Origin of the sequence: Mesorhizobium sp. LSJC285A00 (assembly GCF_000503155.1) — a bacterium.
In the GTDB taxonomy this organism is placed as follows: domain Bacteria; phylum Pseudomonadota; class Alphaproteobacteria; order Rhizobiales; family Rhizobiaceae; genus Mesorhizobium.
This window is the reverse complement of record NZ_AYVK01000003.1, coordinates 170,608-228,278: the sequence shown is the minus strand read 5'-3', so window position 1 is coordinate 228,278 and position 57,671 is coordinate 170,608. Positions and strand designations below refer to the sequence as shown.

Annotated in this window: 53 protein-coding genes (2 of these 53 only partly in view); 19 read left to right on the top strand and 34 right to left on the bottom strand. The window is 63.8% G+C overall.

Annotated features, from left to right (window positions below):
• The 4 genes from X726_RS163135 to X726_RS163150 all read right to left on the bottom strand — a co-directional run.
• On the bottom strand, positions 1-284 hold the 5' portion of the coding sequence (locus X726_RS163135) for a PfkB family carbohydrate kinase (protein ID WP_023668164.1). It extends 691 nt beyond the left edge of the window; the window shows 284 of its 975 coding nt (coding positions 1-284); its start codon is at positions 282-284; the stop codon falls past the left edge of the window.
• Entirely contained in the window at positions 281-1,408 is a 1,128-nt protein-coding gene (locus X726_RS163140; protein WP_023668163.1) for an ADP-ribosylglycohydrolase family protein, read from the bottom strand. Before X726_RS163140 ends, X726_RS163135 begins: the two co-directional genes overlap by 4 nt.
• A gap of 3 nt (positions 1,409-1,411) precedes the next feature.
• A complete protein-coding gene (locus X726_RS163145) occupies positions 1,412-2,137 on the bottom strand; it encodes a GntR family transcriptional regulator (RefSeq protein WP_023668162.1) in 726 nt (241 codons plus the stop codon).
• Positions 2,138-2,346: 209 nt separating this feature from the next.
• Positions 2,347-3,117 carry an IclR family transcriptional regulator C-terminal domain-containing protein gene (locus tag X726_RS163150; RefSeq protein WP_023668161.1) on the bottom strand — a complete coding sequence of 257 codons (771 nt, stop codon included), beginning with the start codon at positions 3,115-3,117 and terminating at the stop codon, positions 2,347-2,349.
• Between the two features lie 116 nt (positions 3,118-3,233).
• On the opposite strand from X726_RS163150, the gene X726_RS163155 reads away from it, so the two are divergent.
• Genes X726_RS163155 through pcaF form a run of 3 tightly spaced genes read left to right on the top strand, consistent with a single transcriptional unit; the run spans position 3,234 to position 6,083 of the window.
• The gene (locus X726_RS163155) at positions 3,234-4,091 is read left to right on the top strand and encodes a CoA transferase subunit A (protein ID WP_023668160.1); all 858 of its coding nucleotides are present in this window, start codon (positions 3,234-3,236) and stop codon (positions 4,089-4,091) included.
• The gene (locus X726_RS163160; protein ID WP_023668159.1) at positions 4,088-4,876 is read left to right on the top strand and encodes a CoA-transferase subunit beta; all 789 of its coding nucleotides are present in this window, start codon (positions 4,088-4,090) and stop codon (positions 4,874-4,876) included. The genes X726_RS163155 and X726_RS163160 overlap by 4 nt, the downstream gene beginning before the upstream one ends.
• A 1-nt stretch (position 4,877) precedes the next feature.
• Positions 4,878-6,083, top strand: coding sequence for a 3-oxoadipyl-CoA thiolase (gene pcaF / locus X726_RS163165; RefSeq protein ID WP_031214636.1), 1,206 nt, complete (start codon positions 4,878-4,880; stop codon positions 6,081-6,083).
• A 13-nt stretch (positions 6,084-6,096) separates the two neighbouring features.
• Here the strand turns inward: pcaF and pobA are convergent, their stop codons facing one another.
• Genes pobA through pcaD form a run of 6 tightly spaced genes read right to left on the bottom strand, consistent with a single transcriptional unit; the run spans position 6,097 to position 10,915 of the window.
• A complete protein-coding gene (gene pobA, locus X726_RS163170; RefSeq protein WP_023668157.1) occupies positions 6,097-7,269 on the bottom strand; it encodes a 4-hydroxybenzoate 3-monooxygenase in 1,173 nt (390 codons plus the stop codon).
• Entirely contained in the window at positions 7,269-8,321 is a 1,053-nt protein-coding gene (locus X726_RS163175) for a 3-carboxy-cis,cis-muconate cycloisomerase (protein ID WP_023668156.1), read from the bottom strand. The genes pobA and X726_RS163175 overlap by 1 nt, the downstream gene beginning before the upstream one ends.
• 19 nt (positions 8,322-8,340) lie before the next feature.
• Complete coding sequence (gene pcaG, locus X726_RS163180) at positions 8,341-8,955, bottom strand: protocatechuate 3,4-dioxygenase subunit alpha (RefSeq protein WP_023668155.1); 615 nt, start codon at positions 8,953-8,955, stop codon at positions 8,341-8,343.
• The gene (pcaH, locus tag X726_RS163185; RefSeq protein WP_023668154.1) at positions 8,955-9,710 is read right to left on the bottom strand and encodes a protocatechuate 3,4-dioxygenase subunit beta; all 756 of its coding nucleotides are present in this window, start codon (positions 9,708-9,710) and stop codon (positions 8,955-8,957) included. Before pcaH ends, pcaG begins: the two co-directional genes overlap by 1 nt.
• Positions 9,700-10,113, bottom strand: a complete 414-nt coding sequence (gene pcaC, locus X726_RS163190; protein ID WP_023668153.1) for a 4-carboxymuconolactone decarboxylase — start codon at positions 10,111-10,113, stop codon at positions 9,700-9,702. The genes pcaH and pcaC overlap by 11 nt, the downstream gene beginning before the upstream one ends.
• Entirely contained in the window at positions 10,106-10,915 is an 810-nt protein-coding gene (gene pcaD, locus X726_RS163195) for a 3-oxoadipate enol-lactonase (protein WP_023668152.1), read from the bottom strand. Before pcaD ends, pcaC begins: the two co-directional genes overlap by 8 nt.
• 92 nt (positions 10,916-11,007) lie before the next feature.
• On the opposite strand from pcaD, the gene pcaQ reads away from it, so the two are divergent.
• From pcaQ to X726_RS163240, 9 genes are all read left to right on the top strand, one after another.
• Entirely contained in the window at positions 11,008-11,925 is a 918-nt protein-coding gene (gene pcaQ, locus X726_RS163200; protein ID WP_023668151.1) for a pca operon transcription factor PcaQ, read from the top strand.
• 276 nt (positions 11,926-12,201) lie between these two features.
• A complete protein-coding gene (locus tag X726_RS163205; protein ID WP_023668150.1) occupies positions 12,202-13,500 on the top strand; it encodes an ABC transporter substrate-binding protein in 1,299 nt (432 codons plus the stop codon).
• A gap of 20 nt (positions 13,501-13,520) precedes the next feature.
• Positions 13,521-14,264, top strand: coding sequence for an ABC transporter ATP-binding protein (locus tag X726_RS163210; protein WP_031214635.1), 744 nt, complete (start codon positions 13,521-13,523; stop codon positions 14,262-14,264).
• On the top strand, positions 14,261-14,989 hold the full coding sequence (locus X726_RS163215; RefSeq protein WP_023668148.1) for an ABC transporter ATP-binding protein: 729 nt from the start codon (positions 14,261-14,263) through the stop codon (positions 14,987-14,989). Before X726_RS163210 ends, X726_RS163215 begins: the two co-directional genes overlap by 4 nt.
• Positions 14,986-15,882 carry a branched-chain amino acid ABC transporter permease gene (locus X726_RS163220; protein WP_023668147.1) on the top strand — a complete coding sequence of 299 codons (897 nt, stop codon included), beginning with the start codon at positions 14,986-14,988 and terminating at the stop codon, positions 15,880-15,882. Before X726_RS163215 ends, X726_RS163220 begins: the two co-directional genes overlap by 4 nt.
• Positions 15,879-16,943, top strand: coding sequence for a branched-chain amino acid ABC transporter permease (locus X726_RS163225; protein WP_023668146.1), 1,065 nt, complete (start codon positions 15,879-15,881; stop codon positions 16,941-16,943). The genes X726_RS163220 and X726_RS163225 overlap by 4 nt, the downstream gene beginning before the upstream one ends.
• Positions 16,944-16,945: 2 nt before the next feature.
• On the top strand, positions 16,946-17,731 hold the full coding sequence (locus X726_RS163230; protein WP_027050689.1) for a coniferyl-alcohol dehydrogenase: 786 nt from the start codon (positions 16,946-16,948) through the stop codon (positions 17,729-17,731).
• A gap of 94 nt (positions 17,732-17,825) precedes the next feature.
• Positions 17,826-19,271, top strand: coding sequence for an aldehyde dehydrogenase (locus X726_RS163235; RefSeq protein WP_023668144.1), 1,446 nt, complete (start codon positions 17,826-17,828; stop codon positions 19,269-19,271).
• A 256-nt stretch (positions 19,272-19,527) separates the two neighbouring features.
• A complete protein-coding gene (locus X726_RS163240) occupies positions 19,528-20,559 on the top strand; it encodes a hydroxyacid dehydrogenase (RefSeq protein WP_023668143.1) in 1,032 nt (343 codons plus the stop codon).
• A 160-nt stretch (positions 20,560-20,719) separates the two neighbouring features.
• Here X726_RS163240 and msuE read toward each other — a convergent pair whose 3' ends face one another.
• Positions 20,720-21,280: an FMN reductase gene (gene msuE / locus X726_RS163245; protein WP_023668142.1), complete on the bottom strand. Its 561-nt coding sequence runs from the start codon at positions 21,278-21,280 to the stop codon at positions 20,720-20,722.
• A 125-nt stretch (positions 21,281-21,405) separates the two neighbouring features.
• Positions 21,406-22,062 carry a glutathione S-transferase family protein gene (locus X726_RS163250; RefSeq protein ID WP_031214634.1) on the bottom strand — a complete coding sequence of 219 codons (657 nt, stop codon included), beginning with the start codon at positions 22,060-22,062 and terminating at the stop codon, positions 21,406-21,408.
• 147 nt (positions 22,063-22,209) lie between these two features.
• Here X726_RS163250 and X726_RS163255 point away from each other — a divergent pair, with 147 nt between their 5' ends.
• Complete coding sequence (locus X726_RS163255; protein ID WP_023668140.1) at positions 22,210-23,157, top strand: AraC family transcriptional regulator; 948 nt, start codon at positions 22,210-22,212, stop codon at positions 23,155-23,157.
• A gap of 46 nt (positions 23,158-23,203) precedes the next feature.
• The gene (locus tag X726_RS163260; RefSeq protein WP_023668139.1) at positions 23,204-24,850 is read left to right on the top strand and encodes an acetolactate synthase large subunit; all 1,647 of its coding nucleotides are present in this window, start codon (positions 23,204-23,206) and stop codon (positions 24,848-24,850) included.
• Positions 24,851-24,879: 29 nt separating this feature from the next.
• Here X726_RS163260 and X726_RS163265 read toward each other — a convergent pair whose 3' ends face one another.
• The 6 genes from X726_RS163265 to X726_RS163290 form a co-directional block, all read right to left on the bottom strand.
• Positions 24,880-26,250: an alpha-glucosidase/alpha-galactosidase gene (locus tag X726_RS163265; RefSeq protein WP_031214631.1), complete on the bottom strand. Its 1,371-nt coding sequence runs from the start codon at positions 26,248-26,250 to the stop codon at positions 24,880-24,882.
• 21 nt (positions 26,251-26,271) lie between these two features.
• Positions 26,272-27,939, bottom strand: a complete 1,668-nt coding sequence (locus X726_RS163270; RefSeq protein ID WP_031214628.1) for an ABC transporter ATP-binding protein — start codon at positions 27,937-27,939, stop codon at positions 26,272-26,274.
• A gap of 10 nt (positions 27,940-27,949) precedes the next feature.
• Positions 27,950-29,086: an ABC transporter permease gene (locus tag X726_RS163275; RefSeq protein WP_031214626.1), complete on the bottom strand. Its 1,137-nt coding sequence runs from the start codon at positions 29,084-29,086 to the stop codon at positions 27,950-27,952.
• The gene (locus tag X726_RS163280) at positions 29,087-30,094 is read right to left on the bottom strand and encodes an ABC transporter permease (protein WP_023668135.1); all 1,008 of its coding nucleotides are present in this window, start codon (positions 30,092-30,094) and stop codon (positions 29,087-29,089) included. It abuts the gene before it with no gap.
• A 99-nt stretch (positions 30,095-30,193) separates the two neighbouring features.
• Positions 30,194-32,281, bottom strand: coding sequence for an ABC transporter substrate-binding protein (locus tag X726_RS163285; protein ID WP_031198399.1), 2,088 nt, complete (start codon positions 32,279-32,281; stop codon positions 30,194-30,196).
• 170 nt (positions 32,282-32,451) lie between these two features.
• Positions 32,452-33,918 (bottom strand): alpha-glucosidase/alpha-galactosidase, encoded by a 1,467-nt coding sequence (locus tag X726_RS163290; RefSeq protein WP_023668132.1) that lies wholly within the window; start codon positions 33,916-33,918, stop codon positions 32,452-32,454.
• Between the two features lie 213 nt (positions 33,919-34,131).
• Between X726_RS163290 and X726_RS163300 the strand changes: the two genes are divergently transcribed.
• Entirely contained in the window at positions 34,132-35,007 is an 876-nt protein-coding gene (locus X726_RS163300; RefSeq protein ID WP_023668130.1) for an AraC family transcriptional regulator, read from the top strand.
• Positions 35,008-35,009: 2 nt separating this feature from the next.
• Here the strand turns inward: X726_RS163300 and ugpC are convergent, their stop codons facing one another.
• The 7 genes from ugpC to X726_RS163335 form a co-directional block, all read right to left on the bottom strand.
• The gene (gene ugpC, locus X726_RS163305; protein ID WP_023668129.1) at positions 35,010-36,077 is read right to left on the bottom strand and encodes a sn-glycerol-3-phosphate ABC transporter ATP-binding protein UgpC; all 1,068 of its coding nucleotides are present in this window, start codon (positions 36,075-36,077) and stop codon (positions 35,010-35,012) included.
• A 3-nt stretch (positions 36,078-36,080) separates the two neighbouring features.
• Complete coding sequence (locus X726_RS163310) at positions 36,081-36,929, bottom strand: carbohydrate ABC transporter permease (protein WP_023668128.1); 849 nt, start codon at positions 36,927-36,929, stop codon at positions 36,081-36,083.
• Positions 36,929-37,852: a sugar ABC transporter permease gene (locus X726_RS163315; protein WP_023668127.1), complete on the bottom strand. Its 924-nt coding sequence runs from the start codon at positions 37,850-37,852 to the stop codon at positions 36,929-36,931. The genes X726_RS163310 and X726_RS163315 overlap by 1 nt, the downstream gene beginning before the upstream one ends.
• A 271-nt stretch (positions 37,853-38,123) precedes the next feature.
• Positions 38,124-39,401 carry a sugar ABC transporter substrate-binding protein gene (locus X726_RS163320; protein WP_023668126.1) on the bottom strand — a complete coding sequence of 426 codons (1,278 nt, stop codon included), beginning with the start codon at positions 39,399-39,401 and terminating at the stop codon, positions 38,124-38,126.
• A 26-nt stretch (positions 39,402-39,427) separates the two neighbouring features.
• The gene (locus tag X726_RS163325; RefSeq protein ID WP_023668125.1) at positions 39,428-40,624 is read right to left on the bottom strand and encodes a PLP-dependent transferase; all 1,197 of its coding nucleotides are present in this window, start codon (positions 40,622-40,624) and stop codon (positions 39,428-39,430) included.
• Entirely contained in the window at positions 40,621-41,355 is a 735-nt protein-coding gene (locus X726_RS163330) for a FadR/GntR family transcriptional regulator (protein WP_023668124.1), read from the bottom strand. The genes X726_RS163325 and X726_RS163330 overlap by 4 nt, the downstream gene beginning before the upstream one ends.
• 121 nt (positions 41,356-41,476) lie before the next feature.
• Entirely contained in the window at positions 41,477-42,184 is a 708-nt protein-coding gene (locus X726_RS163335) for a DJ-1/PfpI family protein (RefSeq protein ID WP_023668123.1), read from the bottom strand.
• Positions 42,185-42,272: 88 nt separating this feature from the next.
• Here X726_RS163335 and X726_RS163340 point away from each other — a divergent pair, with 88 nt between their 5' ends.
• Complete coding sequence (locus X726_RS163340) at positions 42,273-43,220, top strand: GlxA family transcriptional regulator (protein ID WP_023668122.1); 948 nt, start codon at positions 42,273-42,275, stop codon at positions 43,218-43,220.
• Positions 43,221-43,282: 62 nt separating this feature from the next.
• Here X726_RS163340 and X726_RS163345 read toward each other — a convergent pair whose 3' ends face one another.
• The 4 genes from X726_RS163345 to X726_RS163360 form a co-directional block, all read right to left on the bottom strand.
• The gene (locus X726_RS163345) at positions 43,283-44,062 is read right to left on the bottom strand and encodes an SDR family oxidoreductase (protein WP_023668121.1); all 780 of its coding nucleotides are present in this window, start codon (positions 44,060-44,062) and stop codon (positions 43,283-43,285) included.
• Between the two features lie 24 nt (positions 44,063-44,086).
• The gene (gene araH, locus X726_RS163350) at positions 44,087-45,037 is read right to left on the bottom strand and encodes an L-arabinose ABC transporter permease AraH (RefSeq protein WP_023668120.1); all 951 of its coding nucleotides are present in this window, start codon (positions 45,035-45,037) and stop codon (positions 44,087-44,089) included.
• Between the two features lie 11 nt (positions 45,038-45,048).
• Positions 45,049-46,560 carry an L-arabinose ABC transporter ATP-binding protein AraG gene (araG, locus tag X726_RS163355; protein ID WP_023668119.1) on the bottom strand — a complete coding sequence of 504 codons (1,512 nt, stop codon included), beginning with the start codon at positions 46,558-46,560 and terminating at the stop codon, positions 45,049-45,051.
• Positions 46,561-46,630: 70 nt separating this feature from the next.
• A complete protein-coding gene (locus X726_RS163360) occupies positions 46,631-47,620 on the bottom strand; it encodes an arabinose ABC transporter substrate-binding protein (RefSeq protein WP_023668118.1) in 990 nt (329 codons plus the stop codon).
• A 245-nt stretch (positions 47,621-47,865) separates the two neighbouring features.
• Here X726_RS163360 and X726_RS163365 point away from each other — a divergent pair, with 245 nt between their 5' ends.
• Together X726_RS163365 and dgoD are read left to right on the top strand one after the other, a co-directional pair.
• Positions 47,866-48,555, top strand: a complete 690-nt coding sequence (locus X726_RS163365) for a FadR/GntR family transcriptional regulator (protein ID WP_245259915.1) — start codon at positions 47,866-47,868, stop codon at positions 48,553-48,555.
• Between the two features lie 7 nt (positions 48,556-48,562).
• On the top strand, positions 48,563-49,711 hold the full coding sequence (dgoD, locus tag X726_RS163370) for a galactonate dehydratase (protein WP_023668116.1): 1,149 nt from the start codon (positions 48,563-48,565) through the stop codon (positions 49,709-49,711).
• 239 nt (positions 49,712-49,950) lie between these two features.
• Here the strand turns inward: dgoD and X726_RS163375 are convergent, their stop codons facing one another.
• From X726_RS163375 to uxuA, 5 genes are all read right to left on the bottom strand, one after another.
• Complete coding sequence (locus X726_RS163375) at positions 49,951-51,603, bottom strand: FAD-binding dehydrogenase (RefSeq protein WP_023668115.1); 1,653 nt, start codon at positions 51,601-51,603, stop codon at positions 49,951-49,953.
• Between the two features lie 49 nt (positions 51,604-51,652).
• On the bottom strand, positions 51,653-53,365 hold the full coding sequence (locus X726_RS163380; protein ID WP_023668114.1) for an aldehyde dehydrogenase family protein: 1,713 nt from the start codon (positions 53,363-53,365) through the stop codon (positions 51,653-51,655).
• A 79-nt stretch (positions 53,366-53,444) separates the two neighbouring features.
• Positions 53,445-54,617: an alanine racemase gene (locus X726_RS163385; protein WP_023668113.1), complete on the bottom strand. Its 1,173-nt coding sequence runs from the start codon at positions 54,615-54,617 to the stop codon at positions 53,445-53,447.
• Positions 54,614-55,903 (bottom strand): D-arabinono-1,4-lactone oxidase, encoded by a 1,290-nt coding sequence (locus X726_RS163390; protein WP_023668112.1) that lies wholly within the window; start codon positions 55,901-55,903, stop codon positions 54,614-54,616. The genes X726_RS163385 and X726_RS163390 overlap by 4 nt, the downstream gene beginning before the upstream one ends.
• Positions 55,904-56,103: 200 nt before the next feature.
• On the bottom strand, positions 56,104-57,288 hold the full coding sequence (gene uxuA / locus X726_RS163395; RefSeq protein ID WP_023668111.1) for a mannonate dehydratase: 1,185 nt from the start codon (positions 57,286-57,288) through the stop codon (positions 56,104-56,106).
• An 83-nt stretch (positions 57,289-57,371) separates the two neighbouring features.
• Between uxuA and X726_RS163400 the strand changes: the two genes are divergently transcribed.
• On the top strand, positions 57,372-57,671 hold the beginning of the coding sequence (locus X726_RS163400; RefSeq protein WP_023668110.1) for a glucose 1-dehydrogenase. It continues 486 nt past the right edge of the window; 300 of the gene's 786 nt are visible here — the first part of the coding sequence; it begins with the start codon at positions 57,372-57,374; the stop codon falls past the right edge of the window.

Here is a 57,671-nt window from a genome sequence, read left to right as displayed (position 1 = left end):
ACGCAATTGCCGCTGTCCATGACCGGCGATGGCGACGTCAGCGTTATGATGCCTTCGGCCGCAAACGCGGCGCGCAAGAAATCGCCATTCGGTCCGCTGCCGAGCTGGCCGCCGAACACAACCGTCATGCCGGTGCGGCTGGCCGCGACCATCATGTTGAAGCCGCCGGCGGCGACCTGCGCAAAGCTCGACGCGGTCTTCTCGCAGCCCGGCGCCGGCAAGGCGTCGATGCGGTAGACATAGTCGACGACGGCGCTGCCGATATGGACCAGACGCCCACTCATGCCGCGGCATCCTTGCTGGCCTTTGCCGTGCGCGCCGCGACGAGGTCTTCGGCAAGCGAGCGCACCTCCCCCATATCTATGCCGACGAGCCCGGCAATGTGTTGTTGCGGCAGTTGCGAAAAGCCGACGCAGGCGCCGGCCATGCCTGAGGCAATCGCGCCGATCGTGTCGGTGTCGCCGCCGAGATTGGCGCTGATGATTGCCGCTTGCCAGGGATCGCCCTGCGCGACTTCAAGCACGGCGAAAGCTGCCGGCACGGACTCCTGGCTGGCCACACCGGTGCCGACGAGATCGGTGATGAGCCCGATCGCATCCCGCGTGGTCTTGCCGCGCACGAGCTCCTGCGCCCAGGCGATACGCGCGGCGANACCGGTGCCGACGAGATCGGTGATGAGCCCGATCGCATCCCGCGTGGTCTTGCCGCGCACGAGCTCCTGCGCCCAGGCGATACGCGCGGCGATATCGCCACCAGTCACCCAATGTCCGAGCCTGGCGCCTCGCCGCGCGGCTGCTACCGCGCTGTCGGAAGCGGCACGCCAGTCGCCGCCGGCGACGCCACGGCTGACGGCGGCGGCGACGGCGGCAGCCGTGGCAATGGCGATCGAGGTGTTGTGCGTCGCGCGGCAGGTCTCCGCCACCTTGGCGATAAAAGCGTCGAGCGGTTCCAGCGGCATCATGATGCCGACCGGCGCGATGCGCATGGCCGCGCCATTGGTGTCGCCCCGGCTTCCCGCCTCTTCCGCCGGCACGCCGTCATTGATGGCGTCGATGGCGCGCTTGGTCGATGGTCCCAGCAGGTCATAGCTGCCGCGCGCCTTGACCTCGCGCTCCCAGTCGAGCAGTGCGTTCACCCAGCGCGCATGATCGAAGCGGTCGCCGGACTCGACGAGAATGCGACCAAGCAGCAGCGCCTGTTCGGTATCGTCGGTGATGGTGCCGGCAACGAGCCCCTTCGACACCGGATGATCGGCAAACGGCGCCACGAAATCCTCGACATGGCCGTATAGCTCGGCGATCCGCGCCGGCGACAGAAGCTGCGTCGGCATGCCCAGCGCATCACCGAGCGCCCCACCGACAAGCGCGCCCATGGCGCGATCGAGCGTGTCGTTGGTTCTGTCCGGCATCGCTCAAAACCTCATATGCAGCGCGAAATGCGCCGGGTTGAGCAGGCTGGTGACATATTCGATCGGCCGGTCGTCGGCCGCACGCGTCAGCCGGCGTCCGCGCAGGAACGGCGTGCCTTGCGGGCAGCCGAGAATGGCGGCGTCTTCGGCATTCAGCATCTCGATGCCGACCCATTCCTCGCCATGGTCTGGGATGAGGCCGGCGCCGCGCAGCGTCTGGTGCAGCGAGCCTTCGCGCAGACCACGCAGCGGCACGTCCTCCAGTTCGGGCGACAGCGGCAGGCGGCTGCGTTCGATGGAGATCGCATGGCCGTCGCTGGCATTGGTGCGCACCCGGTCGACGGCGATGAAGAACGGGCTTTCGATGCCAAGCAGCGCGGCAAGATCGGCATCCTCGATCACTTCAAGCCGCAGCGTCCGCGTCTCGGCATTGGCGCCGGCATTGGCCAGCGCCCGCGACCAGCCAATGCTGTCATCGACCGGCTTGCCGTCGAAAGTGACGAAGGAGCCGATGCCGACCTTGGTCGTGATCAGCCCACGGCTGGACAACTCCTCGAGGCCCTTGCGGATCGTGTTGCGGCTGACGGAAAAGCGCTGGACGAGTTCGTTCTCGCTTTGCAGGCGGTCGCCGAAGCCAAGCACGCCGGAGCGGATCTCATGTTCGAGAACGGTGGCGATCTGCTCGGGCTTGCCCGTGCCGGGAGAAAGTTGAACCGCGCGCCGCTTCATATGGGTACCTGTTCAGTAAACCTGTATAGTCCTGTTCAATATTGGAGTTGAAGGGCGACGTCAACGATATATTTGGATTCACGCATATGCGTTGTGCTCAGGAGGTGCCCCGGGCATCGTTTGTTCGCATGGCGACGCTAACCGCGCAGGGCGTCCCGTCTCCGAGACAGAGCGGGGGCAGCGCTTCCCTCAGGCGATTAGCCTTGCGCTCACACGAAGAAAAATTCCTCAATCCGTTGCTTGGCCGTCCGCAGCGCTGGCAGGATATCCCGCTCCATCGCCTCGACGGAGAACCGCGCCGACTGCGTCGAGACGTTGATCGCCGCCACGGTCTTGCCGGCGCGGTCATAGATCGGCACCGCTATCGAGCGCAGGCCAAGTTCCAGCTCTTCATCGACGACGGCAAAGCCATCCGCCCTCGCCGCGTCGATGGCCTTGGCCAGCGCGGCGCGGCTGGTGATCGTCTTCGGCGTGCGCCGTTCGATCCTCGCCTCTGCAAGCAAGGCCTTCAGCTCATCCGCGCCCAGCCCCGCAAGCAGGACGCGCCCCATCGAGGTGCAATGCGCCGGCAGCCTGGTGCCGACATCGAGCGAAACGCTGAGGATGCGGCGGCCAGGAATGCGCGCGACATAGACGACTTCCTCGCCCGACAGCACCGCCGCGTTACAGGCCTCGTCGAATTGGCCCGCGACGTCGCGCATGATGGATGCCGCGAATGTCCACAGCGAGGCGCCGCCGAGCCAAGAGCGCACGATGGCGAGCAGGCGCGGCGACAGCGAAAACTGCCGGCCGGATTGCGTGGCATAGCCGGTGGCGGTCAGCGTCAGCAGGAAGCGACGCGCGCCGGCGCGGGTCAGCCCCGCCTCCTCCGCCATTTCGGTCAGCGTCATCCCGGCCGGATGCCGGGCCAGTATCTCCATGACTTCAAGGCCGCGCTCCAGCGAGCCGACATGGTCGCGCGTCTTTGCCTTGTCCTCCATGCGGCCTCCGCAAGACAATGCGCCGCCTTGACTCGTCTCGGCGGCGCGATGTAAAAATATCTCATACAAAACAAATGTTCGCAATACGAACTTTTTGAACTTCGGAGTTCTTGGCGATGGTCAATTTCCTGCCGCTCAAACAGGCCGTGGCGGAGAACCTGCATGATGGCGATACGGTGGCCTTCGAAGGCTTCACGCATCTGATCCCGACGGCGGCGGCGCATGAGGCCATCCGCCAGGGCTTTCGCGACCTGACGCTCATCCGCATGACCCCCGACCTGATCTACGACCAGATGATCGGCATGGGCATGGCCAAGAAGATCATCTTCTCCTATGTCGGCAATCCCGGCGTCGGCCTGCTGCGCCGCGCCCGCGACGCCATCGAGAACGGCTTCCCCCGGTCGATCGAGATCGAGGAGCACAGCCATGCCGGCATGGCCAACGCCTACGAGGCGGGAGCTGCCGGCCTGCCTTGCGCGGTGTTCCGCGGCTATCGCGGCGCCGGGCTGGCGGCAGTCAATCCCAACATCCGCTCGGTCACCTGCCCGTTCACCGGCGAGGTGCTTGCCGCCGTTCCTTCCATCCGACCGGACGTGACCTTCATCCACTCTCAGAAGGCCGACAAAAAAGGCAATGTGCTGGTCGAAGGCATTATCGGCATCCAGAAGGAAGCGGTGCTCGCGGCCAAGCGCGCCGTGGTGACGGTAGAGGAAGTCGTCGACAATTTCGACGACCTGCATCCCAACCTCACCGTGCTGCCGCGCTGGACCATCGCTGCGATCTCGGTGGTATCAGGCGGTTCGCATCCCTCCTACACGCACGGCTACTATGCCAGGGACAACGCCGCCTATCTCGAATGGGACGACATCGCCGCCGACCGTGAAAAATTCCAGACCTGGATGCAGGCCAATGTCCTCGAGCGCACGGCGGACGATTTCGCCGGCCGCGTAAAGCATCTGAGGAGCGCGGCATGAGCGGCTTTACTCCCAATGAGATGATGACGATTGCCGCCAGCCGAGCCCTGAAAAACGACGATGTCTGCTTCGTCGGCATTGGCGCGCCGTCGGCCGCCTGCAACGTCGCGCGACTGACGCATGCGCCCGACATCACGCTGATCTATGAAAGCGGCACCATCGGCACCGCGCCCGATGTTTTGCCGCTGTCGATCGGTGACGGCGAACTTTGCGACACCGCCGTCACGACCGTCTCGGTGCCGGAGATGTTTCGTTACTGGCTGCAGGGCGGCCGCATTTCGATCGGTTTCCTCGGTGCCGCCCAGCTCGACAAGTTCGGCAACATCAACACCACTATCATCGGCGACTATGGACACCCCAAGACCCGCCTGCCCGGCGGCGGCGGCGCGCCGGAGATCGCCACCTCGTCGAAGGAAGTCTACATCACCATGGCGCAGACCAAGCGCGGCATGGTCGAGAAGATCGACTTCTTCACCTCCTTCGGCCATGGCGATGGCGGCGACCATCGCCAGCGCCTCGGCATCGAGACATCAGGGCCGACGCTGCTGATCACCGACCTTGCCATCTGGAAGCCCGACCCGATGAGCAAGGAATTCACCGTGGTGTCGCTGCATCCCGGCGTGACGCGGCAGCAGGTGCAGGACAGCTGCGGCTGGATCGTAAAGTTCGCCGAGGCGCTTGACGAAACGCCGGCGCCGACGGAACTCGAGCTGACGACATTGCGTGACCTGCAGGCCCGCACCAAGGCGGCGCATGAGGGAAGCGGAAAAGAAAAGGCTGCATGACATGACCGAGGCATTCATCTGCGATTACATCCGCACCCCGATCGGCCGTTTCGGCGGCTCGCTGTCGTCGGTGCGGGCCGACGATCTCGGCGCCATTCCGCTGAAGGCGCTGGTCGAGCGCAATTCCGGCATCGACTGGCAGGCCATCGACGACGTCGTCTATGGCTGCGCCAACCAGGCCGGCGAGGACAATCGCAATGTCGCGCGCATGTCGCTCCTGCTCGCCGGATTGCCGCAGGAAGTGTCAGGCTCGACCGTCAATCGCCTCTGCGGTTCCGGCATGGATGCGCTCACCATAGCCGCCCGCGCCATCAAGGCAGGCGAGGCCGAGTTGATGATTGCCGGCGGCGTCGAATCGATGAGCCGCGCCCCCTTCGTCATGCCCAAGGCCGAGACCGCCTTTTCGCGCCATGCCGAGATCCACGACACCACCATCGGCTGGCGTTTCATCAACCCGCTGATGAAGAAACAATATGGCGTCGATTCCATGCCGGAGACCGGCGAGAACGTCGCCGAGGATTTTTCAGTGTCGCGCACCGACCAGGATGCCTTTGCCGTGCGCAGCCAGGACAAGGCCGTCGCGGCACAGGCCAATGGCCGGCTGGCGAAGGAGATCACCCCGGTGACGATCCCGCAGAAAAAGGGCGATGCGATTATCGTATCGAAGGATGAGCATCCCCGTGCCGGCACCACGGTCGAGTCGCTGGCCAAATTGCCGACGCCGTTCCGCCAGGGCGGCACCGTCACCGCCGGCAACGCATCGGGCGTCAACGATGGCGCGGCGGCGCTGATCATCGCCTCCGAAGCGGCTGTGAAAAAACACGGCCTGACGCCGATCGCCCGCATCCTCGGCGGCGCTGCCGCCGGCGTGGCGCCGCGCATCATGGGCATCGGCCCTGCCCCGGCGACACAAAAGCTCTGCGCTCGCCTCGGCCTGACACCGCACCAATTCGATGTCATCGAACTCAACGAAGCCTTCGCCTCCCAAGGCATCGCCGTGCTCCGCCAACTCGGCATCGCCGAGGATGCGGAGCACGTCAACCCCAATGGCGGCGCCATCGCGCTTGGTCATCCCTTGGGCATGTCGGGCGCGCGCGTTGCAGGCACGGCTGCGCTGGAGCTTCGCGAGCGCAGCGCCCGCTATGCGCTGGCCACCATGTGCATCGGCGTCGGCCAGGGCATCGCGGTGGCGCTCGAACGGGTTTGAGTTTGCACCGCCCTTAATAGGGCAAACCGACATAGTTTTCAGCCATCGCGGTCGACGCCGCTTGCGAATGAACGAGATAGTCGAGCTCGGCTTCCTGGATGCGTTGGCCGAACTCGCCCGTATCAGGAAAGCGGTGCAGCATCGTCGTCATCCACCAGGAGAAGCGTACCGCCTTCCAGACCCGCGCCAGCGCCTTGGCCGAATAGGCGTCAAGCCCGTTTGGTGATTTGTCCAGATAGAATTCGCGAAGCCCGGCAAAGAGATAGCGCACGTCGCTGGCGGCAAGGTTGAGCCCCTTGGCGCCCGTCGGCGGCACGATATGGGCGGCGTCGCCGACCAGGAACAGCCGGCCGAAGCGCATCGGCTCGGCGACGAAGGAGCGCAGCGGCGCAATCGATTTTTCGAAGGACGGGCCGGTAACGACCGCGGCTGCGGTCTGTTCCGGCAGGCGACTGCGCAATTCGTCCCAGAAGCGACCGTCGCTCCAGGACTCGACCTGTTCGTCAGCGGGGACCTGCACATAGTAGCGGCTGCGATGCGTCGACCGCATCGAGCACAGCGCAAAGCCCCGCTCATGGTTGGCGTAGACCAGTTCGTGATCGGCCGGCGGCACTTCGGCCAGCATGCCGAGCCAGCCGAAGGGATAGGTCCGCTCGAAGGTTTTCAGCGCCCGCCCAGGCGCCGATTTGCGGCTGACGCCGTGATAGCCATCGCAGCCGGCGATGAAGTCGCAGTCGATGCGATGGCTGACGCCGTCCTTGCTATAGGTGACGTAAGGCGCTTCGCCATCGAAACCATGCAGCGCGACGTTGGCCGCCTCATAGACGGTGGTCAGCCCGGCCGCCTCGCGCTTGTCCATCAGATCGTGCGTCACTTCGGTCTGACCATAGACGGTGACATGCTTGCCGCCGGTCAGTGCCGTGAGGTCGAGCCGGTGCAGGCCGCCGCCGAACGCAAGCGAGATGCCGGCATGCAGTAGGCCCTCGGCATGCAGCCTTGCAGCTGCGCCCGCCTCTTCCAGCAACTCGACGGTGCCTTGTTCGAGCACCCCTGCCCGTACCCGGCCAAGCACATGCTCCCGGCTCGAACGATCGAGGATCACCGTCTCGACGCCGATGGTGCCGAGAAGCTGGCCAAGCAGCAGCCCGGACGGTCCGGAGCCGACAATGACAATCTGGGTGCGCATCAGTGTCCCAGGCTTTCGATCTGTCCGGCGAGTTCGGCGGCAAGCCGCAAGGCGGCCGCGGTCGCAACCGCCATTTGCGGCAAGAGCAGCCATTCCAGCGTCCAGGCCGCGCCCGAGCGCTCCTGCTCATGCACCAGCGCCTGGTGCATGCCGGAAAGCTGCGTGGCGTTGAAGCGGGCCAGCGCCACCAGCGCTTCGGCCTTGACCGGATTCTGCTTGTGCGGCATGGCCGATGAGCCGCCACCGCCGGATAGTTTGATGTCGGTTCCACCTTGCGCCATCAGCGCAACGTCCTGGCCGAACTTGCCGAGACTGCCGGTGATGAGCGATAGCAGCCCGGCGAATTCGGCCAGCGCATCGCGCTGGTTGTGCCATTGCGGCGCATCGCCAAGGCCAAGCTTTGCGGCAAGGGCGGCGCGCACTGCGGGGCCTTTGTCGCCGAGCTTTTCCAGCGTGCCGGCGGCGCCGCCGAATTGCACTACCAGCAGACCCTTGGATTGCTCCGAGAGTCTCTGCTGATGCCGTTGCAGCGGCGTGCGCCACACCGCCACGCGGTCCGACGCCTGAATTGGGATCGCCGGCTGCATGCGCGTAATCGCTGTCAATGCACGGCTGCCAAAACGTTCTTCCAGCCCCACCAGCCGCAAAATGTTCTCAGTCAGCAGCAGGTCGAGATGTTCAATGAGCCGGCGCAGCCGAAGAACCAGGCCAGTGTCGATGACGTCCTGGCTGGTTGCGCCGAAATGCACGCCGGCGTCGTGCGGCGCGCCGACCGCTGCCTTCAACTGGCGCACCAGTTCGGGCACGATCACGCCATCCTTCGCCACACCGGCCCGCAGCCGCGCGGTGTCCGGCTTGTATGACAACAGGACAGGTATAATCGCCGCGGCGGCATCCGTGCCGATAATCCCGCTTTCGGCTTCCGCTTGCGCCAGCGCGCGCTCGAAATCGAGCATGGCGGCGATTTCCCCATCCACCGAAAAATGCCGAGCCGCCTCCTCGTCGCCGAGCAGGCCGGAAAGCAGCGGATGGTCGAAGGGCGATACGGTCATGTCATTGGTTTCCTGACCGTCAGCTGTCGAAGAAGACCGTTTCCTTCTCCCCTTGGAGATGGACGTCGAAAATATAGTCGTCGCCTTGCCGCTCGGCGATCAGCGTCGGCACGCGCACCTTGTGCTCGATGCGGGCCAGGATCGGATCCTCGGCATTGGCCTTGGCCTCGTCGGAGAAATAGAGCCGCGTGTGGAGGCCGATATTGATGCCGCGGGCGACGATCCACAGGCTGATATGCGGCGCCATCAGCCGGCCGTCGCCATACGGCACGCGTCCCGGCTTGATCGTCTGAAAACTGCACAGGCCGGTTTCCATGTCGGTCGGCTGACGGCCCCAGCCCTGAAAATCCGGATCGGCATCGCCGCGCAATTCGGCCGGCGAATTGTAGAAGCCATTGGCATCCGCTTGCCAGATCTCGATCAACGCATCCCTGAGCGGCGTGCCGGTGCCGTCGAGCACGCGAATGCGCAAACCGATGCGGTCGCCCTTGGCGTTGTCGTTGAGCATCGTGGCGCCCAGGTCTGTCGGGTAGACGCCGCCGATACCGCCGAAATTCGGCGTCAGCCCGATATGCACGTAGGGCCCGGCGGTCTGCGACGGGCTCTCCTTCAGCCGGGTCAGCGATTGCGCCATCAATTGCCCTCCGGACGGTTTTCGAACAGCGAGGCGCGGCGTCCGCGCAACACGATGTCGAACTTGTAGGCGCGCGCGTCGAACGGGATCGTCGCCTGCATGTCGAGCGCCGCTACCAGCGTCTCGATCGCCGCCCTGTCGCGGATACCGCGCACGATCGGGCACCGCCAGATCAGCGGGTCGCCCTCGAAATACATCTGGGTGATCAGCCGCTGTGCGAAGCCGTGGCCGAACACCGAGAAATGGATGTGCGACGGCCGCCAGTCATTGGGCCCGTTCGGCCAGGGATAGGGACCTGGCTTCACCGTGCGAAAGGCATAACCGCCATCGGCATCGGTGATGGTGCGGCCGCAGCCGCCGAAATTCGGATCGAGCGGCGCGAGATAGCCGTCCTTCTTGTGGCGGTAGCGGCCGCCCGCATTGGCCTGCCAGAATTCGAGCAGCGCGCCGGAGACGCCCTGGCCGCGCTCGTCGAGCACGCGGCCATAGACGATGATACGCTCGCCGATGGCGCTCTCGCCGGACTTTGCAAAATTGTGGATCAGGTCATTGTCGAGTTCGCCCAGCACGGCGTGGCCGAACACCGGACCGGTGATCTCCGACGCCGTGTTGTCGAAGGCCAGCAGCGCCTTCTGCGGCGAGCGCAGCACCGAAGTCTTGTAGTCGGGCGTCAGCGCCGGCGGGTGCCAGCCGCGGTCGCGCTGGAAGAAGGCGCCGGTCTCGGGCCTGCGGTTCGAGCCGGCATCAGCTGGCATGGCCAGCCCTGCTTCCGTCCATTTCCGAAAACACCTCCTTGGCGATCCTGAAGGCGCGGTTGGCGGCCGGCACGCCGGCATAGATCGCGACATGCAGGAACGCTTCGCAGATATCATCGCGCGACGCACCGGTGTTGGCGGTGGCGCGCACATGCATGGCGACCTCTTCATCATGGCCAAGGGCGGCCAGCAGTGCCAGCGTCACGATCGAGCGTTCGCGCCTGCTGAAGCCCGGACGCGCCCACACAGTGCCCCAGGCTGCCTCGGTGATCAGCTCCTGGAACGGCCGGTCGAAATCGGTGACGGCATCCTCGCTGCGATCGACATGAGGGTCGCCGAGCACCGAGCGCCTGACGGTCAGCCCGGTTCGGTATCTGGTTTCGTTTTTGGGCAGTTCATCCATGGGTCTGCTTTCTCAGGGGAAGCGCCGCGACGAAATCGCGGATCAGGGTGGTCAGCGCCTCGGGCTGTTCGACGCAAGGGATGTGCGCGGCGTCACGAATGATTTCGAAATGTGCGCCTGGGATCAGATCGGCCAGCCAGCGGACGAGATCCGGCGGCGTCGAGCCGTCCTGGTCGCCAACGACGCAAAGCGTGGGCACCGCGATCGCCTGCGCAGCCTCGGTAAAATCGGCATCGCGCACCGCGGCGCAGGTGCCGACATAGCCGGCGACGGCTTGCCGGGTCATCATGTTCCAGTAGCCGTCGAGCTCGGCGACACGGTCCGCGTGGAAGGCAGGCGTAAACCACATTTTGAGCACGGCATCGGCGATGGCCTGGATGCCTTTGCTTTCGACCGTTTCGATGCGGGTGTTCCAGCTGTCGGCCGTGCCGATCTTGTGGGCGGTGTCGCACAGGATGAGGCCGTCGACGATTTCGGGGCGCCGGGCATAAAACCCTTGCGCAATCAGGCCGCCCACCGACAGGCCGCACAGCACCGCATTGTTCAGTTCGAAATGATCGATCAGGCCCGACAGATCATCGACATGCTCGTCGATCGAGCTGACGCCACCAATGTCGGACAGGCCATGGCCGCGCTTGTCGTAGACCAACGCAGGCATTTCACCACCCAGTTCGGACAACACCTCGTCCCAGATGCGGAAGTCGGTGCCCAGCGAATTGATGAACACGATCGGCCGCGCATTTCCCTTCGCCTTGATATGGCGATGGTGCAGCGTGATGCCGCCAATGTTGACGAATGGCACGATTTCGATCCTCCGTGTTCACATTGCACAAGGCATTTGGTTTGGTAAAATGATATTTTACGCCGTTTCATTAACTGCTAGGTTATGAGAACATGTCCGAAAGCCGCATAAGGTTCCGTCACCTGCAGGCATTCCTTGAGGTAGCGCGGCAAGGCAGCGTGGCGAGGGCGGCCGACTTTCTCCATGTCAGCCCACCGGCCGTGACCAAGACGCTGCGCGAACTGGAGGAGGCGCTTGGCATCGCTGTCGTCGAACGCGACGGCCGCGGCATCAGGGTGACGCGGCTTGGCGAAATCTTTCTCGGCCATGCCGGCACGGCGATCACGGCACTGAAGCGCGGCGTCGATTCCGTCCGCCAGGACGGCGCCATCAACCGGCATCCGATCCGCATCGGGGCGCTCCCGACAGTGTCGGCCAAGGTGATGCCACGCGCCATAAGCCTGTTCCTGAGTGAAAATACCGGTGCTGCGATCAAGATCGTCACCGGCGAGAACGCGGTCCTGCTCGAACAGTTGCGCGTCGGTGCGCTCGATCTCGTCGTCGGCCGGCTTGCGGCGCCGGAAAACATGACCGGCTTCTTCTTCGAGCATCTCTATTCCGAACCGGTGCTGTTCGTGGTGAGGGCCGGCCATCCGCTGCTGCAGCCGGGCCAGGACATCTTCGCCCGGCTCGATGAATTCCCGGTGCTGATGCCGACGCGGGAATCGGTCATCCGCCCGTTCGTCGACCGCCTGTTCATCACCAACGGCATGACGGCGCCGGCGACCGAGATCGAGACGGTCTCGGATTCCTTCGGCCGTGCCTTCTTGCGCCAAAGCAATGCGGTCTGGATCATCTCGACAGGCGTCGTCGCCAACGAAATCTCCAGCGGCGCCTTCGTCGCTTTGCCCGTCAACACCGAGGAAACCAAAGGGCCGGTCGGCCTGACGATGCGCACCGACACTGCGCCTTCGCCGGCCTTCACCATCCTGCTGCAGACCATTCGCGAGGCGGCCAGCCAGAACGCCTGATCACCGTTCGCCAATCTGGCGCAGAGCGGGCCTTCAGCCGTATTTCCGTAACCTGTTGGTTAACGAAACACCGCAAAATATCATTTTACCAAACCAAACACCTAGGGCACTGTGACGATGGGAGGATCGAAATCGTGCCGTTATCGGCATTGGCGGCGTTCCGCTGCCGCCTCAAAGCCAGCCGGGGCGATCTCCGATCTGAAGAACGGGCGGCATCGATTTTGAGCAGGCCGGCGGTCGCCTTCAGGTGCCGTCAGGAAAGGGAGGAATATCAGCATGACCTCAAGCAAATCCGGCGTCTCGCGGCGCCAGTTCATCGCTACATCGCTCGCCGGCGGCGCGGCACTTGCGCTCAGCCGCGGCCAGGCCTTCGCGCAGGCCGCCGACACGCTGAAGGTCGGCTTTGTCAGCCCGCGCACCGGGCCGCTCGCCGGCTTCGGCCAGACCGACGGCTATGTGCTCGACCTCGCCCGCAAGGCGCTCGCCAACGGCATCGACATCGGCGGCAAGAAATACAGTGTCGAGATCATCGACCAGGACACGCAATCCGACCCGTCCCGCGCCGGCCAGCTCGCCAAGGACCTCATCAACAACCAGGCCGTCGACCTGATGCTGGCGGTGTCGACGCCGGAGGTGATCAACCCGGTCGCCGACGCCTGCGAAGCCGCCGGCGTGCCTTGCCTCTCCACCGTCATGCCGTGGGAGGCCTGGTATTTCGGCCGCGGCGCCAAGCCCGGCGAACCCTCGCCGTTCAAATGGACCTATCATTTCGGCTTCGGCGTGGACGAGTTCTTCCGGACCTACATCTCGCAATGGAACCTGATCGAGACCAACAAGAAGGTCGGCGTCATGTATCCCAACGACGCCGACGGCAATGCCATCCGCACCCATCTGGCGCCGTTGCTGGCAAAGCAGGGTTTCACCATCGTCGATCCCGGCGCCTACGAGACCGGCACCACCGACTATTCCTCGCAGATCGCACTGTTCAAACAGGAAGGCGTCGAGATCTTCAACTCCTTCCCGATCCCGCCGGACTTCGCCGCCTTCTGGCGCCAGGCCGCGCAGCAAGGCCTGATCAAGCAGATCAAGATCTGCCAGGTCGCCAAGACCGGACTGTTCCCATCCGACATCGAGGCGCTCGGCGATCTCGGCAACAAGATTTCGAGCGCCGCTTACTGGCACAAGGCCTTCCCCTACAAGTCGCCGTTGACCGGCGTGTCGGGAACCGAACTGGCCGACGGCTATGAGGCCGCAAGCGGCAAGCAGTGGACGCAGCAGCTCGGCGCCTCGATGTCGCTGCTCGACGCCGGCTTCGAGGCGCTGAAGGCAAGCACCGACGCCAAGGACAAGGCGGCCGTCGCCAAGGCGCTGAGCACGCTCAACACCGAGACCATGATCGGCAAGGTCGACTTCACCAGCGGCCCGGTCGCCAATGTCTCTCCCGGCCCGATCATCGGCACCCAATGGGTGGCGGCCAAGGAAGGCGGCAAATTCCCGCTCGACTACGTCGTGACCGAGAACGCCACCGACCCGAAGGTTCCGGTCGAGGCCAAGCTCCAGCCGTATAACAGCTGACGGTCGGTTACGGGGATCGCATCGTGAACGGTTCAGCAAACGCCGCGATCCTCCGCGCTGCCGGCATCCAGAAACGCTTCGGCGCGCTGGTGGTGCTCGACGATGTCGACTTCGCCATGAATGCCGATGAGGCCGTCGGCATCGTCGGCCCCAACGGCGCCGGCAAGACGACGCTGCTCAGCATCTTGTCAGGCGCCTTCCCGCCGAGCGCCGGCACGGTCGCCTTCAAGGGTGGCGATGTGACCGCGATGCCGGCTACAGCGCGCTGTCGTCTCGGCCTGGTGCGCACGCACCAGGTGCCCAAGCCGTTCAGCGGCATGACCACGTTCGAGAACGTTTTTGTTGCCGCGTCGCATGGCGCCGGTCTCGCCCGCGACGAGGCCTATGAAGAGGCGCTGGAGGCGCTGAAACTGTGCGGCATGATGGGCGTGGCCAACCGGCGCGCCGAAACGCTCGGCCTGCTCGACCGCAAGCGGCTGGAACTTGCCCGCGCGCTCGCGGCAAGGCCTACGCTGCTTCTGCTCGACGAGATCGGCGGCGGACTGACCGATGGCGAGGCGAGCGAACTTGTCGATACCATCAAGGAATTGCGCCGCCGCAAGATCGGCATCGTCTGGATCGAGCACATCGTCCACATCCTGCTGCAGGTGGCAGAGCGGCTGATCTGTATGGACGCCGGCAAGATCATCGCCGATGGCGAGCCGCAAGCGGTGATGGCCGACCCGGAAGTCGTGCGCGCCTATCTCGGCGGAGGCCCGAAATGAGCCTGCTCGCAATCGAGAATCTGGTCGTCCGCCATGGCCTGTTGCAGGCGGTGCGCGGTGTGAGCTTTACGATCGAGCGCGGCGAAACGCTGGCGCTGGTCGGCGCCAACGGCGCCGGCAAGACGACGCTGCTGCGGGCGATCGCCGGCGCCCATGAGCCGACGGCCGGCCGCGTGCTGCTGAATGGCGCCGATATCACCGGCGTTCCCTCGCACAAGCGCGTCGGCATGGGCGTCGCGCTGGTGCCGGAAGGGCGAAAACTGTTCGTGCAGATGACGGTCGAGGAGAACCTCCTGCTTGGCAAGGCCGCCGGCCGTCCCGGCGACTGGAGCGTGGAACGAGTGCTCGACACGTTCCCCAATCTGAAGCCGCGCCGCCACGCCAAGACCGGGCATCTCTCCGGTGGCGAGCAGCAGGCCACCGCCATCGGCCGCGCGTTGATGAGCAATCCGGAGCTGCTGCTGCTCGACGAGGTCTCGCTCGGCCTGTCGCCGCTGGTGGTCGATCGCGTATACGCTTCGCTGCAAGGGCTGATCAGCTCCGGCACGACGATCATCCTGGTCGAACAGGACCTCAATCGCGCGCTCTCGGTCTCGGACAAGGTCATCTGCATGCTCGAAGGACGCGTCGCGCTGGAAGGCCCGAGCAAGGGCATGTCCCGCGATGAAGTGACGAAAGCCTATTTCGGCCTGCACAGGAAAAGCGCCGGGAGTGTGCCGGCATGAGCAACCAGATCGTCCAGGGCATCCTGCTCGGCGGCTACTACGCGCTGATCGCCTGCGGCCTCTCCTTCATGTTTTCGGTGATGCGCATAATCAACCTCGCGCATGGCAGCCTGGCCGTGTTTTCCGCCTACGCGCTGTGGTGGCTCGCCTCGCAATTCCATATCTCGCCCTTCGTCGGCCTGCTCATCGTGCTGCCGCTGATGGCGGCCATCGGCTGGGCGCTGCAGCGCTTCCTGCTCGAGCGCAGCGCCCGCGGCGGCGCGCTCCTGCCGATCCTGACCACGTTCGGCCTCGCCATCGTCATCGACAATGCGCTGTTCGAGCAGTTCGGCGCCGACACACGTTCGCTGGCGCCCTATATCGGCAGCCTCTCCTACGATTCCTGGGAATGGCCGGGCAGCATCTATGTCGGCAAGCTTGCCGTGATCATGTTCGCCGCCGCCGTCATATTGCTTGGCGGACTGCAGCTGTTCCTCACCCGCACCAGGCTTGGCCGCTCGATCCGCGCCACGTCGGAAGATCCCGACACGGCCGGTCTCGTCGGCGTCGATGCGCGCCGCGCCAATGCCCTCGCCGCCTCCATCGCCATGGTCACCGTTGGGCTGGCCGGCGCCTTCCTCGCCATGCGCGCCACCTTCGATCCCTATACCGGCGCACCTCAATTGCTGTTCGCTTTCGAGGCGGCGGTGATCGGCGGCGCCGGTTCGCTATGGGGCACGCTGGTCGGCGGCATCGTGCTGGCGCTCGCCCAGACGCTCGGCGCGCAGGTGCATCCGCAAGGCTTCCTGATCGGCGGCCATGTCGCCTTCCTGATCGTGCTGTTCATCCGGCTCTCCACCTCCGGCCTCGGCCTGCGCGGCCTGCTGCGCCTGCCCGCGAGGAAAGCATCATGAGCGCGGTTTTAAACGACCCCGTCATCGAGCGCGGCACCTCCGCCTCGCGCATCTCGGCGATTGCGGTCGTCGTCATCATCGCGCTGCTTGGCATCGCGCCGCACTTCCTGTCGGCCGGCGCCGTCGACCGCGTGACCGCCTTGTTCATCTATGTGATCCTGGCAGCGATGTGGAACGCGCTGGCCGGCTTCGGCGGGCTGGTTTCGGTGGGACAGCAAGTGTTCTTCGGCCTCGGCGCCTATTTCACCATCCGCCTGGCCGATGCCGGCCTCAACCCGTTCGCCTCGCTGTTCGTCTCGGCGATCATCGTCGGCGCGATCTCCTGGCCGATGTCGCTGTTCATGCTGAAGCTCAGGAATGGCGAGTTCGCCATCGGCATGTGGGTGATCGCCGCGCTCACCCATCTGCTGGTCAATCTCGACCGGCTGGTGCAAGGCGAGACCGGGACGTCGCTGATCTCGCTCAACGTCTATGACGCCGGTTCCAGGCGGGCGACGATCTACTGGCTGGCGCTGGCCGCGATGACGGCGCTGCTCGCCACCCTGTTTAGCCTGCTGCGCGGCAGCACGGGTGCGGCCATCCGCGCCATCAGGGACAATGAGGAGGCCGCGGCATCGGTCGGCGTGCGCGTCACCGGAACCAAGCGGCTGCTCTTCGTGCTCGCCGCCTTCGGCATCGGCATGGCCGGCGCGCTGTGGTTGGCCACGTCGATCACCTTCCAGCCGAAAACCTACTTCAACGTCCAGTGGACCGCCTACATGATCTTCATGGTGCTGGTCGGCGGCATCGGCACCTTCGAGGGCGCCATTCTGGGTGCGCTGCTGTTCTTCCTCATCGAGACCTGGTTCGGCGGCACCGGCGTCTGGTATCTGATCGGCCTCGGCGCCACGGCGGTGCTGTTCTCGCTGTTCCTGCCGCGCGGCGTGTGGGGAACGCTGGAGGAGCGCTTTGGCCTGCGCCTGCTACCGGTCGGCTACCGGGTCAGGCTGCCGGCAAACGCCGGCGATAGTGACGCGACGCCTTCGCCGCAACAGGCCGCAACGTATAGTGAAAAGGCGTGACCATGCTGTTCGGCAAGACCATCCTCATCACCGGTGTCGCCTCTGGTATCGGCGCTCGCACGGCCGAACTTGCCGGCCAACTGGGCGCTGACGTGATCGGCGTCGATATGCGTGAACCGGCAGCATCGGCCGGCAGTTTCGTCAAGGCTGACATCTCATCCAAGGCCGGCGTCGACGATCTCCTCGGGCGCCTGCCGCAGCGCATCGATGCGCTCTGCAATGTCGCCGGCCTCCCCGGCAACACCGGTGCGGTGTCGACACTGGCCGTCAACTTCTACGGCCTGCGCGCGCTCTCGGAAGGCCTCGCACCAAGACTTCGTGAAGGCGGCACCGTAGTCAACGTCGCCTCGATCGCCGGCTATGGCTGGCGCGCCAATCTCAACCGCGCGGCATCGATGGTCGGCATCGAAGGCTTTCCCGATGTGGCGAAGATGATCGCCGACCATCAGGTGAAGAACGAGGAAGGCTATCCCGTTTCCAAGGAGCTGCTGCTGTTGTGGACGCAGCGCGCCGCACATCAGGACCTGTTCAGGAGCCGCGGCATCCGCGTCAATGCAGTGAGCCCCGGCCCGGTCGAGACGCCGATCCTCAAACAGTTCCGCAATGTGCTGGGTGACGCCCGCGTGGACAGCGACATCGCCAGGGTCGGGCGCGCCGGAACCTCGGGCGACATCGCGCCTGTCGTGCTGTTCCTGTGCTCGGACGGCGCACGCTGGGTCAACGGCGTCAATGTGCCGGTTGACGGTGGGCTTGAAGCATCGATCAATGCCGAGGTACTCGGCTTCTAGACCATGATCCCGAAAAGTGGGAGCCGGTGTTCGGATCAGATCGTGGTCGATAATAGATAGAAAAGACGCTCCACGGCGAGCGAGGGAGAGAACAATGGACATCGGACTTCTGATCGACGGCGACAAAAGGGATGCCTCCGGCTCAGCCTCTTACGAGCGCATGGACCCGTTCACCGGCAAGCTGGCGACCCGCGCTGCCGCAGCCAGCATCGCCGACGCCAATGCCGCGGTCGAAGCCGCTGCTGCCGCTTTCAAGACGTGGTCGAAGACCGGCCCGGGCGAGCGCCGCGCTTTGCTGTCCAAGGCGGCCGATGTCATGGACTCCAAGGTCGGCGAATTCACCAAATTGATGATGGAAGAAACCGGCGCGACCGGCCCCTGGGCCGGCTTCAACGTCATGCTCGCCGCCAAAATGCTGCGCGAGGCAGCCGCCATGACGACGCAGATTTCGGGCGAGGTCATTCCCTCCGACAAGCCCGGCACGCTGGCCATGGCGATCCGCCAGCCGGCCGGCGTCTGCCTCGGCATCGCGCCGTGGAATGCACCGGTCATCCTCGGAACCCGTGCCATCGCCATGCCGATCGCCTGCGGCAACACGGTTGTGCTGAAAGCTTCGGAAATGTGCCCAGGCACACACCGGCTGATCGGCCAGGTGCTGGTCGAGGCCGGCCTGCCCAAGGGCGTCATCAATGTCGTCACCAATGACCCCAAGGACGCAGCGGCAATCGTCGAAACACTGGTCGCGCACCCTGCAGTCAGGCGTGTCAACTTCACCGGCTCGACCAAGGTCGGCAGGATCATTGCCGAACTCGCCGGCCGTCACTTGAAGCCGGCGCTGCTCGAACTCGGCGGCAAGGCGCCGCTGGTCGTGCTCGACGATGCCGACATCGATGCGGCGGTCAATGCGGCGACCTTCGGCGCCTACATGCATCAGGGCCAGATCTGCATGTCGACCGAGCGCCTGGTCGTCGATGAAAAGGTCGCCGACGAGTTCGTCGCCAAGCTCGCCGCCCGCGCGGCGCAGCTGCCTGCCGGTGACCCGCGCGGCCATGTCGTGCTCGGTTCGCTGATCAGCGACCGAGCCGCCGACAAGATGGAAGAACTGGTTGCCGACGCCGTCGCCAAGGGCGCCAGGCTCGTGGCCGGCGGCAAGCGCACCGGAACCGTGGTCGAGGCGACATTGCTCGACCACGTGACGCCAGCGATGCGCGTCTATTCGGAAGAATCCTTCGGCCCGGTCAAGCCGGTGATCCGCGTTAAGGGCGAGGACGAAGCGGTATGTGTCGCCAACGATACCGAATACGGCCTGTCTTCAGCCGTGTTCAGCCGCGATATCCGCCGTGCCATGGCGGTTGCCGCGCGCATCGAAGCCGGTATCTGCCACATCAACGGCCCGACCGTCGGCGACGAGGCGCAAATGCCGTTCGGCGGCGTCAAGGGTTCAGGCTACGGCCGCTTCGGCGGCAAGGCCTCGATCGCCGAGTTCACCGACCTGCGCTGGCTGACCATCGAGGATCCGGGGCAGCACTATCCGTTTTGACTGCACCTTCTCCCACAGGGGGGGAGAAGGGAAGGAGCCCTCAGGGCCGTTGCCTGGCGAGCCAACGGATTCCCGCATCAAAACCCGGCAAGGCTCGAGTCGCGCGATCGGCGGCCCCTCCCGGAGTTGTAAATCGTTTGATCGTGGGTATTTTACCCCTCAAGCACATGCCGCCGGACGGCGGCAAGCGGTTTTGGGGACTACCACAAGTGCAAAGCAAAATACGCGATACGGATCGCGCCGGGGAGGAATCGTTATGCCAAACAAGGCCCTGCCGCTGGTCATCAGCGCGCCGGAACCACGCACGCTCGACCTGATCTTCACCTCACCGCAGCTGGCGCGCCTCAAAGCGCATTACCGCGTCGTCGAGACGACGGCCGAGGGCGTGGCGAACTTGCCCGCCGACGTGCTTGCCGAAGCCCGCTATATTATCGGCCAGCCGCCGATCTCGCCCGAGACCTTGGACCGGATGCAGGCGCTGCGTTGCGTCTTCAATGTCGAGACCAACCTCATCAACAACATGCCCTATGAGACGCTGTTTGCGCGCGGCATCCATGTCGTCACCACCGGCCTCGTCTTCGCCGAGCCGGTGGCCGAGCTTGGCCTCGCCATGGCGCTCAACCTCGCCCGCAACATCGTCGATGCTGACCTCGCCTTCCGCAAAGGCGAGGAGCTGTGGGGCGGTGACGGCAATTTGACGGCGCGGCTTCTGTCCGGCGCCGATGTCGGCATCATCGGCTTCGGCGATCTCGGCCGTGCGCTGAACCGGCTGCTGTCGGGTTTTCGCACCCGCACCAAGGTCTTCGACCCTTGGCTGCCGCCGTCGATCCTGATCGACAATGGCGTCGAGCCGGCCTCGCTGGCCGAGGTGCTGACATCAAGCGATTTCGTCTTCGTCGTCGCTTCGGTGACCTCGGAGAACCAGGGTTTCCTCGGCGCTGAGGCCTTTGCAAGTATGCGCAAGGGCGCCGCCTTCATCCTGCTCAGCCGCGCCGGCGTCGTCGACTTCCCTGCCCTGATGGCGGCGGTGAAAAGCGGCCACATCGTCGCCGCCAGCGATGTCTTCCCTGAAGAACCGCTGGCGCAGGACCATCCGGTCCGTGCGATCCCCGGCTTCCTGCGCTCCGCCCACCGCGCCGGTGCGCTTGACATCGCCTTCAAGCGCATGGGCGACATGGTTCTGGAAGACATGGACCTGATCGACCGTGGCCTGCCGCCGCTGCGCTCCAAGCGCGCCGAGCGCGAGACCGTGTCAAGGATGCGTTCGAAGCCGGCGGACAGGAACTAGTTATCGCGATAAATCCGTCTGAAATGGATTTCGGAGTTGGCCAAGCCGCGTTGTCATCGTCGCTCAGGATGACCGCAAGCGCGGGAACCTTTGCACGGCGATACCCCGCCAGGCCTGGCCGGCGGGGTATTGATTTGCGGATGACGTAAAAATCTGCGTGCTATCCGGCAGCAACGCCGGCTGCCGAGCGATTGGCCAGCACCAGCCCGACCTCGCCGACAACCTGCTCGACGCGCTTCAGGATGGGTTCGGCCCGCAGCACGCCGTCGGAAAAGTCCTTGTCCGTGGCATAGACCCCTGTCGGCAGCGTCAGCGCCTCGAAGAAGCCGAACAACGGCCGCAGCTGGTGCTCGACGATCAACGCGTGGCGATCGTTGCCGCCGGTGGCAAGCAGCACCATCGGCTTGCCGCGCAAGGCGGCGGGATCGAACAGATCGAAGAAGTGCTTGAACAGGCCGGTGTAGCTGCCCTTGTAGGTCGGCGACCCCACCACCATCACATCGGCATTGACGACGCTGTCGAAGATTGCCCGTGCCTGGCCGTCGAGATCGCGCGCCCATTTGGCAGCGCCGAGCGACGGGCCGAGGTCTTCGATGTCATAGGTGCTCGCCGACAGGCCATGCTGGCGCGCAATATCCCTGACAACCTGGTCGACAAAACCACGCGTCTTGGACGGCCTGGTGAAATTGCCGGAAAACCCGACGACGGTTGGATTGGGCATATTTCTCTCACCTCTCGCGGCGGGGTTTCATACCGCATATTTACAGGCTTGCGCCTGCCGCAAGAAGCAAGGATAGGCCCTCCAGCGCCATTGCCGGGGATTTTTTTTCCGTTTGCCCGCTCGTCTCAGGCCGCGAGAAGCCGGCCATAGGATTCCAGATAGAAGCCGGTTGACCTAGCGCAGGTCCGCACCGCCTCCCTGGCGGCAACCGTTTCCTGCCACCGCAGCAGGCGCTCGCATTCGGCCGGCATGACGAAGCCCAGATATTTCTCAAGCACGCACAGCTGTTCGAACCAGGAATAGAAGGCGATGTCGGCGGCGCTGAATTCCGAGCCCAGCAAAAACCGTTCGTCCGCCCCTCGCCTCGCAAAGGCATGCTGTTCCACAAAGCGCAGGGCGTCGGCAAGCTGGGCCTTGATCCGCTCATGAACCATAGCGTCGGAACTGTGCATCATGGTTGCCGTCCTGGCGTAAAGCTGCGTGTCGGCGAAACTGATCCAGATGCGCGCCTCAGCGCGGGCATGAGCATCCCTGGGGAAAATCGGCCGTTCGGGGAATGCATCATCGAGATATTCGCAGATGATCGCCGACTCCCTGACATATTGCCCCTGATGGCGCAGCAGCGGCACCTTTGCCGTCGGCGTGAGTTTCAGGAACCACGCCGGCTTGTTGCGCAGATCGATTTCGATTTCCGTCGCCTGCAGGCCTTTCTCGGCAAGGGCGAGCCTGACACGGTGCGCATAGGGACAAAGCTGCGCGACAAAAAGCTCGATTGGCGGCATGAATAACTCCTGAGTTTCGTTATCGCCGACAAGCGGCCTGTCGGGCATAGCTAGGTCCAGTAAGGCCGGCGCGCTATTCGACAGCGTCTGGATTGATTTATCGATCGTCTGTTTCTGGAGCAAAGCGTGGATCTCCTGGCTACCCTCATGCGCGAATTGCACTTCGCAGCCGCCGGGTACCGGCGCCTCGAACTGGCCGCGCCCTGGGCGATCTCGTTCAGCCAGGCTGGGCTTCGCGGCATTCACGTCGTCATCAAGGGGCGATGCGAGGCGGTGTTCGGTGAGGAAGATGTCGAGCCTCTCGATGCCGGCGACCTGATCATTGCACCGCGCGCCGATCCGCATGTGCTGCGGTCGCCCGGCGCGCTCAAAAGCGCGAACGTCCCCGCCGCCGAACTGGCGACCCAAACCGCAGCCGGGCGTATTCGCAGCGGCGGCGAAGGCGAAAAGACCGTCATCCTGTGCGGCGCCTTCGACTTTCGCGACGCCGACCATCCGGCACTTGCCGGCCTACCGCGCATCGTTCACATCCGGGGATCGAATGGCCGTCTGCCCAAATGGCTGCGTGGCTATGTCGAGGCCTTGCTGGTGGAAGCGACCGACGAAGGTCCCGGCAGCGACGTGGTCATGGCTCGCCTGTCTGGGGCCATCGTCACGCGCGCCTTGCGCTCCGGTCTGGAAAGCATGGACAATCCAGGTTGGCTGAGGGGATTGCAGGACCCCGCGATCGCCAGAGCGCTCGCGACCCTGCATGAAGCCTATGGCCACGACTGGACGATCGAGACCCTGGCACGCGCGGTCGGGCTCTCCAGGGCAACCTTTGCCGCCCGCTTTCGCGATCTCGTCGGCGAAGCGCCCATGGCCTATCTCTTCGGCTGCCGCATGCGGCAGGCCAGCCGGCTGCTGCACGAGGGCAAGAGCCTGGGCCAAGTCGCCGAGGCGGTCGGCTACAGCTCGGAAGCCGCCTTCTCCACCGCCTTCAGGCGCCACGCCGGCGTCTCGCCCGGCCAATTCAGGAAACGAAGGATCTGTAAGGCAGAGCGATATTGGCGGCGGCCGCGCCTCGCGCTAGGGCTTTGCCAGCACTATGTCTGATCATATCCCGACGCGGTTCGCCGCCGCTTTGCCCAGGAGATGCTTCGTGCCCAAAGGTTCTGACCTGCTTGTTGCCGCCCTCGAGAATGAGGGCGTCGATCGCATCTTCGGCATTCCCGGCGAAGAAAACCTGGACGTCGTCGAATCTATCCGCAAATCCTCGATCCAGCTCATCCTCACCCGTCATGAGCAGGCGGCGGCGTTCATGGCCGCCACCCATGGCAGGCTCACCGGCAAGCCAGGTGTGTGCATCACCACGCTGGGACCCGGCGCCCTGAACCTGACGACGGGTGCCGCCTATGCGCTGCTCGGCGCCATGCCGATGATCATGATCACCGGGCAGAAGGGCATCCGGTCGTCGCGCCAGGCCCGCTTCCAGATCGTCGACATCGTCGCCGCGATGAAGCCGCTGACCAAGCTGTCACGCCAGATCATCTCGGCGAAGACCATTCCCGCCGTGGTGCGCGAAGCGTTTCGGATTGCCGAAGAGGAGCGTCCGGGACCGGTGCATCTGGAACTGCCCGAAGACATCGCGGCCGAGGAGTGCGACGATGTCGCGCTGATCCCGCCGCATCCGGTCGAGCTTCCGCTGGCCAGCCCGCTTGCGCTCGACCGCGCCGCCGAGATGATCATCAAGGCGCAGCGTCCTCTGGCGATGCTGGGCGCCGCCGCATCGCGGCCGCGCTCGACGTCCGACCTCGCCCAGTTCGTGATCAGGACCGGCATTCCCTATTTCACCACGCAGATGGGCAAGGGCACGGTGCCCGGCGGCACCGAACTCTACATGGGCACCGCCGCGCTCTCCGAGCGCGACTATGTGCATGAGGCCATCGAACAGGCCGACCTCATCATCACTATCGGCCACGACACGATCGAGAAGCCGCCCTTCATTATGGGCGACAAGGGACCGAAGGTGATCCATGTCGGTTACCAGCCGGCCAATGTCGAGCAGGTCTATTTCCCGCAGACCGAAGTGGTCGGCGACATCGGCGCTTCGCTCAGGCTGCTTGCCGACCGGATCGAGGGCAAGATCCCCAACGCGCAGGCGCTACTGCCGCTGCGCGAAGGGATTTTGAGCCGCATTGCCACCCGCGCCACCGAAGACCGTTTCACGCCGCAGCGCTTGGTGCACGATGTGCGCGCGGTGATGCCGGCCGATGGCATCCTGGCGCTCGACAACGGCATGTACAAGATCTGGTTTGCGCGCAACTACCGCACGCGCGTCGCCAACACTTTGCTGCTCGACAACGCCCTGGCCACGATGGGCGCCGGCCTGCCGTCGGCGATGACGGCCGCGATGCTCTATCCCGCACGCCGCGTCATGGCGATCTGCGGCGATGGCGGCTTCATGATGAACAGCCAGGAACTGGAAACCGCCGTCAGGCTGAAGCTCAATTTGGTCGTGCTGATCATCGAGGACAATGCTTTCGGCATGATCCGCTGGAAGCAGGCGGCCGACCAGTTCCCCGATTTCGGCATGACCTTCGGCAATCCCGATTTCGTCCGCTATGCCGAGGCCTATGGCGCCAAGGGAACCAGGGTCGGCGCCGTCTCAGAAATACAATCGACGCTTGAACAGGCTTTTGCCGGCGGTGGCGTCCATCTCGTCGTCGTTCCGATCGACTATTCGGAGAACGAGCGCGTGCTGGTCGAGGAACTGCGCCACCGGTTGCCGGCGCCACCGGAGGCCTGACGGTGGAGTAGATACCGCCGCAGCAGCGCTCAGGCGGCCCGGACCTTGGCGCTCCCACGCGCCCAGGTCGGCAGCCAGTCGCCATGTGTCGCCAGCAACTCATCGACCAGCGCCCAGATCTGGTCGAGATCGAGTTCGGCCGCCGTATGCGGGTCCATCATCGCCGCGTGGTAGATGTGCTCGCGGTTTTCGGTCATCAACGCCTGCACCGTCAGTTCCTGCACATTGATGTTGGTGCGTATCAACGCGGTGAGTTGCGGCGGCAGCTCGCCAATATAGGTCGGCTGGATGCCGGAGGCGTCCACCAGACACGGCACCTCGGCGGCGCAATTGTCCGGCAGCGAGGTGATGCAGCCATTGTTGCGGACATTGCCGTAGATCACCGAAGGCTCCCCGGTCCACACCGAGTTCATGATCGAGGACGCGTATTCCTTCGATTGCTCGACCTCGATGCGGTCGGCCGAGCGATAGGCCTCGGCCTGGCCCTTCCAGCGCTCGATCTGTTCGATGCAGCGCTTGGGATATTCGTCGAGCGGAATGCCGAACTTGTCGATCAGGTCGGGGCGGCCTTCCTTGATGAAATAGGGCGTGTATTCGGCGAAATGCTCGGAGCTTTCGGTGACGAAATAGCCGAGCCGCGTCAGCATCTCGTAGCGCACCTTGTTGGGGCAGCGCGGGTTCCAGCCCGGCTTCGGCGCCCTGCCTTCGCGATAGGCGCGGACCAGGTCCGGATAGAGGTTGCGGTAAGAGCCATCCGGCTGCCGGTGCTCGAACTTCAGGTAGAAGGCCATGTGGTTGATGCCGGCCGAGCGGTAGCGTATCTCGTCGTAGGGAATGTCGAGATCGTGCGCCAGTTCCATCGCCGTGCCCTGCACCGAGTGGCAGAGGCCTACCTGTTTGATCTCAGGGTATTTCTCTGAGATCGCCCAGGTGTTGATCGCCATCGGGTTGACATATTGCAGCATGATCGCGTCGGGGCAGACGGCCAGCATGTCCTCGCAGATCTTCCACAGATGCGGCACGGTCCGGAGGCCGCGCATGATGCCGCCGACGCCGAGCGTGTCGGCAATGGTCTGGCGCAGGCCGTATTTCTTCGGCACCTCGAAATCGGTGACGGTGCAGGGCTCAAAGCCGCCGATCTGGAAGGCGACGACGACGAAGTCGGCGCCGGCGAGCGCCCTGCGCTGGTCGGAATAGGTCTCGGCCTTCGCCTTCACGCCCAGCGTCGCGATCAGCTTGTTGACGACGATGGCGCTCTCTTCCAGCCGCTGCGGATTGATGTCCATCAGCGCGATCGTCGCGCCTGACAGCGATGGCCGCTGCAGCACGTCGCCGACAATGTTCTTCATGAACACGGTCGAACCCGCGCCAATGAAGGTGATCCTGGGATGTCTTGCCACTATTAAACCTCCGGCACTTTGCTACGCCACGTCGAAGGCGGCCCTGACGAGCCGTTCGGTGTAGGCGGTCTTGGGATGGGTGAGGACCTCGTCGACGGGTCCCTGTTCGACGATCTTGCCGTTCTGCATAACGATGACGCGATGGCAGAGCGCGCGCACCACCTTGAGGTCGTGCGAAATGAAGAGATAGCTAAGGCCGCGTTCGTCCTGCAGCTTGCGCAACAAGTCGATGATCTGCGCCTGCACCGAAAGGTCGAGCGCCGATGTCGGTTCATCGAGCAGGATGAATTCGGGCTCCAGCGCGATGGCTCGGGCAATTGCGATGCGCTGCCGCTGGCCGCCGGAAAATTCGTGCGGGAACCGCGACAGGATATCGCCGGGCATGCCGGCGCTGACCAGGGCGTCGCGAACCCGATCGACCCGCTCGCGCCGTGTCGCGCCGATCCTGTTGACGACCAGCCCTTCCTCGATGATCTGGCCGATCGTCATGCGCGGGTTGAGCGAGGAGAACGGATCCTGGAAGACGACCTGCATGCGCGAGCGCAACGGCCGCATCCCGGCGCGCGACAGGCCGTGGATCGGCTGGCCGTCGAAGCTGACCTCGCCGCGCTTGGCCTCGGTGAGCTTGAGCAAGGCGAGACCGAACGTCGTCTTGCCGGAGCCGGATTCGCCGACCAGCCCAAGTGTCTCGTGGCGGCAAAGTTTCAGGCCGAGATCGTCGACGGCGACCAGTTCGCGCCAGTCCGGCTTCAGGAAGCTGCCATGGCGCAGCATGAAGCAGACGCGCATGTCACGGGCCTCGAGGATGGTGCCGCTGTTTTCCGGCAGCGGCTGCGGCTTGCCGTGCGGCTCTGAAGCGAGCAGCCGCTTGGTATAGGCATGCTGCGGGTCGGCGAACAGCCGCTCGGTGACGTTGTGCTCGCACATCTCGCCATGCTGCATGACATAGACATAGTCCGAGAATTTCCGCACCACGGTGAGGTCGTGGGTGATCAGGATGACCGCCATCCTGAGTTCTTTTTGCAGATTGCGGATCAAATTGAGGATCTGTGCTTGCACCGTGACGTCGAGCGCCGTCGTTGGCTCGTCGGCGATCAGCACATCAGGGTCGTTGGCGAGCGCCATGGCGATCATCACGCGCTGGCGCTGCCCGCCCGACATCTGGTGCGGATACTGTTTGATGCGCGCTTCCGGCTCGGGGATCTGGACATGGCGCAAAAGCTCGAGCGCCCGTGCCCAGGCTTGCTTGCGGCTGACCTTTCGATGCACCCTGATCGCCTCGACGATCTGACTGCCGACCGTATAGATCGGGTTGAGCGAGCTCATCGGCTCCTGGAAGATCATCGAGATGCGATTGCCGCGCAACTTGCGCCGGGCGCTCTCGGGGAATTTCAGTATGTCCTGCCCGCAATAGTCGATGGTGGATTTCGGCGACACGGTGGCCCGCTTTGACAAGAGCCCCATGACAGCGCGCGCCGTCACCGACTTGCCGGAACCGGACTCGCCGACGATGGCGATCGTCTCCCCGCGATAGAGCTGGAACGAGACATCCTTCACCGCGTCGACGACGCCGTGCTCGACCTTGAAGGCGACCTCGATGTTGCGGGCATCGATGATGGGTTGGTCGTGGCGGCCGGCATGGTCGAACCGGACGGCTGGTGCGAAGGTGGCTGCGAGCGCTACGGTCATCCCGGCCACCTCAATAGGGATCGACGGCATCGCGCAGGCCGTCGCCCAGCGCGTTGAAGGCAAAGACGGTGATCAGCACGAAGCCGACCGGCGACAGGATCCACGGATAGGTGCCGATGACCGAATAGGTAGCCGTGTCCTGCAGCATCAGCCCCCATGAGATCAGCGGCGGTTTCACGGCGAAGCCGAGGAAGCCGAGAAAGGCTTCGAGCAGTACCACCGTCGGGATCGCGATCGTCACGGCGACGATGACGTGGCTCATCACATTGGGGAAAATGTGCTGCATGATGATACGCATGTCGGTGGCGCCAACCGCCATGGCAGCGCGCACATAGTCGATCCGCGCCAGCGCCAGCGTCTTGCCGCGCACCTCGCGCGACATCTGCGCCCAGCCCAGCGCCGACATGACGATGATGACGAAGGCGAGGAAGACGTTGGTCGGCGCGGTCACCGGGATCAGCGTCGTCAGCGCAAGATAGAGCGGCAATTGCGGGAAGGCGAGCACCAGCTCGACAAAGCGCTGCATCCAGACGTCGAAGCGGCCGCCGAAATAGCCCGAGACCATGCCGACCGTGGTGCCGATGACGGTGATGATGAACACCACCGTCATCGCGATCATCAGCGAGACGCGCGAGCCCTGGATGGCGCGCGACAACACATCGCGGCCGAATTTGTCGGTGCCGAGAAAATGCACCGGCTGGCCGTCGGCCGAAGCGAAGAAATGCCGGTTGGCGGGGATCAGGCCAAGCAGCCGGTAGTCGGCGCCCTTGACGAAGAAGCCGAGCAGGCGCGGATGCTCGTAATCCGGCCCGACGACCGGCTGGAAGGTGACCGGGTCGAGGTCTGCAGAATCCGCCAGCGCATAGACCCGCGGCTGGAGCACGAAATTCCCGTCTCTGTCGTGAAAACTCATCACTTGCGGCGGGGCGAAAGCGACATCGGTCACCTTGGGGTCCATCGGCGCGAAGAAATCGGCGAACAGCGCCATCAGCACCAGAAGCACGACCAGGATCAGCCCGGCCATGCCGGTCCAGGAGCGCCTCAGCCGGCGCCAGACCAGCGCCATATAGCTCTCATTGCCGCGTGGGGTCGCAATCGCGGTTGCTTCAGCCGGGGGCGGCGGCGGGGATGGGTCACGCGCCAGCATCTAGCTCTCCCTGAACTGGCGTACGCGCGGATCGAGCAGCGCGAGCAGCATGTCGGCGATGATGTTGCCGACGATCAGCGTTGCCGACAGCACCATCATGAAGGTCGCCGTGACATAAACGTCGCCGACCGCCATCGAGCCGACGATGGCGGGCCCGACCGTCGGCAGCGCAAAGATGATCGCCGTCTCGATCTCGCCGGTCAGCATGTAGGGCAGCACCACGCCCTGATACATGATGAGCGGGTGCAGTGCGTTGGGCACGGCATGGCGCATGACGACGGCGCTGCCGGTCAGGCCCTTGGCCTTGGCCGTCTCGACATATTGCGCGTTCAGCGTATCGAGCAGATTGCCGCGCATGACGCGCATATTGTAGGCGAGCCCGCCGAAGGTGGCGATCGCCACCACCGGCCAGACATGCTTGACGAGGTCGGCGAATTTCGCCCACGACCACGGCGCGCCGCCATATTGCGGCGAGAAGAAGCTGCCGATCTCCGACACGTTGAACTGGAAGACCAGGAGATAGACGATGATCAGCGCCATCAGGAAGCGCGGCACCGTCATGCCGAGGAAGGAGATGGCCGACAGCACCGAGTCGATCCATGTGTATTGCCTGGTCGCCGCCCAGATGCCGAAGGTGATGCCGAGCACCGACGCCAGCAGATGGCAGACCAATGCCAGCAGCAGCGTGCGCGGCAGCCGCTCGCCGACCACTGCGGCGACCGGCTTGTTGTAATAGAGGCTGTAGCCGAAATCGCCGCGGGTGATGATGCCGGCGACCCAGTTCAGGTACTGGACGGGCAGCGGTTTATCGAGGCCGTGCTCGACCCGATAGGCCTGCGCCTGCGCGTCGGCTTCGGCAAAAGACGCCCCGCCCTGGTTGATGAGCTGCGAACGGATATAGTCGGCATAGTCGCCCGGCGGCGCCTGGATGATGGCAAAGGTGACCAGGCTCAGGATGACCATGACCGGCACCGCCGATGCTATGCGCATGGCCAGGAATCGCAGCATCGGACCGTTTCTCCTCCTTGGATCTAATCTGTTGCCGCTGACCTTACTCCGTCCCGGCCGCGCGCGCAGCGCGGCCGGGCGTCAGCCAAGGGAGGAAACTCAGTTCGTCGGACCCTTGTCGCCGGGCTTGCCGGGAAGCTGGTCGGGAAAGAGTTCGTATTTCTGCTGCTTGTCGGCGGCGACGAAGACGCGTTCGCGCACGATCGAATCCTCGGCCCAGTTGAACATGAAGATCGGCGTTCCCTGCGGGATGTTGGAGAAGCGCTTGTTGATGATCAGGGCGCCGGGATATTCGGTCAGTCCGATATTGTAGACATGCTCCGTCGAGATCTTCTGGAACGTCTTCATCAGGCTGGCGCGCTCGTCATTGTCTGACGAGGAGACGAACTTGTTGACGATGTCGACAAGCTCCTTTTCGAACGGCATCAGGTCGACCACGCCGCTTTCGGGCGCGCGGTGATCCCAGCTGGTCTTGGGTCCGACGGGCGCGAGTTGCACGGTATTCTGCACGACGGAAGTCAGCTCCTGCTCGTTGCGCCTGATCAGCCAGTCGAAGCGGCCGGAATATTGCGAGGCATCACGCTGGGTGCCGTTGAGGCCGTTGAGCACGACCCTGATGCCAAGCTTTTCCATCTGGCCGACGACGCCTTCGGCGAGGCTCTTGTCAGTGCCGTAGTCATTGTTGACCAGCATCACGATCTCGACATTCTTGCCGCCGGCGGTCCCGGCCGGGAAGTTCACGAAGCCGTCGCCATCCGTATCCTTGAGACCAGCCTTGGCCAGTTCCGCCTTGGCGCCCTCGATGTCGAAGGGATAGTAGACGGTCGAGTTGCGGTCATAGAAGCTGGTGCCCGAGGAAAAGCCACCGGGGTAGATGGCGGTGAACGGCCCCTTGACCAGCGAGTCGCCGAGCGCCTTGCGGTCGAGCGCCATGGTGATGCCCTTGCGGAAGTCCTCATTGCGGTTGAGCTCGCGGATCGCCTGGCCGCGTTCGTCGGGATTGCCCCAGCCATTGGCGGAAAAGTTCATGCGCAGATTGTAGCCGATCAGGCGCGGGCCAAAGGCGAGCCGGGCCGGCGCGTCCTTGTCCGCCGCTCGCTTCAGCGAAGCGACGAAATTCTCCGGCTGCTCGAGGTTGGAGAAGTCGGCGGCCCCTGCCACCGCCTGCACGTCGCGGTCGGCCCAGGTCGACAGCTTGTAGTGCAGTTCGTTGAGATAGGGCAGCTGGTTGCCCTTCTCGTCGACCTTCCAGTAGTAGGGATTGCGGCGCAAGACGATGATGTCGTCGGGCCTATACTCCACCGGCACCCAGGCGCCCATCACCGGAATGTTCATATATTCCGGCGGGAACGCGTTCTTGAACTGCTCGTAGGTATTCTTCGAGTACTTCGGATGCTGCGGCTTGAGGATATGCGCTGGGCCGGGGCAGAAGGTGCCATAGGCCATGGCGTAGAGATACTGTTTGGGGAAAGCGTCCTTGAAGGTCCACTCGACGGTGTAATCGTCGACCTTCTTCAGCGTCGTGCCGACACCGAAGGTTTCCGCTGTGGCGCCGTTCAACGGCGAGACATTGGGGTCGACGACCTCATCGTCCCAGTAGAACATGACATCGTCGGCATTGAAGGCAACGCCGTCAGACCATTTGGCGCCTTCGACCAGGTGCATGGTCAGCGTGTGGCCATCCTTCGACCAGTCCCAGCTCCTGGCGAGGTTGGGCAGCGGCTCGGTGTCCTTGGCCTCGACCTGGAACAAAGGCGCGGTGCGCGTCAGGCATTCCGAAAGGCCGATGTCGATGCCGCCCCATCCTTGGGTCTGGCCGGCGCCATAATTCCAGCCTTCCGGCCGGCCGCCAATGACGTGGCGCATGGTGTCGCCATAAACGCCGATGCCGTCCGGCATGTTGCCGGTCTTGAACACCAGCGGCTCCTTCGGCAGGCGATCCTTGACCGGCGGCAGCTTGCCAGTCTTGACGTATTTCTCGGTGACCCACTCGGGCTCGTGATATTCGGGCAGCGCCTTGAACTCCAGGATGGAATCGCGGGCGACGTATTTGATCTTGCCCTCGGCGGGAAACGCCGCCGGCGCCGGCGGCGTGGTCGGCTCGGACGCGTATGCACTGCCAAGCGCCAATGCCGAGACGCTCAGCGCCAGCCCGGCGAGAATGCCAATTCTTCGCCCGGCGAGAATGCCAATTCTTCGCCCGGCGAGAATGCCAATTCTTCGACCGGCGAGAATGCCAATTCCACGAAAGTTCCTCATTGTGTTCCTCCCAGATGTTTCGACGTCTGCTGCTGCCCGCATCTATTCATGACGGCTGATTGGCGAACCGGCCTCCCGCTGTCCGCCTGCCAGCATTCTCAGCCGGCCTGTTTCAGGGCCGTTTTTTCGGCGCGCAGTTCCTCGATCGAGCGCACTTTGCGCCGCGCCGCACCCGCCCAGTCGCGGGTTTTCACCATCGATTTCGAAAGCCGCTCCTTGGCGGCCGGCACGGCATCGGCGTATTGCGGCAGCCAACGCGCCTGGGCGACGACCATCTCGTCGACCATCTGCCAGACCTCTTCCGGCGTCGACACCGCACCCACCAGCGGATCGTGCAGCACCGCGAGCTTGAGCAGGTCAATGTCGCCCGTAACAGCCGCATGCACCGACATGCGCTGAACGTTGATCGAAGCCATGCAGGTGGCCGCGCAGGCTTCCGGCAGCGTGATGCCTGACGCCATGTTGATGCCGAAGCGATCGACGAAACCGGGCGATTCGATGATCGCGTCCTGCGGCAGATTGGTGATGATGCCGGTGTTCTTGACGTTGAAGTGGCCGCGATAGACGCGGTTCGTCTCCAGCGCTTCGAGAATATGGCTGGCATGCTCGTTCGAGCGCTTCGATACGTCGAGCGGCTTCGACGCCGCTTCGAGGAATTGCGGAAATTCCGTCTCGAACCAGTTGCGGGTTTCCGTGGAGTAGCGAAGATAGCCGCCGGTCTCGCCATGGATCCAGTCGGACATGTCGATCCAGCGGGTGATTTCGTCCGGCCGCTTGCGATACCAGGGCAGATATTCGGAGAGATGACCGTTGCTTTCGGTGGAGTAGACGCCGAAGCGCTTCAGCACGTCGATGCGCAGCTTTTCCTGCTGCGAATAGACCGGATGCGCCTCGAAGGCAGCCACCAGTTCGTCCTTGCCGATCTTGCGGCCGTTGAGCCGCAAATCGATGAACCAGGTCTGGTGGTTGATACCGGAGCAGACATAATCGAGTTCGCTGTGCGACTTGGCGCCGAGCACTTCGGCGATCTGTTCGGCGCCGTGCTGGACACCGTGGCAGAGGCCGACCGTATCGACCTTGCCATATTCGATCGCCGCCCAGGTGTTCATCGCCATCGGGTTGGCATAGTTGAGGAATTTGGCGCCTGGCTCGGCGATCTCCAATATATCCTTGCAGAAGTCGAGGATGACCGGGATGTTGCGCTGGCCGTAGAGGATGCCCCCGGCGCAAATCGTGTCACCGACGCACTGGTCGATGCCATATTTCAAGGGAATGCGGATATCGTCGGCATAGGCTTCGAGCCCGCCCACCCGCACGCAGCTGATGACGTAGCGCGCGCCTTCCAGCGCCTTGCGGCGGTCGGTCGTCGCCGTCACCCTGGTCGGCAGCTTGTTGGCCTCGACGATGCGGTCGAGGATCGCCTTGATCATTTGCAGATTGTGTTCGCTGAGATCGGTCAGCGCGAATTCGATGTCGCTGAATTCCGGGACGCACAAAATGTCGGTGAACAGCTTCTTGGTGAAGCCGACGCTGCCGGCGCCGATAATAGCGATTTTGAAACTCATCACCTCACCTCGATGCATTCGAATGCCGGGTAAGGAGCAACAGGAAAGGGAATGGCGGCTCGCCTCGGCGCGCATGCCATTCGAGCCGGAATTCCGGCTCGTTCTCCTCCCCGCCCGCTCCTCGACCGCGGGTCTTTCGCGTTCTCAGGATTTGGATTATGCCGTTATTCCAGGGCGCGGCCAGAGAACGATTATGCTTTCGAGGGTAATTTTGTGCTGCATGATCTGATCGCCAACGGACAGTTGATGCGCACCATCTCGCTGCCGCGCGGCCGCCAGCGCCTGCATGCCATGCCGACCAGCACCGGCTATGAAGTACGCGAGGGCGTGACCTATGACTGGGATGGGCGCAAGCGCGGCCAGACACCGTTCACCGTGCTGCAGCACACGATCAGCGGCACCGGCCAGCTGCGCTACGAGAACCGCAACTACCGCCTGCAGGCCAACGACACGCTGCTGGTGCTGGTGCCGCACAACCATCGCTACTGGCTGGAGAAGGGCGACCGCTGGGAATATTTCTGGATCTCGATGAATGGCGAGGAGGCGCTGCGCGTCCACAAATCCATACTCAGCGTCTCCGGCCCGGTGTTTCGGCTGCAGCCGGAGACGATCGATCATCTCGCCGATTGCAGCCTGCGCCTGATCAAGGGCGGCGCTTCGCCTGGCGCTGCTTCGGCAATCGCCTATGAGGCGGCGATGGCGCTTTACGACGATGTCTTCGGCTCGCACGCCTTCACTGAGAAACAGAGCGTCATGCAGCCGGTCATCGATCATATCAACGCCAATCTCGACAAGCCCTTGCCCGTGGCCGAGCTCGTCCAGATCAGCGGCCTCAGCCGCGCCCATTTCTCGCGCTGCTTCGCCGAGAGCGAAGGCATTCCGCCAGCCGAGTTCGTGCTGCAGCAGCGGCTGCAGCGGGCGGCGAAGCTGCTAACCAAAGCCGATTTCCTGCCGGTCAAGGAGGTCGCCATCCTGTGCGGCTTCGAGGACGCCAACTATTTCTCGAAAGTCTTCCGCCGGCTCTACGGCATCAACCCGACGCAGTTCCGTACCACCGGCATGTATGCCAGCCTGGGCAGCCTTCGATAGGATTACCCGATGCGGTTGCCGCTTGCGGGATCGAACAGATGCAGCGCCGCCGGATCGGCAGACAGCCGCACCGTATCGCGCGGTCGGATAGTGCTGCGTCCCATGACGAAGACACAAACCAGCTGGTTGGCGAGCCGGACATAGAACTGCGTCGACAGGCCGAGCGGCTCGACCACCTCGACTTCTGCCTTGAGCGGACCATCGTCGGCAAGCTGGATGTGCTCCGGCCGTAGCCCGACGGTGAGCACATCGCCATCCTTCGATGGCAAGCCATCAGGCAATCTCAGCTTCTGGCCGTCGGCCAGCACCGCATCCACCTTGCCGCCCTTGGCGACTGTCGCCGGAAAGAAATTCATGCCGGGCGAGCCGATGAAGCCGGCCACAAAAGTGTTGATCGGCCGATCGTAGAGTTCGAGCGGATGGCCGACCTGCTGGACGTAACCGTCATGCATGACGACGATGCGGTCGGCCATAGTCATGGCTTCGATCTGGTCGTGGGTGACATAGACCGATGTGGTCTTGAGCTGCTGGTGCAGCGCCTTGATCTCGGCGCGCATATGGACGCGCAATTTGGCGTCGAGATTGCTGAGCGGTTCGTCGAACAGGAACACTTTGGGATCGCGCACGATGGCGCGGCCCATGGCGACGCGCTGGCGCTGGCCGCCGGACAGTTGCCTGGGCAGACGGCCGAGAAAACTGTCGAGGCCGAGCCGCTTGGCCGCCGCCCCTACCCTGCCGTCGATCGTCGTCTTCTCCGCCTTCTTCAAAAGCAGGCTGAAGCCCATGTTCGACGACACGTCCATGTGCGGATAGAGCGCGTAGGACTGGAACACCATGGCAATATCGCGGTCCTTCGGCGCGACATCGTTGACCAGCCGATCGCCGATATGGATCTCGCCGCCCGACACTTCCTCCAGCCCGGCAATCATGCGCAAAAGGGTCGACTTGCCGCAGCCGGACGGGCCGACCAGCACGACGAACTCGCCATCGGCGATTTCGAGGTCGACGCCGTGCAGGATGCGCAGCGAACCGTAGTCCTTCTCGACGTTTTGCAGCGTGACGGAAGCCATCGATTATCCTTTGACCGCGCCGGCGGTGAGGCCGGTGACGAGATAGCGTTGCAGGAAGGCGAAGAAGATGCAGACCGGGATCAGCGCCAGGATCGACGCCGCCATCATCTGCCCCCAGTCGACGGCGAACTTGCCGATATAGGTGAGCAGGCCGACGGCAAAGGTCTTCTGGTCGTCGCTGGAAATGAGCATCAGCGCGAACAGCAATTCGCTCCAGGCGGCGGTGAAGACGAAGCCAAGCGTGGCGCCCATGCCGGGCAAGGTCAGCGGCACGATCACCTTGCGCATCGCCTGCGCCCGCGTGCAGCCGTCGATCATCGCCGCTTCCTCCAGATCCTTCGGAATGCCGTCGAAGAAGGACTGCATCAGAAAGGTGGCGAAGGCGGTGTTGAAGGCGGTGTAGATGATGATCAGACCAACCAGACTGTTGGTCAGGCCAAGCTCGCCCATGACGCGGTAGATCGGCGGAATGACCATCACCAGCGGGAAGGTTTGCGTCAGCAAAAGCATGATCGCCAGCGTTGCCTTGCCGCGAAAGGTGAAGCGCGACATGGCGTAGCCGGCGAGCGTGGCGATGACTGTCACCAGGGCCGCCGTCGACACCGAGACGATAACGCTGTTGAGGAAATAGCGGGGGAAGTCAGAGGCTTCCAGGACAGTGATGAAGTTGCGGAAGGTGGTCTGCGACGGCCACAGCGTGATGCCCTCGGAATAGAGCAGCCGCTCCGGCGTTACCGAAATCTTCAGCGTCCAGAAGATCGGAAACAGCGCAAAGATCATATAGGCGGCAATCGCCGCGTAGAGGCCGATGCCGCTGAAGATGCGCGAGGAGGTGGAGCGTCCGGCAATCATCAGACGTGCCTCACCAGCAAGCGGCGGATGGCGATCAGCGCGATCGCATAGGCGATCAGCAAGATCAAGAGCAGCACCGCCACCGCGGAGGCATAGCCCTTGTCCAGCGACTTGAAGGCACTGACATAGATGTAGACCGGCACCGTGCTGGTCGAGCCTGCCGGCCCGCCCTCGGTCATGACAAAGATCAGATCGGCGAAGGTGGCGATCCAGATCGTACGCAGCATGACGGTGATGACGATGGTCGGCGCCAGGAACGGCAGCGTCACCTTGGTGAAGCGCTGCCAGGGCGAAGCGCCGTCGATTGCGGCCGCCTCATGCAGTTCCGACGGGATCGACTTCAGCGCCGCCAGCAGCGTGATGGCGAAGAACGGAATGCCGAACCAGATGTTGGCGATGATCGGCCCCCACATGGCGGTCGCCGGATCGGACAGCACATTGGTCGGCTCGGCCGTGAGCCCGAGCGTGAAGAGCCAATGCGGCAGTGGTCCGATGATCGGATTGAACAGCCACGCCCAGGTCAGGCCCGACAGGAAAGATGGCACCGCCCAGGGCAGGAACACCACCGCCTGCACGAACTTGCGCCCGACAAACGGTTTGTCGAGCAGCAACGCCAGACCCAGGCCGAGGAAGAACTGGAAGAACAGGCTGGCGACGGTCCACCACAGCGTGTTGACCAGCGCCTGCCCCAGCACCTGGTCGGTCAGCATCGCCTGATACTGGCCTAGACCGACATATTCGGATTTGAAGGCGGAGAACTTCCGGAACGAATAGCTGATGCCGATGATCAGCGGCACCAGCAGCACCACGACCAGCAGAACGATCGCCGGCGAAAGATAAAGCCAGGGCTCGATTGCTGCATGCGTCAGCCGCTTCTTTCGCGGCCGGCCGGCGGATCGTATTTCGGACACGGCGTAGGTCATTGGGTGCTAAATCGTCTCCTGGAGGAGCGCCGGGATTGGCGACAAGCGTCCTACCCGCTCACGAGGAAGATGCCGGTCCACCCTCCGTAGCTGCAGCGCAGCTGCTGCGGAGGACGGGCAGGCAGATGAGGGGCGGCGCCAGCCTTGGGGTGCTCGCGCTGCCCCTCATCCGGGCCTGTCTGTGCATGTCGTTGCCCCAAAACCGCTACGCACTTTTGGGCGACATGCATTCGGGCCACCTTCTCACCGTAAACGGGGAGAGGTGGAAGAACTACTTCTTGTTCTTGGCCAGCCAGTCCTGCTGTTCCTTGGTCAGGAACGCGGCCCATTGATCGGCAACGTCCTTGGCCGACTTCTGGCCGAGCAGCACTTCCTGGAAATTCTTGATCGCCACCTGGTCGACGAAATTGCCGAGGTTCTCCAGATGTGTCGGCGGCGTCACCATTTCATATTTGGAAGTGTCGCTGAGTTCGGTGAACCAGCCTTTGAACTGCTCCGTCTTGAAGTGGGCATCCTGGTCGGCGCCATTGTGGATCGGCACGACGCCGACTTCCTTGGCCCATTCGAGATTGTCCTTGGGCGACAACAGCATCGCCATCAGCTTCCAGGCATCGTCCTTGTGCTGCGAATTGGCGAACATCGCCCAGCCGGCATAGCCCAGCGTCGGATAGGATTTGCCGCTTGGCCCCACAGGCAGCGGCGCCACGGCAAAATCGTCGGCACTCATCTTGTCGGCAATGCCGATCAGCGCATCCGGATCCTGGTTGAGCATGGCGCAGGTGCCGGAATAGAAGCCGGTGACGGTCTCGTTAAAGCCCCAGCTCACCGCATCCTTGGGCGCCAGCCCGTCCTTGTACATGTCGGCCAGCATCTGCAGGCCCTTGACCGAGCCCTCCTCGTTGATGGTCGAGGTGCCGTCCTCGTTGAAGTAGCCGCCCTTGCCAGCGGCGATGTTCATGAACATGTGCATGCCGTTGAAGGCGCCCGGGCCACCGCGCAGGCAGTAGCCGTACTTGCCCGGAATGGCGGAGATCTTCTTGGAGTCGGCGATGAAGTCGTCGAGCGTCGCCGGCGGGCCGTCGAGACCGGCCTCCTTGAACAGCTTCTTGTTCCAGAACAGCGCATTCACATAGTAGCCGTACGGGATCATGAACTGGGTGTTGTTGACGGTCGAGCCGAATTGCTTGGCGCGGTCGCCCAGCGTCTTGGCGTCGTCCCATTTGGCCATGTAAGGGCCGAGATCCTCGAGCTGGCCGTTGGTGGCGTACAGGCCCATCCAGCGCTCCGGCATCTCGACGATGTCGGGCGTATCGCCGGCCTGCACCATGGTGAGGAATTTCTCGAAGGCCTGCCCCCAGGGCAGCGAGACCACCTCGACCTTGACGCCGGCATTGGCGGCCTCGAACTCGGCAATCTGCTTCTTCAGGAATTCGGTGCGCTGCGGGCTGGTGATGACCTCGACCAGCTTGAGGGTGGTATCGGCCAGCGCGCCGCTGGCGGACATCGCCAGGCCGGCAGCGGTGGCAAGCATGATGCTCAGTCGTTTCATGTTCAGAACTCCCATTTTGAACCCAGTCATTTTTTTGCTTTGTCGAAGGCCTGGCCGATGTCGGCCCAGAGGTCTTCGACGCTTTCCAATCCGACATTGAAGCGGATGGTTCGGGGGCTGACGCCGAAGCGCGCCATCGAATTGAGACCCGGTGTCTGCTCGAGCGAGGCCTTTGCCGGCACGACCAGGCTTTCATGACCGCCCCAGCTGACGCCGATGCGGAAAAATTTCAGCGCATCGACGAAAGCGGGAATGTCGACATCCTCCGTCACCTCGAAGGAGAACAGCCCGGCATAGCCGGCAAGCGTCTTCTTGCCGGGATGGTTGGAATAGGCGGGATGATTGACCCGCTCGACCTTGTCATGCGCCTTCAAGCGCTCGGCGATGATGAGCCCGCTCTTCATGTGATGCGGCAGTCTCAGCGGCAGCGTGCGCAGGCCGCGCACCAAGAGCCAGCCTTCGAAAGGCGACAGCTTTGCGCCGAGCTGCGAATAGGTCTGGTCGTTGACATGCTTGATGTGAGCGGCCGAGCCAGCCACCACGCCGGCGACGGTGTCGCTGTGACCGCCGAGATATTTCGAGGCGGAATGCAGCACCAGATCGACGCCGTGCAGGATCGGCTTCTGGAACACCGGCGTGGCCCAGGAATTGTCGATGGTGGTGACGATGCCCTGCTCTTTCGCCAGCCGCGTCAGATGCTCGAGATCCTGCAGCTCGAACATCATCGAGGTCGGGCTTTCCAGATAGAGCAGTTTCGCACCGGGAAGTGCCGCGGCCACCGCATCCGGATCGGAGCCGTCGACATAGTCGACCTTGATATGCAGGCGCGGAAACAGCCGCTCGAACAGTCGGTAGGCGTCGCCATAGCAATTGCGCACCGCAAGGATGCGTTCGCCTGCGCCGACGAAAGCCAGCAACGTCGCGCTGATCGCAGCCATGCCGCTCGAAAAACCACGTGCGGCTTCAGCACCTTCAAGCGCTGCGACGCGCGACTCGAATTCCATCACCGTCGGATTGTCGCCGCGCGAATAGATCGGCTGTTTCCTGCGCCCGGCAAAGGTGTCGGCCATGTCGGCATAGCTGGCGAAGGTGAACAGCGAGGTCTGGTAGATCGGCGGCACCACCGCATTGCCGGGGAACGGGCCGTCATGCGCCAGAAGCGTCGCCGCCTCGGCGAGATAGTCGCTGCCGGAAATGCCTGGGTCGAAGCTGTGCTCGTTCATGTGCGGACCGAAAGTTTGAGGTTGGCGGCGCCGCGCTTCAAATCGTCCTCGACCGTGGCGATCAGCTTCAGCGCTTCGGCCCGGGCGCCTTCCGGATCGTGCGCGGCGATGCAGTCGAACATGGTGCGGTGGTAGGGAAAGCTTGCGTGGCCGAAATCGCGCACGCCGAGCGGATGTTCCCAGAAGCGGTGGAACAGTTCGTGCATGGCGGCGATAATCTGCTCGAACAGCGGATTGCCGCAGGCGCGGTAGATCGCCTGATGGAATTCCCAGTCCTCTTCCGACGACATGCCGGCGCGGCTGAGAAACTCTTCCTCCATGATGTCGAGCTTGCGCTCGATCTCGGCGAGGTCGTCCTTGTCGGCACGAATGGCGCAAAGGGCGGCGGCTTCCGCTTCCAGCGCGCGGCGGATTTCCAGCGTGCGCATCAGGCCGGTGAAATCATTGCCGCCGGCAAGCGTCAGCGGCATGTGCAGCATGTCGAGCGAGACGGCGGCCTTGAGATAGGTGCCCGAGCCCTGCCGGCGCTCGACCAGGCCAAGCCCTTCCCAGCGCGTCAGCGCCTCGCGCACCGTGTTGCGGCTGACCTTCAGACGCTCAGCGAGGATGCGTTCGGTCGGCAGCCTCTCACCGGGTTCCAGCTTCTCGCGCATGACGAAGCCGGCCAACGCCTTCAGCACCGCGTCGTCGCGGGCCGTCGTCTGGATCGGCGGAAGGCTGAATTCGGTCACCGGGGCTATTACCGAAGTGGTTCAATGGTCCAACCAATTTCTGCACAGACGAAGGGACCTGTCAACAGTGGAAACGCAGCAAGGCCGAAGGGCCAGGGGATGCACCTTCGGCCTTGCTGCTTCAGCCGTGGATGCGCGCCGGCGCAGCGGCGGCGCGAGCCTCGCGCCAGCGAGCGAAGATTGCCTCGCGAACCCGCCTCGAACCAGAGAGGCGCTTTTTTGCCTGCGCCAGCACCGCAGGCGACGCCTCGGCGGGCGTGCCGGACCGAAAGGGAGGAGCCGGGGCGTATTCGAGCGAGAGCTGCACGATCTCGGCCTCCTCCTGTCCAAGCAGCCTCGCAACCAGCGCCAGGCCGAAATCGATCCCGGAAGTGACACCGCCGGCGGTGATGAGCTTGCCGTCTTCGACGATACGCTCGTCGACCGGGATCGCTCCGAACTCCTCGAGGAAATCATGCGCATACCAGTGCGTGGTCGCGCGCTTGCCCCTCAGCAGTCCGGCCGCCCCAAGCACCAGGGCACCGCTGCAAACGGAGGTGATGTAGCGCACCTGCCCCGCGCGCTCCCACACGAAATCGAGGACTGTCTGGTCCTCCAGCAGCGCGTTGACCCCGCCCCCGCCAGGAATGCACAGCACGTCGAGGGGCCGGCAATCGTCAAAGGTCGCCGTCGGGGTGAGGGAGAGGTGCGTCGACGACATCACCGGGTTGCGATCCTTCCAGATCAGTTCCACCTCGGCATCCTTGGCGGATGCCAGGACTTCGTATGGGCCGGTGAGGTCGAGTTGTTGGACGTCGGGGAATACGAGGATGCCGAAACGAAGGGGCATGGAAATCTCCGTGGGTTGACTTCGGGCAATCTACGGCATCATGGTTTGGCACGATTGCCATTCACCCCTCGTTTCAGGCCAAAACCCGATGCGCCGTATCGAAGTGCTTGCCTATCCCGACATCCAGCTCCTCGACGTCAGCGGACCGCTCCAGGTCTTTGCCAGCGCCAACGACTTCAAGCGGCAGGCGGGCGAGCCGGCCCCCTACGAGGTCGTGGTCGTCGCCGCCTCGCCCCGGATAAGGACCTCGGCCGGTCTGGTGCTGGAGGCCACGGCGCTGCCAACCCACAGAGGTGAGATCGACACGCTGCTTGTCCCCGGCGGATGGGGCGTCAACGCGGCCTGCGACGATGCCCAGCTGGTCGAATGGATTGCCAGCCGCTCGCGCGATGCCACGCGAACCGCTTCCGTCTGCAGCGGCGCCATGCTGCTGGCGACGGCTGGCCTGCTCGACGGCCGCCGCGCGGTGACCCATTGGGGACGCTGCGCGGAGTTCGCCCGGCGCTTTCCCGCGGTCCGCCTCGAACCCGATCCGATCTTCATCCGCGACGGCAATGTCTGGACATCCGCCGGCGTAACGGCGGGGNTCGATCTCGCCCTCTCCCTTGTCGAGGCCGACCTTGGCCGGCACACGGCGCTTGCCGTGGCGCGCGAATTGGTGGTCTTCCTGAAACGTCCCGGCGGCCAGGCGCAGTTCAGCCAAACCCTCAAGCTGCAGCAAGGCGACGGGCGCTTCGACCGGCTGCATGGCTGGATCCTCGAAAATCTGGCCGGCGACCTGTCGCTCACGCAGTTGGCCGACCACGCCAATATGAGCCCGCGCAGCTTCTCGCGGCGCTATCGCGAGGCCACGGGCCGGACACCCGCCCGCGCGATCGAGGAGATCCGGATCGAGGCGGCGCGACGGATGCTGGAGCGGGGCCAGCCCGTCAACCAGACGGCCCGCCGCTGCGGTTTCGGCTCGGAAGAAACCATGCGGCGCGGTTTTTTGCGCGTGCTGGGCACCAATCCGCGCGCCTATCGCGAGCGTTTCTGATCGCGACGGCTCGCGCCATTAAGCCGGCGGTCGACGCCGTAGAAATAGAGCCTCTCTAGCATTCAGGCGGGATGCTGTAGCTGGCTGAGCCCGCCATCGACAACGAGGGTCGCGGCGTTCATGAACGGGCATTCCTCAGAAATCATGAACACAGCGGCCAGCGCGATCTCGCGCGCCGAGGCAATGCGGCCGCCTGGATGCAGCGCCAGCGTCCTGGCGCGCGCGGCCGCCGGGTCGGCAAAGCTGTTCCAATAGTCGGTCGCCTTCTGCGTCTCGACATAGCCGGGCGCCAGGGCGTTCACGCGCACGCCCTGCCCGGCATATTCCAGCGCCAGCGATTTGGTCAGCCCAAGCAGCGCGTGCTTGGCCACGGGATAGGGGAAGGTATGAGGGATGATGGTGAAGCTGTGCGTCGAGGCGATGTTGAGGATCGCGCCACCGCCATTTGCGATCATTGCCGGCAGCACCGCCTTGGCGCAGTTCCAGGCGCCCTTGACGTTGACGTCGAAATTGCGGTTCCACTCCTCCTCGGTCGCCTCGAGCGGCGTCGAGAACACATTCATGCCGGCATTGTTGATCAGCGCGTTGATCGGCCCGATCGCGTCGGTCGCTTGACCGACGGCTGCGGCAATCGCGGCACCGTCGCTGATGTCGGCTGAGACATGCCCGACATGGCCCTGCGGCGCTGCTAGGCCGGCGACCGCTTTGTCCAGCAGCGCGCCGTCGCGATCGACCAGGAACAGCCTTGCCCCTTCGGCGAGGCAAGCTTCAGCGATGGCAAGCCCAATGCCTTGCGCGGCGCCGGTGAGGAAGATGCGTTTGCCGGACAGGCGCTCAGCCATAGCTGTCACTCCACTGGAAGATGGTCAGCGCCGGCCCAGTGCCGACGAACGCAGATTGTCGAGCAAAACGGCAAGCAGCAGGATCACGCCGCGCACAATGTATTGGTAGAACGCCGGGATGTTGAGCAGGTTCATGGCGTTTTCGGCGATGCCCATGATCAGCACGCCGACGATGACGCCCGACATGGTGGCGCGGCCGCCGGCAAGCGAGACGCCGCCGAGCACGCAGGCCGAGATGACCGAGAGTTCAAGCCCGACCGCCGCATTGGGCTGGCCCGACGTGATGCGCGAGGCCAAAAGGATGCCGGCGATGCCACAGACCACGCCCTGCAGAGCAAAGATCCAGATGCGCGTCCAGTCGACATTGACGCCGGCCAGGCGCGAAGCCTCCGGGTTACCGCCGATGGCCAGCGTGTTCTTGCCGAACACGGTACGATTGAGGACAAAACCGAAGATGCAGAACAGCACGGCCAGGACCCAGACCGGCGTCGGAATGCCGAACAGCTTCGACAGCGCCAGTTGGTAGAAATCCGGGCTGTTGATGCCGACGGCGCGGCCATCGGATGCGATCAGCGCAAGGCCGCGCACGATCTGCATGGTGGCAAGCGTCGTGATCAGCGCGTTGATGCGGAATTTGGCGATGACGACGCCATTGATGAAGCCGACGAAGGCGCCGCAGGCGATTGCCGCGAGAAGCCCGAGCAGGATCGAACCGGTATAGTTCGACGCCATTACCGCGACCATGCCGGCAAAGGCGACGATGGAGCCGACCGAGAGGTCGAAGTCACGCGCGGCAAGGCAGAACATCATCGTGCAGGCGACAATGCCGACGGTGACCACCGACTGCAGCAGGCCGAGCATGTTGCGGTCGGTCAGAAAATTCGGCACCAGCAGCGACACCAGCGCGAAGGCGACGATGAAGATCACGACGAGGCCCTGTTCGCCGAGCAGGATCTTCTTCAACTGATCGGTCATGGCAAAGATCCTCAGGATGCGATCGCGTCGGGGGTTTTCTGATCGGGAAGAGCGGCGGCCAGGATCGCTTTTTCGGCGAACTGGTCGCGCGCGAGTTCGGCGCTGATGCGCCCGCCGCACATCACCAGGATGCGGTCGCAAATGCCCATCACTTCCGGCAGTTCGGACGAGACGACGACGATCGCCATGCCGTCTTTGGCAAGCTGGTAGAGCAGTTCGTAGATTTCCGCTTTGGCGCCGACATCGATACCGCGTGTCGGCTCGTCGACGATAAGCACGCGCACGCCCTGCTCCGACAGCCAGCGGCCGAGAATGACCTTCTGCTGGTTGCCACCGGAGAGGTTGATGATGTCCTGCTTGCGCGACGGCGTGCGCACCTTGAGCTTCTTGATGAAGGTCTCGGCGGTGGCGATCTCGCTAGCGCGGTTCAAGATTCCGAAGCGTGTGTGATGACGCCGCGACGAGATGTTGATGTTCTCCTCGATCGAGCGGCCCTGGATGATGCCGTCATGCTTGCGGTCTTCCGAGCACAAAACGATCCCGGCGCGGATCGCGTCATGCGGATCGGTGGCATGCACGACCTTGCCATCAACGGTAATGGTGCCACCTGAGCGCGGGTCGGCGCCGAACACCAGCCGCATCAGTTCCGAGCGCCCCGCGCCGATCAGGCCGAAGAAGCCGACGATCTCGCCCGCCCTCGCCTCGAAGCTGGCGGGCGTCGTCAGTTTTACTCCGCAAACAGCGTCGACCTTCAGCCGGACATCGCCGGCCGGGCGTGGGCGAAACCCCCAGATATCGGAGATTTCGCGGCCGACCATTTCGGCGACGACCTGGTCGCGTGTGACGTTTTTCAGCGACGCATGGTGCGCCGCGAGCTTGCCGTCGCGCAGCACGGTCAGGCTGTCGCAGAGGCGGAACACTTCGTCCAGCCGGTGCGAGACATAGATGATGACCTTGCCCTCGCCGCGCAGGCGGTCGATCAGGGCAAACAGGATTTCGCTTTCGCGCGACGACAATGACGAGGTCGGCTCGTCCAGAGCGATGACGCGCGCGTCGAGCATGATCGCCTTGGCGATCTCGACCATCTGGCGCTCGCCGATCGACAGCGTCTTGACCTTGCGGCTGATATCGATGTCGATGCCGGCTGATTTCAGCTTGGCGCCAACATCGTCCAGCATCCTGGCACGGGCGATGATGCCGGCGTTGGCGGGGAAGCGGCCGAGGCTGAGGTTTTCGGCAACAGTGAGCTCGGGAACCAGCTGCAGTTCCTGGTGGATGACGATGACGCCATTGTCGAAGGCATCTCGCGTCGTTGCATAGGCTTGCATCTTGCCGTCGATGAGGATCTCGCCGTCATCGGCATGCTGGTCGCCGGACAGGATCTTGATCAGCGTGGATTTGCCGGCGCCGTTCTCGCCCATCAGGCCGTGCACGGCGCCCTTGTCGACGCCGAACGAGACGTCCGACAGCGCCTTGACGCCCGGATAGGTCTTGGTGATTTCCGAGAAGTCGAGAAAGGACATGGGGCGCCTATCCTTTTGCCATGCCAAACAGGCGGCGACTGTGAGCCGCCGCCTGTTTGTACAGGGAGGATTATTCGATGCCGAGACCCTTGCGGACCGTCTGGTAGTCGTCGCGCTTGGCCAGCGCACCGGCGGTCAGGATGAGCTTCTCGGGTTCCTTGTTGTTGGCGACCCAGTCATACATGTTGAGCGCAGTCTCGTAGCCGTGACGCTTCGGCGAGATGATCACCGTGCCGACGAAGCCGGTGGCGGTCGGCTTCTTGAACTCGTTGATCGCCGAATCCGCGCCGCCAATGCCGACGCCGATCACGTTTTCGGCCGGGATGCCGACGCTTTCGGAAGCGCGCACGGCGCCGAGAACGGCTTCGTCGTTGAGGCCGAAGGAGACCCACTTCTTGATGTCGGCATGGGCGTTGAGTACCACCGTCGCCGCATTGAGCGCAGCCTCGGTATCGGTCTTGGCCTGCGGCGCGTCAAAGATGTTTTCGGCCTTGAAGCCGTTGGCCTTCAGCACCGAAATGGCGCCTTCGACCCGGTCGACGGCGGTCGGCAACTGATCATAGGAGACACGGATGGCGCCGACCTCGTCGGCCTTCCAGCCGCGCGCCTTCATTTCGTCGACGATCGCCTGGCCGACGGCCTCGCCGATCTTGGTCGCCGAAATGCCCATATGCGGCACGTCTTCCAGCGCCTTCCCGTCTGCGCCGACCAGACGGTCATCAACCGTCATCAGCTTGAGATTGTTGGCGGCGGCCTTGGCGACGATGCCGGGGCCGAGCTTCACATCAGGCGTGCAGACGATGAAGCCTTGCGCGCCCTGCGCGCCGAGATTGTCGATCGCCGACATCAGCTTCTCACCGTCCTCGGCGCCGATCTTGACCAGGGTAAAACCCTTCTCCTTGGCGGCCTGGTCGGCGAACTTCCATTCGTCCTGGAACCACGGCTCCTCGGGCTGTTTGACGATAAAACCTATCTTGGTGTCCTGAGCATATGCAGCGATGGTCGTGACGGACAGCACGGCAAGGGCGCCCGCGACGAGCGCGGTCTTCAGAAGTCGCATGATTACCTCCCAGCGATGGCCGGGCGCTCAGCCCGGATGCAGAGTCTCTAATTCTTTTTATCATACTCGTCAATTGATCTGGTATGATAATTGAGCTACATGCTCCGACCAGGGATCGTTGGCGCAAATCATCCGCATCCGGTAAGGCCGGGGACGTGAGATCAGTGGTTTCGCCGCCTTGGAGGAGGGCTGAGGTGACCGAAACTTCGAAGAAGGCATCAGGCGACACCCGCCGCCCGCGCGTCATGCCCGATGTGACCAAGGCGCTTGCCTCAGACATCTTTTCCGGACGCTATCCCGCCGGCTCGTCCCTGCCGACCGAAAACGAGCTCGGCGTCGAATATGGCGTCAGCCGCACCGTCATCCGCGAGGCGCTGAAGGTGCTGGCCGCCAAGGGGCTGGTGCTGTCGCGACCGCGCATCGGCACGGTTGTATGTGAACAGGACAACTGGAACATCATCGACCCGCAGGTGCTGGCCTGGCACGCGCCGCATGCGCTGGACGACAAATTGTTCGACGCCATCCTCGAAACGCGCCGCGCCATCGAACCTCTGGTAGCTGAACTGGCGGCGACTCGTGCGACGCTGCAGGAGATCGCCGATCTCGAAGCCGCCTGGCGCGGCATGGCCAATGCCGGCGAGGATCTCGCCGCCTTCTCGCGCTCGGACATCACCTTCCACCAGATCGTCTATGCCGCGAGCCACAACCCGATCTTCCGCCAGATCGGCAATCTGATCGACACCGGGCTGAAATTCTCGCTCGAAGCAACGGCGACCATTTCGCTCGCCCGGCGCATGGAAGCGGTGGCGGCGCACCGTGAGGTGGTCGAGGCGCTGCGCATGCGCGATGCCGCGGCGGCGCGTGCGGCGGCAGGCCGGATCCTCGACCTTGCGGCGCGCGACCTGGTCAGCGCCAAGAAACTCAAGAACAACTGAGACCAGCATGAAAATCATCTCGCTCACCACCTACATCGTCCCGCCGCGCTGGCTGTTTCTGAAGATCGAGACTGATGCCGGCGTCACCGGCTGGGGCGAGCCTGTGGTCGAAGGCCGTGCGCTGACGGTCGAGGCAGCGGTCAAGGAACTTGGCGATTATCTGATCGGCAAGGACCCGCGCCTGATCGAGGACCATTGGACGGTGATGCATCGCGGCGGCTTCTACCGCGGCGGGCCGATCCTGATGAGCGCCATTGCCGGCATCGACCAGGCGCTGTGGGACATCAAGGGCAAGGCGCTCGGCGTGCCTGTGCACGAACTGCTCGGCGGCAAGCTGCGCGACAGCATCAAGGTCTATTCCTGGATCGGCGGCGACCGGCCGGCGGAAGTGGCTGCGGGCGCCAGGGAAGTGGTTTCGCGCGGTTTTCAGGCGCTGAAGATGAATGGCACCGAGGAACTGCAGATCGTCGACAGCCATGACAGAATAGATGCGGCTGTCGAACGAGTCGCCATGGTGCGCGAGGCCGTTGGGTCCAACATTGGCATCGCCGTCGATTTCCACGGCCGCGTGCATCGGCCGATGGCGCGCATGCTGGTCAAGGAGCTCGAACCCTACCGGCTGATGTTCATCGAGGAGCCGGTGCTCAGCGAAAACCGCGAGGCGCTGAAGGAGATCGCAGCGCTGGGCTCGACGCCGATCGCGCTCGGCGAGCGTCTTTACAGCCGCTGGGATTTCAAGTCGGTGTTCGAGCAAGGCGCCGTCGATATCATCCAGCCGGACCTGTCGCATGCCGGCGGCATCACCGAATGCCGCAAGATCGCGGCGATGGCCGAGGCCTATGACATTGCGGTGGCGCCACACTGCCCGCTCGGGCCGATCGCGCTTGCCGCCTGCCTGCAGCTCGATGCCGTCAGCTACAACTGCTTCATCCAGGAACAGAGCCTCGGCATCCACTACAACGCCGCAAACGATTTGCTCGACTATGCCGCCAACAAGGACGTCTTCCGCTACGAGGATGGCTATGTCGCAATCCCCGATGGTCCCGGCCTCGGCGTCGAAATCGACGAGGACTACGTCAAGGAACGCGCCAAGGAAGGCCACCGCTGGCGCAACCCGGTCTGGCGTCACAAGGACGGCTCCTTCGCCGAGTGGTAGTCCGGCCGACCTTGCGGCCAGGCCTTCAGGACCTCGGGTTCGATTTCGCGGTGGCGCCAGCGTAACGCAGGCCTCTGATGGGCCGCAGCGCCGAGCACCAGCGCATGGGAACCGTCGGCGCCGGCAAGCCGCAACTCGCTGACCGCCTGGGTTGCCGCAAGCGATCGAAAGCAGTCGCTATCCATGGAACATGGCGGATGTCCTGTTCTCATCGACCTTTTCTTGGCCCGCCAGCCGCGTCACCTGCCCGCGGCGTGCCGGCCTGCGTTCCTGCCGGAGAAGATGCAGCTGCCGAGAAATGTCCCTTCCAGCGCATTGTAGCCGTGATAGCCGCCGCCACCGCCGCCGGCCACCTCGCCTGCCGCATAGAGCCCGGCAATGGGTTCGCCATTGCCGTCGAGAACCTGCGAATTGAGATTGGTGTGCAGGCCGCCAAGCGTTTTGCGCGTCAGGATGTTGAGGCGCACCGCGATCAGCGGCCCGTGCCTGGGATCGAGTATCTTGTGCGGCTTGGTCACCCGGAAGATCTTGTCGCCAATGTAGTTGCGGGCGCCGCGGACGGCTGTGACCTGCGCATCCTTGGTATAGGCATGGTCGACCTCGCGATCGCGCGCCACGATCTGCGCGTTGAGCCGGTCGTAGTCGAGCAGATTGTCGCCTGACAGCGCGTTCATGCCGGCGACCAAGTCGGCCAGGTTGTCGCGGACGACGAAGTCCTCGCCCTTTTCCAGGAACGCTGCCACCGATGGTGGCGCCTTGCCGCCGCGCCGTTTCTTCAGCACGGCCCGCCAATCCTTGGCCGTAAAGTCTAGGTTTTGCTCCGAACCCGACAGCACGAACTCCTTCGAAGCGATCGTCTTGCTCAGCACGAACCAGGAATAATCGTGTCCCGTCGACAGGATACGCTTCAAGGTGCCGAGCGAATCGAAGCTCGGGAAGAACGGCGCCTCCATGCGTTGTCCCAGAGCATCGAACCATAGCGGCGACGGCGCCGACAGGATGCGGATGCCGTGGTTCGGCCAGATCGGATTCCAGTTCTTGATCCCCTCGACATAGTGCCACATGCGGTCGGCGTTGATGACGGCCCCGCCGGCGTCCTGGGTGATCGCCACCATGCGGCCGTCGACATGGTGCGGCACGCCGGCAACCATACGCTTCGGCGCTGGCCCCAGCCGCCGGACCGGCCAGACCTTGCGAACCAACTCATGATTGCCGCCGATGCCGCCGGAGGTGACGATCACGACACCGGCCGAAAGGTCGAAATCGCCGACGGCCGTGCGGCTCGACTGCTTGCCGCGCTCGACATCGGATGCCTCCAGGATTTCGCCCGCGACGCCGGTGACCGCGCCGTTGGTCTTGATCAGCCGGCTGACCTGATGACGGAATTTCAAAGTGATCAGCCCTTTGGCGACGTGCTCGCGCACGCGCCTTTCGAACGGCGCGACCACGCCCGGCCCAGTGCCCCATGTCAGGTGGAAGCGCGGCACTGAATTGCCGTGGCCATTGGCCAGCGCGCCGCCGCGCTCGGCCCAGCCGACCACCGGCCACCAGCGCATGCCCATGGCGTAGAGCCACGGCCGCATCTCGCCGGCGGCGAAATCGACATAGGCTTCCGCCACTTTCCTTGGCCAATGGTCCTCGGGCCGGTCGAACTGGGCAGAACCCAGCCAATCCTGCCAGGCGAGGTCGCGGCTGTCCTTGATGCGCAGGCGGCGCTGCTCGGGCGTGTTGACCAAAAACAGGCCGCCGAGCGACCAGAATGCCTGGCCGCCGAGAAAACCGCCACCCTCTTGCTCGACGATGATCACGCGCTTTCCGGCATCGCCGAGTTCCGCGGCTGCGGCCAGGCCGGCCAGCCCGCCGCCAACGATGATTGCGTCCGCGTCAGCCATTGTCGTAGCTCCTGTGCCGGCTTTTGTTTTCGAGATCGGATGCTCGTTGCTAGCCGCGCAGCGCGTTCCAGATAATGCGCGGCAGCTTCAGGAGGCTCGGCTGGTAGTTGAACTCGGTGATCAGGCGGCCGACCATGTGTGCCCTTTTGTGGGTCAGGAACCAGGCCGGCTTCGGCATGATGCGGAACGGCGCTTCGAGCACGCTGCGTTCCGGTCTGTCGAACAAATAGGTGTTGTGGACGACGCCGATGCCGCTCTGCACGTCGTCGAGCGTGTGGCCAGGGAAAGCACCCCAGGTCGGGCGCAGCAGCGCGAACAGAACGCCGCTCCAGGAATTGATGCCGATGCCGCCATAGCGCAGTTCGGCAATGATTTCCTCGAAGCGCTGCCGGCCGATCTCGGCGATCGTCCTGGGATGGATGAGGATGTTGGCGGCAAGCGTGCCGTGCAGCTTTTCATTGGCGTAGGCGACAGCGGCGCGCAGATAGGATTCCGCATTGCCCGCCGGCAGCCGCATGACGCTGAGCGCCGGCGCGAACACCTCGGCATTTTCGAGATAGGTATCCGTGCCCGGCCGGAACGGCACCACCACGCAGGCCGGCCCGCCGGGCCGCTCGAATTTCTGTACGCTGTCGGCATGCGCCTCGAAGGCGGCGAGGCGCTCGGTCGCGCCGGGATAATAGGCCGGGCGCGACGGGGCTTTCTGCATCACCTTTTCGAGTGCTGCCAAAAGCGCATCGGATTTGCCCCAGCCTTCGGGCAACACGAGCATTTGGCAGGCGATGCAGTTGAAACCGGAATTGTTGAGCTTTTGGGTAGCGATCAGTTCGGCGTGGTAGGCGATATCGGCATCCGACCATGGGCCGGGCACCACGATGGTGGGTGCCACGCCGCCAAGCTCCGAGGTGATACGCCGGCTGTTGCGTGGCGTGCCCGCCGCCTTGTTCTTGCGGCCCTCCTCGCCAGGCCCCCAGACGATCGCGTCATGCGAGGCGGCGGCACCGGTGATGTGGATGTCGTCGACGAGATCGTGGTTGCACAGATACGCGCCGACATCGGCGCCACCGCGCACGATGCGCAGCGCACCGAATTCGATCAGCGGCCGCAGCGCCGGCCGCAGGAAATCGATCAGATAGTCGTTGACTAGGTTCATCTTGAGCAGAACCACCTGGTGCTCGACCAAAAGCTTGTGCAGGCAGTCGAGCGGCGCGATCGAGGCGACGTTGCCGGCGCCGAGCACGAGGCCGATCTTGCCCTTGCGGCTGGTGCGCGGCGCGTCATAGGCCGAGGCGGTGTTTGCGGCGAGGTTCGCCTTGGTCACGCCGGGCTGCATCCAGATCTCGGCCTTCAGCCCGGTGAACAGCACCTTGTCCCAGAGCGAATTCGGAACCACCGTCACAGCCACCTGTCCGTTGGGCAAGGTGCGAACCGGCAGACTGTCAAGGAACTTCTTGCCCTCCATCAGGCTCAGCGTGTGGATGAACTGGTTGCAGCCATCCATCAGCGCCGCCGGGCCAGCCAGCCATTCCTCACCTTCCAGCGGCGAGCCGGTCGGGATGCCCTTCTTGCGCGTCGCGGTTTTGACCCACGCCTCGGCGACCTCGCGGATGTGATCCTTGACCTGCCGCAGCAAGGCGATCCGCTCGCCATTCGAGGTCTGCGCCCAGTCGTCCTTCCTGGCGTCGAGATCGGTGAGCGCGAGGTCGAGTTCGGCTGCCCATTCAGGCTGCACGGGCTGGGTTTTGACTGCCTTGGCAACCATCCTATCCTCCTCCACTTCGATCTCTTTGTTTGACGCAATTCCTGTGGGAAAACCGCTTCACACTTTTCCTGGAATTGCTCTACGAAAACGGCAGTGCGGCCCATTGCTCGACGAATTTCCCGCCGGAATAGACCTGGATCGAACCGAACTGCTGTAGCACGAATTCGCTCTGGGTCGGACGCAGGAAGGCGTAGTCGTCAGGCCCGACATTGACGTTGTCGGGCAGCGCCATGAATTGCTGATTGGTCGAAAAGCCGAACGTCTTGTCGGTCTTCATCCCCACGGGATGGACGGGCTTCGCCATCCATTTTCCGCCATAGAGAAAACAGCCGCGCCGCGGCAACAGCCCGAGCTTCTGCAGCAGCCAGGAGCGCTGGTCGAGGCCCGGCGCCTGGACATCGACCACTTTCAGGATCGGCGTCGCGATGAATGCGGCAGACCGCAATTGGCTGAGGCTCGGCACATCGAAATCGGTCGGCAGCATAAAAGCCGATCCGATGGACAATTCATTGGCGCCGACCCAGCTGTCATAGAGCAATGCGGTGCTGCTGCCGCCAAGATTGAGGATCTTGCGCTGGTCGGCGGCAAGGCAAGCGACATACTGGCGAAACAGGCTGATCGCCTTGACGCGCGCCTTGGCCGGTCCTCCCAGCAGTTTGGGGATATGGCCGATATGCGCCTCGTAGGCCATGACGCCTTCGCATTTCAGCCGCGGGTAATTCGCCAACGCGGAAACTGCCCGGGCCAGTGAGTCGGGATCGCTGATACCGCCGCGATGAAGGCCGACATCGACCTCGAAGCAGACGCGCAGCTCGCGGTCGAGCTCGGCGGCAAGCGAGCCATAGGCGGCCAGCCGCTCCTCGGTATCGATCAGCCAGACGATGCGCGACGTAGCTTCGCCGAGCCCGGCGAGAACGCCCTTCGTCAGCGCGTGCCTGGCGCCGGCAACCGGCATCGGCTTGCCCAACAGGAGATCGACTTGGGGAAACACTTTCAGCATCTCGGCGCTGATCGGCAGATGAAAGGTCATCAGCCTGTCGGTCGCAAACGCAGCGCGGATATGGTCGATCAGCGGCAGGCATGGCAGCGACTTGTCGACGAGGCGCAGATCGAGGCCCGTGGCGAACTTCGCCTTGATCGCAGCGATGTTGTGATCGAGCCGGTCGAGATCGAGCACCAGGCAAGGCTGAAAGATCCCGGCTGCCCTGAGCGCGCCCGACATTTCCGCGAAATAGGTGTCGGTCAGGCTCATGCCGCGACGCCGAGCAGCCTGGCAATATAGGGCGACACGAAGCGGTTGTCCGGGTCCATCTCGCGGCGGACCGCCATCGCATCGTTCCAGCGCGGATAGAGCGCGCTCAATTCCCTTGATGTCAGGCTGTGCATCTTGCCCCAATGCGGGCGGCCGCCGCGCTTCCTGAAGATCGGCTCGGCGGCGTTGAAGAACGCCATCGGATCGCGCTCGATGCCGTGATGGATGGCGATGGAACAGGTCGGGCGCTTGTAGAAGGGGCTGAGCCAGACATTGTCGGGCGCGACGACGCGCACCTCCATCGGAAAATAGACCTCTGGAAACCGCGTCTCGAGCAGCGCAATGATTTCGCTGAGTGCGGCCGCCCCTTCCTCGAACGGCAGGTGGTATTCCATTTCGTTGAACTTGACGTTGCGCTCGGAGGTGAAGACCTTCAGCCACTCCTCGATATAATCCTCGGCCGGCACCTTGGCGAAGGCCGAGCCGATGAGACGGCGGCGCAGCCAAGGGAGCCAGCTGAGATAGTCGCGCAGTTTTCTCAGCGTCGTCACCGCATCGTCGTCTTCCGTCGGCGGACGCACAGTCGCCGGCGCCTCGGTGATGTCGCTGGCAATCAGCAGCGCCTGGCCCGAAAACGGCACGTAGTAGAACTCGGCCGAACGATGCGCCGTCATGGTGCTTTCGAATTGCGCAAGCACATCGGCGATCGGCGCCGTCCAGCGGCGGTGCCGCATCCGGTAGCTCGCCACGTTGCGGATCGTCACTTCGGTGACGGCGCCGAAAGCGCCGAGCGAAGCGCCCATGGCTTCGATCATGTCGGGGCTCTTGGCACGGTCGAACTCTTTCAGCGCGCCACGCCCGTCGACGATCTGCATCGCCTCGAGCTGGGTGTGGTACGCGCCAAGTGTGATGCCCGAGCCGTGCGTGGCGGTGCCGAGCGCCCCGCCGAACGCCTGCTTGTCGATGTCGCCCATGTTCGGCAGCGCCTGGCCGACGCCGTGCAACAGCTTTGCCAGCGCGCCGATCTTCGTGCCGGCGCCGACCCGCGCCGTCAGTTTTTCGGGATCGTGCGACCTCAGGCCCTCGAAGCGGTCGAGCGACAGGATGGTGCCGTCATTCTTGACCAGCGGCGTAAAGGAATGGCCCGTGCCGACAAATCGAACTGGTCCCGGCGAGTTGCGAATGGCACCACTCAGCTCATCGAGACTCTGCGGTTCGGCAAAAGCCTGCGGCGTGGCCGTGACATAGCCCGACCAATTGCTCCACTGGCTGATAGCCTCTCCCACGATCCCTCCCTGGGGCGCCGGCTTTGCCGGTCTTTCTCCTAGCGCTAGATAATATGATACATAGTCAGCTTTTCCGGATATGATACATTGTCAGCTTTCTGTCAACCTGGCAATCGGAGGTGTCTTGCGTCCGCCGGCCGCATTATCTACAGCGACGCACGCTGAGCCGGCGTCGGCATTGAACGCAGTTCGTTGCCCCTTCAAGCCAGCCCAAACGTTTCCACGGCCCGCATGATGCCGCGCAATTCGGCCAAGCCCTTCAGGCGGCCGATCAGCGAGTAGCCGGGATTGATCCTTGTCTTGCCGATATCGTCGGCGAGCAGGTGGCCATGGTCCGGCCGCATCGGGATTTGCCAGTCGGCGCGGCCCTCCTTGCGGCGGCGCGCCTCCTCCTGCATCAGCGCCAGGATGACATGCGCCATGTCGGTGCCGCCTTCGAGATGCTCGGCCTCGTAGAACGAGCCGTCATCCTCGATGGTGATGTTGCGCAGATGGGCGAAGTGGATGCGGTCGGCGAATTCCTTGACCATGGCGACGATGTCGTTGTCGGCGCGCGTGCCGTAGGACCCGGTGCAGAACGTCAGCCCATTGGCCTGGCTGTCGACGGCATTGAGAATGAAACGCGCATCCTCGGCGGTCGAAACGACGCGCGGCAGGCCGTAGAGCGAAAACGGCGGATCGTCGGGGTGGATACACATGCGCACCCCCTCCTCTTCCGCCACCGGAATGATCTCGCGCAGGAACCACGCGAGGTTGTCGCGCAACTCCTTCGGCCCGATTCCGTCATAGTCCGCAAGCGCCTCGCGAAAACTGTCGCGGTCATACTTGCGCTCTGTAGCCGGCAGGCCGGCGATCAGATTGCGCTCGATCTGGTCGATCTTCTCGGGCGGCAATTCCTTCAGCCGCGCTTCCGCCTGCGCAATACGCGCCGGCGTGTAGCTGTCAGCTCCGTTCTTGCGCTTCAGCACGAACAGATCGTAGGCGGCGAAATCAACGGCATCAAAACGCAGGGCGTAGCCTGTCGTCGGCAGCCGGTAGGCAAGATCGGTGCGGGTCCAGTCCACCACCGGCATGAAATTGTAGCAGATCGTGGCGATGCCGGCCTTGGCCAGCGCGCGGATCGAATCGCGGTAATAGCCGGCATAGCGCTCGCGTTCCTGCGCGCCGATCTTGATGGAATTGTGGACCGGAATGCTCTCGACGACCGACCAGGTCAGTCCTGCTTCCTGGATAATGCGCTTGCGCTCCAGCACTTCGGCCTCAGGCCACGCCCGGCCGTCATAGATATGGTGGAGCGCCGAGACCACGCCGGTGGCGCCCGCCTGCTTGACATGATCGAGCGTCACCGGATCATCGGGCCCATACCAGCGCCAGCATTGTTCCATTTTCGGCTTTCCTTCTGCGAGAGGTTGGCAACTTATTGTTGGACCCCGATGGGAGTCGATAGAAAATGGAGGAGTTTTTAGAAATGATGGATTTCGACGGCAAGGTCGCCCTGGTGACCGGGACGACCGGAATCGGCCTGGCAACCGCCACACGCCTTGCGGCCGGTGGCGCCGCAATCATCGCCTGCGGCATCGACCGCGCCGCCAACGCGTCATTGAAAGCGCAACTGGAAAGCACTGGAGCAGCAGCGCTGGTCATCGACACCGACGTCGCCGTTTCCGATCAGGTGCGCGACGCGGTCGCGGCTGGCGTCGCGAAGTTCGGCGGCCTGGATGTCATCGTCAATTCAGCCGCCGTCCATCCCTATGGCACGGCGACGACC

Coding starts and splice junctions, on each gene's coding strand:
- X726_RS163205 (WP_023668150.1), top strand. CDS start 12,202: ATGACCTCAAGCAAATCCGGCGTCTCGCGGCGCCAGTTCATCGCTACA.
- X726_RS163175 (WP_023668156.1), bottom strand. CDS start 8,321: ATGACCGTATCGCCCTTCGACCATCCGCTGCTTTCCGGCCTGCTCGGC.
- X726_RS163240 (WP_023668143.1), top strand. CDS start 19,528: ATGCCAAACAAGGCCCTGCCGCTGGTCATCAGCGCGCCGGAACCACGC.
- X726_RS163160 (WP_023668159.1), top strand. CDS start 4,088: ATGAGCGGCTTTACTCCCAATGAGATGATGACGATTGCCGCCAGCCGA.
- X726_RS163345 (WP_023668121.1), bottom strand. CDS start 44,062: ATGGCTGAGCGCCTGTCCGGCAAACGCATCTTCCTCACCGGCGCCGCG.
- X726_RS163325 (WP_023668125.1), bottom strand. CDS start 40,624: ATGAACGAGCACAGCTTCGACCCAGGCATTTCCGGCAGCGACTATCTC.
- X726_RS163270 (WP_031214628.1), bottom strand. CDS start 27,939: ATGACCGTAGCGCTCGCAGCCACCTTCGCACCAGCCGTCCGGTTCGAC.
- araG (WP_023668119.1), bottom strand. CDS start 46,560: ATGTCCTTTCTCGACTTCTCGGAAATCACCAAGACCTATCCGGGCGTC.
- uxuA (WP_023668111.1), bottom strand. CDS start 57,288: ATGGAACAATGCTGGCGCTGGTATGGGCCCGATGATCCGGTGACGCTC.
- dgoD (WP_023668116.1), top strand. CDS start 48,563: ATGAAAATCATCTCGCTCACCACCTACATCGTCCCGCCGCGCTGGCTG.
- pcaQ (WP_023668151.1), top strand. CDS start 11,008: ATGTCCGAAAGCCGCATAAGGTTCCGTCACCTGCAGGCATTCCTTGAG.
- X726_RS163145 (WP_023668162.1), bottom strand. CDS start 2,137: ATGAAGCGGCGCGCGGTTCAACTTTCTCCCGGCACGGGCAAGCCCGAG.
- X726_RS163375 (WP_023668115.1), bottom strand. CDS start 51,603: ATGGCTGACGCGGACGCAATCATCGTTGGCGGCGGGCTGGCCGGCCTG.
- X726_RS163275 (WP_031214626.1), bottom strand. CDS start 29,086: ATGCTGGCGCGTGACCCATCCCCGCCGCCGCCCCCGGCTGAAGCAACC.
- X726_RS163250 (WP_031214634.1), bottom strand. CDS start 22,062: ATGCCGCCAATCGAGCTTTTTGTCGCGCAGCTTTGTCCCTATGCGCAC.
- X726_RS163360 (WP_023668118.1), bottom strand. CDS start 47,620: ATGCGACTTCTGAAGACCGCGCTCGTCGCGGGCGCCCTTGCCGTGCTG.
- msuE (WP_023668142.1), bottom strand. CDS start 21,280: ATGCCCAATCCAACCGTCGTCGGGTTTTCCGGCAATTTCACCAGGCCG.
- X726_RS163150 (WP_023668161.1), bottom strand. CDS start 3,117: ATGGAGGACAAGGCAAAGACGCGCGACCATGTCGGCTCGCTGGAGCGC.
- pcaF (WP_031214636.1), top strand. CDS start 4,878: ATGACCGAGGCATTCATCTGCGATTACATCCGCACCCCGATCGGCCGT.
- araH (WP_023668120.1), bottom strand. CDS start 45,037: ATGACCGATCAGTTGAAGAAGATCCTGCTCGGCGAACAGGGCCTCGTC.
- X726_RS163235 (WP_023668144.1), top strand. CDS start 17,826: ATGGACATCGGACTTCTGATCGACGGCGACAAAAGGGATGCCTCCGGC.
- pcaC (WP_023668153.1), bottom strand. CDS start 10,113: ATGGATGAACTGCCCAAAAACGAAACCAGATACCGAACCGGGCTGACC.
- X726_RS163255 (WP_023668140.1), top strand. CDS start 22,210: ATGCGCGAATTGCACTTCGCAGCCGCCGGGTACCGGCGCCTCGAACTG.
- pcaH (WP_023668154.1), bottom strand. CDS start 9,710: ATGCCAGCTGATGCCGGCTCGAACCGCAGGCCCGAGACCGGCGCCTTC.
- X726_RS163335 (WP_023668123.1), bottom strand. CDS start 42,184: ATGCCCCTTCGTTTCGGCATCCTCGTATTCCCCGACGTCCAACAACTC.
- X726_RS163155 (WP_023668160.1), top strand. CDS start 3,234: ATGGTCAATTTCCTGCCGCTCAAACAGGCCGTGGCGGAGAACCTGCAT.
- pobA (WP_023668157.1), bottom strand. CDS start 7,269: ATGCGCACCCAGATTGTCATTGTCGGCTCCGGACCGTCCGGGCTGCTG.
- X726_RS163320 (WP_023668126.1), bottom strand. CDS start 39,401: ATGAAACGACTGAGCATCATGCTTGCCACCGCTGCCGGCCTGGCGATG.
- X726_RS163290 (WP_023668132.1), bottom strand. CDS start 33,918: ATGAGTTTCAAAATCGCTATTATCGGCGCCGGCAGCGTCGGCTTCACC.
- X726_RS163280 (WP_023668135.1), bottom strand. CDS start 30,094: ATGCTGCGATTCCTGGCCATGCGCATAGCATCGGCGGTGCCGGTCATG.
- X726_RS163215 (WP_023668148.1), top strand. CDS start 14,261: ATGAGCCTGCTCGCAATCGAGAATCTGGTCGTCCGCCATGGCCTGTTG.
- X726_RS163220 (WP_023668147.1), top strand. CDS start 14,986: ATGAGCAACCAGATCGTCCAGGGCATCCTGCTCGGCGGCTACTACGCG.
- X726_RS163380 (WP_023668114.1), bottom strand. CDS start 53,365: ATGGTTGCCAAGGCAGTCAAAACCCAGCCCGTGCAGCCTGAATGGGCA.
- X726_RS163225 (WP_023668146.1), top strand. CDS start 15,879: ATGAGCGCGGTTTTAAACGACCCCGTCATCGAGCGCGGCACCTCCGCC.
- X726_RS163365 (WP_245259915.1), top strand. CDS start 47,866: ATGCCCGATGTGACCAAGGCGCTTGCCTCAGACATCTTTTCCGGACGC.
- ugpC (WP_023668129.1), bottom strand. CDS start 36,077: ATGGCTTCCGTCACGCTGCAAAACGTCGAGAAGGACTACGGTTCGCTG.
- X726_RS163385 (WP_023668113.1), bottom strand. CDS start 54,617: ATGAGCCTGACCGACACCTATTTCGCGGAAATGTCGGGCGCGCTCAGG.
- X726_RS163230 (WP_027050689.1), top strand. CDS start 16,946: ATGCTGTTCGGCAAGACCATCCTCATCACCGGTGTCGCCTCTGGTATC.
- pcaG (WP_023668155.1), bottom strand. CDS start 8,955: ATGGCGCAATCGCTGACCCGGCTGAAGGAGAGCCCGTCGCAGACCGCC.
- X726_RS163310 (WP_023668128.1), bottom strand. CDS start 36,929: ATGATTGCCGGACGCTCCACCTCCTCGCGCATCTTCAGCGGCATCGGC.
- X726_RS163315 (WP_023668127.1), bottom strand. CDS start 37,852: ATGACCTACGCCGTGTCCGAAATACGATCCGCCGGCCGGCCGCGAAAG.